The following is a 56,262-nucleotide window of genomic DNA, read 5'->3' on the forward strand; positions in this document are numbered from 1 at the left end:
GTCACCAGACGGGTCCTCAGCGCGCCGGGCCGCCCGACCGCGCTGATCTACGACAACGACTTGATGGCCGTCGCCGGGCTGGCGGTCGCACAGGAGATGGGCATCGCCGTCCCCGGCGAGCTGTCGATCGTCGCCTGGGACGACTCGATGCTCTGCCGGATCGTCCACCCGCCGCTCACCGCGCTCTCCCGGGACGTCCCCGCGTACGGCACCCACGCGGCACACCGATTGCTCGAACTGATCGCCACCGGTACGACGACGAGCCTGGAGGACGTCGCCGCGCATCTCGTGCCACGGGGCAGCACGGCGACGATCAGCTCGGTACGCCCCGATTGACGGCGCTCCCGGGTCAGGTCTGGCGGGCCGCGCACTCTCGCGACCAGAACACTCCGTGGCTCTGGTAGTTCGACAGGGTGCCCAGCGTGTAGGCCTCGCCGCGCTCATTGAGCGGATCCGGGATCGTGGCCGGGTAGCTCTCCGCGCCGGGGATCGAGAGCTGCCGGAAGCCGGTCGGCGCGGGCAGCTCGACCGTGCGCCCCGCCTGCCAGAGCCAGACCTTGCCCTGCCCCATCGGACCGGCGTAGACGAGCACCTGCCCCTGGTTGTTCAGCGCGACCGGGACCACTTCACCGTCGGGCGTGTCGGCGCCGAACGCGCCCAGGTCCCGGTACCGGCCGTTGAGCTCGCGGATCACCACGTGCCTGGTCGCGCCGGACGTGAGGGTGCCGAGAATCCGGCCGCGATCGTCGAGGTCGACCGGGGCGAACTCCCCGTTCGGTGCGGTGAGGACGGTCAGACGTCCGTTCTGCCAGAGCCAGCTGACGCGCTTGTCGCCCTCGACCGTCGTGCTGTACCCGGTCACCTGGCCCCGCACGTTCAGCGCGGTCGCGACCGTCGAGTCGTGCGAGCCGCCGAGTGGCGACGTGATGTCCCAGCGACTGGCTCCGTCCCACACCCAGCTATCAATCCGCCCGAAGCCCTGCTCGGGGTCGGACCGGCCGACCGCCCAGCCGCGTTCGTTCAGCGTCGCCGGCGCGGTGAAACGACGCCCGTCCGGCGCCGGGATCGGGGTGAAGCGCCCGGCCCGCCAGATACCCAGCGGACCTCCCAGCTGCACCAGCGCGTCGCCCCGGTCGTTGAGGTCGTACGCCTGCGAGGTCCCGTTCTCGTCCGGGTTGAGCTTGGTCGGCTTGCCTTGGGCGTCCCACAGGATGACGTTGTCGACCCGCAGCGGCTCCGTCCGCCCGGTGCCGAGCACCTGGCCCCGGTTGTTGATCGCCGCCGCCTCGCCGTAGGTCCACCCGCCCTGGTCGAGAACCGTGAGCGCGCCGTCCCGCCAGACGAACGGCCGCTCCTGGTGGTGGGTGGGCGTCCATAGGTTCACCGTGCCGACCAGCTCGCCGTGGTCGTTCAGGTCCCGGATCCGGCTGGGCTCGGTGGCGCTGCGGCCGACGTCGACGCTCGTCGTCCCGGCGGAGCAGGACGGTCGCACGGCGGCCGGCAGCGACGCGGCCTCCTGCGCTCGGCTCACGCCCGGCGGTCCGGCCGCGGCGCCCGGCGGCGCGGCGACCGTCCCAGTGAGGACCAGAACGGTCGTACTGATCAAGCCGACCACCAGTCGCTGCGCCACACCGCACTCCGTCCGTAGTGGACCCCCGGTTGCCGTCAGGGTAGGGGGCGGGCTCCGCCGGTACCACTCCGTACCGATCCAGCACCGCAACCGTCCGCCCGCGGACGGTAGAAAGCAGTGTGACCTCAACGCTCGCCGGCTCCACCGGTCCGTCGAACCGCTCCGGCATCGCGCCCTTCCACGTCATGGACGTGTGGGCGGCCGCGGCGGAGCGGCAACGGACCCGGGGCGACCTGATCAACCTGTCGGCCGGGCAGCCGTCCACGCCCGCTCCCGCGCCCGTGCGGGCGGCCGCCGCGGCCGCGCTGGAGACCGAGGTCCTCGGCTACACCGTCGCCCTGGGCATCCCGGAGCTGCGCGAGGGCATCGCCGCCCACCACCGCCGCACCTACGGCATCGAGGTCACCCCCGACGACGTCATCGTCACCACCGCCGGATCCGGTGGGTTCCTCCTCGCTTTCCTCGCCGCGTTCGACGCCGGTGACCGCGTGGCCATGGCCAGGCCCGGCTACCCCTGCTACCGCAACATCCTCACCGCGCTCGACTGCGAGGTCGTCGAGCTGCCGTGCGGGCCGGAGAGCCGGTTCCAGCCGACCGTCGCGATGCTGGAGGAGCTCGACGAGCCGGTACAAGGCCTGATCGTGGCCAGCCCGGCCAACCCGACCGGCACGGTCCTCGCGCCCGGCGAGCTGGCCGCGCTCGCCGCCTACTGCGCGGAGCACGGGATCCGCCTGATCAGCGACGAGATCTACCACGGGCTCCGCTACCCGGGCGCGCCCGCGACCGCCTGCGCCTGGGAAACCTCGCGCGACGCGATCGTCGTCAACTCGTTCTCGAAGTACTTCTCGATGACCGGCTGGCGGCTCGGCTGGCTGCTCGTCCCCGAGACGCTGCGCCGCGCGGTGGACCGGCTGGCGGGCAACCTCACGATCTGCCCGCCCGCCCTGCCCCAGCACGCCGCCGTCGCGGCGTTCACGCCCGAGTCCTACGCCGAGGCCAACTCCCACGTCGAGCGGTACGCGATCAACCGCGCCCTGCTGCTCGACGGTCTGCCGAAGCTCGGCATCGACCGGCTCGCCCCCGCCGACGGTGCGTTCTACGTCTACGCCGACGTCGGGCACCTCACCGACGACTCCATGCGCCTGGTGTACGAGCTGCTCGGCGAGACCGGTGTCGCGGTGGCGCCGGGCATCGACTTCGATCCGGTGGAGGGGCAGCGGTACGTCCGGCTCTCGTTCGCGGGCGCGACCCAGCCGATCGAGGAGGCGTTGGAGCGGCTGCGGGGTTTCGTCGCCAAGCGCGCCTAGGGCGGCGACCGACTGCAGGTCCGATATCCGCGATCAGAGCGCCCGATACCGGTCCTGTAGTCCGGTTCTGAGGGAACGAGCCGGGATGCGTGTGCATTTTTGTCTGCTAGAGCCTGCATAACTGCACACGCATCAGCGGTGCTGCCGGGACCTGCGCCGCGCTTCGAGTCGGACCCGGCGCACTTTCGTGAACAACGCACTAGGCGGTGATTCGCCCGTCGGGTGAATCGGGCTCGAGGGCACGAACACGACGTCCGATCGTCGCCAGACGATCGGATCGGGATCCACCAGGCTGCTTTCCGGAGGGCTGAACGCGGCCCGCTCACGTCGAATTCCACCGGAAGGAAACCCATGGATCTCCAACTCGCGAATCGGGTCGCGGTCGTCACGGGCGGATCGAAGGGGATCGGCCTCGCGATCGTCCGGACGCTGCTCGAGGAGGGCGTGCGGGTTGTCGCGGCGTCTCGCAAGAGCAGCGCGGAGCTGGAGGCGCTGGCCGACGACGCCCTGACCCACGTCGAGGCCGATCTGATGGATCCGGAGGCGCCTGCCCGCGTCATGGAGCGTGCCGCGGAGGTCTACGGAGGGCTGGACATCCTGGTCAACAACGCCGGCGGCCCGCCGCCCGGGGTGACCCTCCCGCGGGCATCGTTCCTCGACGCCTCCGACCAGGAATGGCGCGCGGTGTTCGAGTTCAACCTGTTCTCCGCGGTGCGCGCCATCCGTGCGGCGATCCCGCTGCTGCGGAAGCGGGGCGGCGGCACGATCATCAACATCTCCTCGGTCAACGCGCGGCAGCCCTCGCCGCTCAACGTCGACTACGGTGCCGCCAAGGCCGGCCTGAACAACCTGACGAAGGTGCTCTCGTCCGAGTTCGGGCCCGAGGGAATCCGGGTCAACACGATCTCCCCCGGCCCGGTGCGCACCCCGTGGTGGACCGACGACGGCGGCGTGGTGGACATCATCGCGTCGCGGACGGGCACCGACCGGGACGACGTCATCGGCGCGCTGGTCCCGGAGATGATGAAGCTGACCACTGGCCGCGTCGTGGAGCCGACGGAGATCGCCGACATGGTGGCGCTGCTGGCGTCACCGCGCTCAGCCAACACCACCGGCGCCGAGTTCGTCATCGATTCGGGCCTCCTGAAGGAGCTGTAAGCGCTCCCTACGAAGGGTCGTCGAGCAGCTGGACGAGGGCGTGCCGGCCGACGGCCGCCAGTGCGGGTTCGTCCGTGTGCGACGCCAGCGCGGTGCCGAGGTTGAGCGCCCATCCTTCGGCACGTCGCCAGGTGTCGGCGTCGACCCCGGCGCCGAGGCGGCGGACGAAGGTAGCCCGGGCGGGTGGGTCGAACGCCAGCCAGGCGACGGCCACGTCGGTGGCCGGATCGCCGGCGGTGACGTCGCCGAAGTCGATGACCGCGGCGAGCTGGCCGGTCGGATCCGTGATCAGGTTGCCCGGATGGAGGTCGCCGTGCAGCCACAGTGGCGGGCCGTTCCACGGCGGCGTGGCGACCAGGTCGTCCCACCGGGAGCGGAGTGCCTCGGCGTCCGGCATTCCGGCGAGGCGCTCCCGGACCACGGCCGACCGATCGGCCAGCGGAACGCCCCGGACGCGGTTCCGGGGAGCGCCCGGTGACGCCGGAACGTGCAGAGCGACCAGGAAATCGGCGAGCGCGGCGGCGAATCCGCCGCGCTCGGCCGAGGTCAGCGCGGTGGCCGGTGTGCCGGGTATCCAGCGGGTGATGATCCAGTGCCACGGAAAGTCCGCGCTGGGAACCCCGACCCGCAGCGGCTCCGGGATCGGCGTCGGCACCTGACGCGCCAGCACCGGCAGCCACCGCACCTCGTTCTCGATCAGGTCCGCGGCGGCGCGCCGGTGGGGCAGCCGCACGCAGAGTTCGTCACCGAGGCGGTAGAGCACGTTGTCCCATCCGGAGGACACCGGCTCGAGCGGACCGGCCAGGTCCGGGTGCTGCCGCGCGACCAACCGCGCGACGAGATCGACGTCGACCGGAATGTCAGCCGCAGGACGCATCACCTCTCCAGTGTCTACGGTTCCTGGTCGGTAAACGCTCCGCTAACGGGGGCGACTCACGGTGGAGCCATGGAACCCGAGCCCGCACCAACCCACACCGGACCACCGCTCGAGCGGAGTGCGCCACGGACCCTGCTCGAAGCCCTCACCCCACCCGCGGCGCCGAGCCCGCCGGTCGGGACACACCTCGGCACACTCGTCCGCCCGGACGATCAAGTGCGGCTGCGCATCGACCTGGTCAACGGCGCGATCGACGCCGCCGGCGGCACGATCGTCGCCACCGTGGCCGGCCGGCCGATCCGCCTGGTCCTGACGTTCGGCCCGCAGCACACCGTCGAGGCGACCATCGCCGCGACCGACACCCTGCCGGCCGCCGCGCAGGGCCAGCGCCAGGCCGCGCCGTCCCGGATCAGCCTCACCGTTCCCGACGGCACGCCGTTCACCGTGGCGACCCTGCTCGACCTCGCCGCCTTCGCGCTGCATCTGGACGGCCGGGCCGACGGTGGAACGAACAGCGCCGAGCCGACGGCCGACGTCACCGCGATCGAGGTCCCGACCTCTCTGGTGCTCTCTCCGACCGGCCGGGGCCCGGCCAAGGGCCGCTTCACCGCGGCGACCACCCCGGTCACCCACGACGACGTGACCGAGCTCTGGCGCGCCCGCCTCGGCGTGTTCGACGGCACCGCGGTCGTCGAGCCGCCGGCGGCGCTGCCCGCGGTACGCGCCATCTGGAGCCGCCCCGGCGACCCGCCGTTCACCCGGCCGGTCGACGAGGACCAGCGCGCCCTGCTCGTCGAGCAGACGACCGGGCCGGGAAGCGAGCCGATCACCGTCAGCCAGCTCGCGCTCAGCTCGCACGGGGCGTTCGCCGATCTCGACGGCGCTTGGGCGACCGGCGTGCTCGCCGCCTACCAGCAGCGGGTCGTCACCGGCCGGGACGTCCACGTGGAGGTGGTCGAGCGCGGCTACCTGGCCCCGTGGGGCCTGCGCGCGACCCTCACGACCCTGACCGAGCGCGTCTTCGAGCCCGACGCCGCCGGGGACACCACCGCGGCACTCGTGCAGGACGTCTACCTCGCGATCAGCGAGCCGACCACGGACTACCCGCAGGAGTTCATGCCGTTCGAGGGGCGGAAGCTGCCGTTCCTCTCCGTGACCGCGGCCGATCCCGGGTCCGGCCCGGTCGGTAAGGACCGCATCGTCCTGCCCAACGGCTCGTCGATCAACCGCGACAAGGCGTGCGTGCTCACCCGGGACGGCGCCGATCTGGCCCTCACCTGCACCGCCACCGACCGCACCGGCCGCGCGAGCGTCACGTTCTCCCTCCCGGCCGTCTTCGTCGCCGACAGCGAGGCGTACGAGGCGGCCGAGACGGTCGGTGGTGAGCGGACCGTGCTGGCCAAGCTGGCCACGTGGTACGGCGCGGCCGACGAGCCGGCCCGCCAGGAACTCGCGCTGGGTGGTCAGGCCGTCGGCTGGGCCACACCCTCGCCGGACGGCGAGGCCGGATCGGTGCAGACCACCAACCGCATCCGTCTCGCCCTCGACCGGCCCGACCTGACGGACACCACCGCGGCCGCGGTCGAGGCCCGCCTGCGCGAGCTGGGGCGCCCCGCCTTCTACCCGGCCGTCGACGCCGCTTTCATCGTGGACGTGGCTTCGGCCACCACCCTCGGCGGCGACCCGCCGGAGACCGAGGTGACGGTGGCCCAGCGCTGGCTCGACTCCGGACTCGAGCCGGACAACGTCGACCTCGGCTACCTCGACCTGGCCACGCCGACCGTCCTCACACCGACGATCGAAGCCACCGGCATGATGTCGGCCGCACTCAACGTCGACACCTACGGCCAGCGCCGCGGCGCCGGGACCGCACCGGTCGGCGGGGGCCGGTCGTGGGATCCGCTCGACGCGCTCGCCGGCCTCCCCAAGTTGCTCGGCAACCTGGCACTGGCCGAGCTGGTCGGCCGGGTCGACGACGTCGCCGACGAACTGCAGGCCAAGGGCTTGCCGACGCTGCGCGTCGAGGTGCGGCCGGGTGCAGAACTGGACGACCCGCCGGTCGGCGTCTGCTTCCACTTCACCTGGGAACCAACGCTGAAATCGTTCCCGGCGGAAGGCGACGAGCCGCGGACGTTCGTGGTGACCGCCGACTTCGAGGACGAGGACGCGCTGAAGGACCTCCCCAAGCCCTTCGGCGGCGACGAGACCCACGCCCGGCTGGCGCTCACGACCTGCCTTCCGGAGAACTCGACGTCGTTCGAGGCGACCCTCGAACGGTTCGCCATCCAGCTACCGCCCTCGATACCGCCGCTGGTGCCGGTCGTCGCGATCCTGTTCGACCAGGTGAAGTTCACGACGACGAACGGCTCGTCCAACGTCGACACCGACATCGCCGACTGGCTGTTCATCGGCCCGCTGAACTGGCTGGAGCCGATCAAGGACTTCGTGACCGAGGTCCTCGGACTGGGCGCGGCGACGTTCGACGGCGGGATCTTCGTCAAGTACGGCATCCCGATCCCGGGCCTGACCCTCGGCGTCCTGACCGTGGACGGCCTGCGCCTCGACCTCGGCATCGACCTGCCCGACTCCGGCGCCAGTTCGATCGACTTCGCGATGTGCACCCGGGACGACCCGTTCACGATCACGATCATGGGGTTCGGCGGCAACGGCTCGTTCGGGCTGGAGGTCGACGCCAGCAAGATCGTGCTCATCGAGGGATCGATGGCCGTCACCTACGCGCTGGCCGTCGACATGTTCATCGCCAGCGCCGCGCTGTCGGCGTCGCTCGGCGTGTTCGTCCTGTACGAGGACGACGAGGTGACACTCGGCGCCTACGCCGAGCTGCGCGGCAGCGTCTCGGTGCTCGGCCTGTTCGAGGTGTCCGGCAAGGTCACCGTCGGGCTCCTCTACAACGTCACCACCCAGATCCTCCGGGGAGTGGCCGCCGTGACCGGCGAAGTGTCCTCGCCGTTCGGCAAGAAGGAGGTCACCCACGACGTCGAGGTCGAGGTGGCCGTGGGGAACGGCAACGGTGCCGCCAGGCGCCTCGGCGCGGCCGCTCCCGGCGACACCGCCCTGTCGTTCGCCGACCACTACTCCCAGCCCGAGTGGACCGCCTACTGCAGCGCCTTCGCGGCGTGAGGAGCCCTGATCCCGATGCCTGAACGCCACCTCCTGCCGATCCCCCTGCCCCGTGGTCGCACCGGCAACACCGGCCACCTCACCGTCTACTTCTCCCCCCGCCTCCGGGAGAAGGGCCCACTCTCCGGCTACCCCGACTGGCGTCAGTGGGCGACCACCGTCAACGCCCTGACCCTCCGGGTGGTGGTCGACGGAGTGCTGACGACGCCGACCCGCGTCACGCCCGGCGCCGAGCCTGCGCTGTGGAACGCGGTGTTCGCCCCGAACACGCCGGTGAAGGCCCACCGGCCGACCGACTGGACAGCGACACCGCTGGAGACGATGCCGGTGAGCGACTTCTCCGAGGCGGTGCTCGCCCTCTACGCCCGGATCGCCGCTGACCACCCCGACGCCCCACCGACCGGCGACAACCTGCTGGCTCTGCCCGAGGCGCTGTTCCTCGCCGACCCGGACGGCCCGCTGACCGAGGCCGTCGACCACGTCCGTCCGATGACCGGGGACCGGCTGGAGGAGGCACGCGACCCGGAGTGGGACTTCCACGAGCTGATCAGCCTGCTCGGCCATCACCCGGAGCTGCTCCGGTACCTCGGCATCGCGGTCGACCTCCAGGTCGCCCTGCCGGCCAACCCGACCACGGTGGTCGTGCGCACGAACTACGAGAACATGTTCGGCGCCGACGCCCACGAGGTGTCCGTCGCGATGGCGACGACCCCTGCGTTCCTGGCCAAGCCGAATCCGGATCCGGAGTTCACCGAGCAGATCGACGGGTTCCTGCGGCTGCGGACGCAGAAGGCGTTCCTGTCGATCATGGACATCCACTCCACCGCCGCCCGGCTCCAAGGTCTCGACGGCCGGCTGCCCGACCACCCCGGCACCCTGCCTGCGCTGACCACCCGGGCCCTGACGCTGGTCCGGCCCGACCTGCTGGCCGCGTTCAAGAACCGCAACGAGCGCCAGGGCGAGCTGGAGAAGCAGGTCAAGGCCGAGCTGGGCGGCGGTGCGCCGGTCCAGGTCTTCGCCGAGGACGTCTCCGTCGGCCTGCGCATCGACGTGCTCGCCGACGACGTGTGGCGCAGCCTGTTCCAGCGCCGAACCGACACCGACGGTTACCACTTCCCCCGCGACCCCGCCCTGGACCGGGTGCCGAAGCCGGACGAGGCGTGGGTGACCACGCAGCTCGTCACCGAGCTGATCGAGAACATCCCCGACGCCAACGAGGACCGGGACGACCCGATCGAGCGGCCCGCGCTCCGCCGCCTCGACGACCAGCTCTACCGCTGGGACGGTTGGAGCGGCGCGGTCCGGCCGCCCGGGGGCGCGGTCGACGGTGCCACCGGAAAAGTCGCCGAGCTCGATGCGGACGAACCTCGACTGACCGACCCGGTGCAGTTCAGCGCCGGCTACGGGCTGGTGCCGGCCACGCTCCCCCGCCTCCGTTTCGGCGAGAGGTACGCGATGCGGGCCCGCTGCGTCGACCTGGCCGGGAACTCACCGGCGCTGGCCGCACCCACCCCACCGGGCGCCGACACGGTCGGTGAGACGTTCGGCCGGTTGGAGCCGATCGCCGCCCCGTTCGTGGTGCGGCGGGCGGAACGGCCGGTGCCCGGCGTCGGGGACGAGGCCGTCACGCTGGTGCTACGCAGCGACTACGACCTCGACGACAGCACCGTCGCACCCGCCGAACGGCTGCTGTTCCCGGGGCGGGTCGGACAGGACCTCTGCGAACTGCACGGCGAGCCGAAGGGCGGCGCCGATCCGGCGAGCTACCAGGTCATCGCCGACCGCGACGCTCGCGCACCGCACGACGGGTGGACCCGCGATCCGGTGACGGGCGAGCCGATCGCCGCCGGGGACGCTGCTCAGCAGATCGCCTACCTCTCCGATCCGCTGGTCAGCCGCTTGCGCGCGTTCCACCACGGTCAGCGCAAGGAGTTCCACTCGACGGTCGAGGGCACCTGGCCCGCCGTGACCTCGTCCAGGGTGGAGGCGGTGGCCGGCACGACCGGCACCGACGTCAACCCGGACGACGACACCGACCTGCGTTTCTCGGTGGCGAAGGCCGACATCTGGACCGTCGACCTCAGCTACGCCCCGCGCGCCGGCGAGGTCGAGAAGCTGGGTCTGTGGCACCAGCTCACCCCGGCGGACCAGACTGCGCTGCGATCCACCATCGAGGACGGTGGGCACTGGATGTTCTCGGCCCGTCGGCCGGTGCAGCTGGTGCACGCGGTGCGGCGTCCGTTGCTCGCGCCCCGGGTCCTCGACTGGACCGGCGTCCGGACCGACGACTCCACCGCCGTCACGATCACCGCCGACGTCGAGGTGGAACGGCGCTCGACCGAACGATTCACGCTGGCCGCCCGGTGGACGGACCTGGTCGACGACCTGACCCAGCCCGGCCCGGCGCCCCGGCCCGGCGGCGCAGCCCTCGGACGGTTCCTGACCCCGCGCGCGGTCGGTACCGAGTTCGACGTCGTGGCGCACCGGGCCGAGTTGGGCGACACGAAGCGACACCTCGCCCTCATCGAGCTCGAGGCGTTCAGCAGCTTCAGTGCCTACTTCACCGAGGAGCGCTCGGTGACGGTGGCGACCAACTCCGTCCTGGTGGATCGCCGCGGCTTCGCCGGCGGCACGGTCAAGGTACGGGCCGCGGACGGACGTAAGGCCCGGCTCGGCCCCGACTACACCGTCGACGCGGCCAGGGGCACGATCACCCGGACACCCAGGGGCGATCTGACGGTCGGCGAGCTCGTCACCGTCCGGTACGTGCCCCTTCCGGTCAGCCGGAGCAGCGGTGAGCACCCGGCGTTCGAGGTGCTGTTCCTCAACACCGCGACGCCACCGCCGCCGGTCGTGGCCGACGTGGTACCCGCGTTCGCCCGATCCAGGAGGCCGGTCGTGGACGGCGAGGACGTGACCCACGACGGCACCGTGGTGCGGCTCTACCTGGAGCGGCCGTGGAACGTGACCGGTGACGGCGAGAGCCTCGCCGTGCTGGTCGAGCGGACTCCGGGAGCGGCACCGGCCGCGACGTGCGTCGGCCGGGACCCGATCGTCGGCCCCGACGACGCGACCACCGCCCTGTCGGCCGCCTCGTTCCCGAGGGCGACCCGGACCGTCGACGCCGGCGACGGGGTGCACGACCTCGCTCTGCACGCCGTCGCGTACGACGAGGGAAGCCGACGGTGGTACGCCGACATCGCCGTCGCCACCGGGCTGTACCGGCCGTTCCTGCGGTTGGAGGTGGCCCGCTACCAGGCCGACTCGGTGCCCGGTAAGAGCCTCAGCAGCCCGGTCACGGTGGAGCCCGTCCGGCTCGGCGTCGGGCGGTCGGTGTCGGTACGGGCGGTCGGCGACAGCTACGACGTCGTCGTGACCGGGGTCGAGCACGGCGGTGTCCCCTCCGAGGGCAGGAACCCGTCGTTGGTAGCGAACGAACTGGTCGTCGTCCATCAGCAGGCCGACCCGGCCATCGCCGACGAGGACCTCCGCTGGCTCACCGACGTGCAGTCGGTCGTGCTGACCCGGTCGGCGGACCAGACCGGAAGCACGTGGTCCGGACGGGTCGCCGTCGCCCCGTCCGCGACGCCCCAGCGGTTCGTGATCGAGGAGCTGGAGCCAGCGCTGGTCGGCGCTGCTGACGCCGTCGTCACCGGCCGCGTCGTCTACACCGAGGTCGTCGCCCTCCCGGCCGGCTGACGTCCGCGCGCCCGAGCTGTGCCCGGCCCACCGGCCGGGCACAGCTCACTCGGCCTGCGGGCTCGTGCACTCTGTCGTCCGCGGAACGGACGAGCGGACCCGCCGGTGGTTAGCGTGAGACGACGAGAGGGCTGGAGGGCGGCATGGCGCGGCGGATCACCGTTCCGGTGCTCGGTGCTGCCGTGGCGATCCTGGCGTTCCCCGGCGTCGCCTCGGCGCACGGGACCACCGGCACTGGCCCGACGACGGCGAGCTTCTTCCGGTCGGGCGTCGAGCACATGCTGCTCGGCTGGGATCACCTGCTGTTCGTCGCCGGTGTGCTGATCCTCGCGGCCGACGCGCGGCGGGCCGCGAAGCTCATCTCGGTGTTCGCCCTCGGGCACAGCGCGACGCTGATTCTGGCCACGCTCGCCGGCTGGCGGGTCGACGCGGCGCTGGCCGACGCGGTGATCGCGCTGAGCGTCGTGTTCGTCGGAGCCGTCGGGCTACGCGGCCGTCCCCGGCGCTGGCGCTGGTTCGCCGCCGCCGTCCTCGGCTTCGGCCTGATCCACGGGCTCGGCCTCGCCACCCGGCTGCAGGAACTCGGATTGCCCCGCGAGGGCCTGCTCCCCCGGGTGCTGCTGTTCAACCTCGGTGTCGAGGTCGGCCAGTTGGTCGCGATCGCCGTTCTGGTCGGAATCGGCCTGGTGGGGCGCCGGGTCACACGCTGGACGGCGCGGTGGGAGCCGATCAGCCAGATCGTGCTGATCGCCGCCGGGCTGGTGGCGGTCTGGCTGATCGCCGTCTCCTGGGTCGACCAGCGGAACGCCGGAGCCGCGTTCGCCGCCAGCGACTGCCGGCTGGGCGACCGCACCGAGCTACTCTGGGCGGCTCCGGCCGCAGCGGTCCCGAAACCCTTCTACGGTCCGGACGAGACCGCGCCGGACGACGCGTTCGCCTACGTCCTCACCGAGGGCTACGTCGTCGTCGTGTACAGCCCACGGCTCTCCGAGCGCCACGTCGAACGTCTACGGGACTTCATCGGCGCCCGGGACCGGATCGCGGCCGGGGCCGCACCGGGCCAGACCCAACCGCTGAAGGCCGTCACCAGCTACGGAACCCTGACCTGTCCCCGGTTCGACCTGGCGTCGCTGGGCTACTTCGTCGATCGCTGGGCGAGCGACCCACGCTCCCGGCCTTTCCAGTGAACTCCGGCCGGCCACCGCTTGGCGCGGCGGACGATCGTGCTGCACCATGACCCAATCCCGGCCGCACTCAGTGTGAGGACACCCCACCCATGTCCGCCGTCGCGTCGCCCCGTCGCGGTGATCGCGGTCGCACCGGCCGCCTCGTCGCGGTGATCGCCGTCTGGCTGCTCAGCGGGTTGCTGGTCACCGGCTGGCACGGCACCGCGCAGGCGGCTCCGCGTCTGGAGTCCAGCACCCCGGAACGGGACGAGTCCATCCCGGCCGGCGGGCCGGTGGAGGTCGTGCTGCGCTTCGACGAGACCCTGCGCACCGAGGGCGCCAGTCTGGTGCTGCTCGACGAGGACGGACACCGGCGGATGACGGCGACCGTCCACGTCGACGGAGCGACCCTCGACGGGTTGATGCCCGAGGTGCCACCCGGCGACTACCGGGCCAGTTACCGCGCCACCACGACCTCGGGGGACGAAGTGAGCGGCACGCTCCCTTTCTCCATCTCCGCCCCGGCCCTGTCGCTGCTCGGGATGGAGGTTCCTCGGTGGGCACCGACGGCCCTGATCGTGCTGTTCGTGGGCCTCGCGGGCGTGACGGTGATCGCGATCATGGCTACGGCCTCGCGCCGCTGAGACCGATCACTCGTCGGACCGGTCGCTCGCCGGCGCCTGGGCGGCGACGGCGCGGGTCAGCATCTCGTCGGCCGCTGCTTCGGTCAGACCCGCCTCGAGGAGCAAAGCCCGGGTGTGCTGCCCGAGCGCCGGAACGTCACTCATCCGGGCCTCCACGTCCGCGAACGTCGCCGGCGGCAGCAGAGCCGGAACACGTGCGTGCTCCGTGCCGATCGTCCGCCACCGATCACGCTCGCGCAGCTGCGGATGCGTCAGGACCTCGCTCAGCTCACGGACCTCGGCCGCCGGGACGCCGGCCGCCGCGAGGCGCGCGTCCAGCTCCGCGGTCGACCAGCGCGCGGTCTCTGCGGCCACCAGCGCGTCGCACTCCGCTCGGTGCCGCACCCGGTCCACGTTGGTGACGAACCGGGGGTCGTCGGCCAGCTCGGGGACGCCGAGCACGCCGGTCACGAGCGCACGCCAGCCGGCGTCGTTCTGCACCCCGATCAGGATCTGACCGTCCCGCGTCGGGTAGGCGTCGTAGGGTGCGATCGCGCCGTGGCTCAGCCCCATTCGCGTCGGCTGTTCGCCGGTGTGCATCGACGTGTAGAGCGGATAGCCCATCCACTCGACGGTGGCCTCGAGCATCGATACCTCAACGGTCGCGCCCTCCCCGGTCCGGGCGCGGCGCAGCAACGCGGCCAGGACGGACTGTGCGCAGTACATGCCTGCCGCTATGTCCGCGGTCGGTATCCCGGTCTTGACCGGCGTCGCGGGCGTGCCGGTGATCGAGACCAGGCCGGCCTCCGCCTGGACCAGCATGTCGTAGGCCTTGCGCTGCTCGTACGGGCCGCCGGCCCCGTACCCGGAGAGGTTGACCACGACCAACTCCGGACGCTCCGCCCGGAGTTCGACGGAGCCCAGGCCGAGTCGCGCGGCCGCGCCCGGCGCCAGGTTCTGGACGAAGACGTCCGCGCGGTCCACCAGCCGCCGGACGATCCGGCGACCCTCGTCGGTCTTGAGGTCGACGGCCAGCGACTCCTTGCCCCGGTTGAGCCAGACGAAGTGCGCGCCGGTGCCGTGGACGACGTGGTCGTAGTCCCGGGCGAAGTCGCCGCGCCCTACCCGCTCCACCTTGATGACCCGGGCGCCGAGGTCGGCGAGATTCCGGGTGGCCAACGGCGCGGCCACGGCCTGCTCCAGCGCGACGACCGTGACGCCGTCCAACGGTTGGCTCATGCTCCGCCGTTCGGAATCGGCTCGGCCTCGGTGCGCGGCGGGTCGTCGCTCACGACGGAAGCCCCACGATGAGGTCGATCTCCACGGTGGCGCCGACGGCGAGCCCGGTCGAGCCGACACACGTCCGGCTCGGAAGCGGGCCGGTGAACCACGTGACGTACTCGGCGTTGAACCGATCGAAGTCCGAGAAGTCCGTCAGGTACACGCGCACCATCAGCGCGTCGTCGAGGGTCGCATCGAAGTGCGCGAGCACCGCGGCGAGGTTCCGGAACACCTGCTTCGTCTGCGCGACCACGTCACCGGCCACGAGCTCGCCGGTCGCCGGGTCGGTGGGCATCTGGCCGGTCACGTAGAGCGTGTCGCCCCACCGCACCGCATGCGAGAACGGCGCGACGCCGGGCGGCACGCCGGTGGACGGGTCGAACGTGTAGGCGATGCGTTTCGGCATGGTCAGACCTCCGCGACGGGCATGGCGTCGGAGGCCAGGACCTCCAGGATTTGCTCTCCGTACCGGGCCAGTTTCGTCTCGCCGACGCCGCTGACGTTGCCCAGCGCGGCCAACGTCGCCGGCGCTTCGGTGGCGACCTGGCGCAGCGTCGCGTCGTGGAAGATCACGTAGGCGGGCACCCCTTGCTCCTTGGCCGCCGCCGCGCGCCACGTCCGCAGGCGCTCGAACACCGCCTGCGCCTCGGCACTCAAGTCGACCGCCGGCCGCCCCTTCGCCCCACCGGTGCGGGACGCGGAGCGCTTCGGCTTCTCGGGCTCGCGTCGCATCATCACCTTGCGCTGCCCGCCGAGCACCGGACCGCTGCTCTCGGTGAGCGCGAGGACGCCGTACTCGCCCCCGACCGCGAGCAGCCCCTGGGCCAGGAGTTGGCGGACGACGCCGCGCCACTGCGGCTCGCTCAGGTCCTCACCGATCCCGAAGACCGAGAGCTCGTCGTGGCGGAAGCGGGTGACCTTCTCGGTGCGACGCCCGAGCAGGATGTCGATGGCCTGACCGGCGCCGAACTTCTGCCCGCGCTCGCGGTCGAGGCGCACCACGGTCGAGAGCAGCTTCTGGGCCGGGACCGTGCCGTCCCACGACTCCGGAGGCTCCAGGCAGGTGTCGCAGTTGCCGCACGCCCCGCTCTCCTGACCGAAATACGCGAGCACCTGGGAGCGGCGGCACTCGACCGTCTCGCAGAGCGCCAGCATCGCGTCGAGGTGTGCCGCCAGCAGCCGCCGGTGCGCGAGGTCGCCTTCCGAGCCGTCGATCAGCTTCCGCTGCTGGACGACGTCCTGCAGCCCGTACGCGAGCCACGCGGTCGACGGCAGGCCGTCCCGCCCGGCGCGCCCGGTCTCCTGGTAGTAGCCCTCGACCGACTTCGGGAGGTCGAGGTGGGCGACGAATCGGACATCGGGCTTGTCGATGCCCATTCCGAACGCGATCGTCGCGACCATCACCAGCCCGTCTTCCCGGAGGAACCGGGCCTGGTTGGCCGCGCGCGTCCGGGAGTCGAGACCGGCGTGGTACGGCAGCGCGGGGATGCCCTGGGTGACCAGGAAGTCCGCGACCTTCTCGACCGACGACCGGGACAGGCAGTAAACGATGCCGGCGTCACCCGAATGCTCGGTGCGCAGCAGGTCGAGCAACTGCTTGCGCGGCTCGGCCTTGGGCACGATCCGGTAGCGGATGTTCGGCCGGTCGAAGCTCGCGACGAAGTGCCGGGCGTCGTCGAGCTTCAGGCGGGTGGCGATGTCGGCCCGCGTCCGCGAGGTCGCGGTCGCGGTCAGCGCGATCCGGGGCACGTCCGGCCACCGCTCGTGCAGCATCGACAGCGCCAGGTAGTCGGGGCGGAAGTCGTGCCCCCACTGGGAGACGCAGTGCGCCTCGTCGATGGCGAACAGCGAGATCCGGCCGCGCTCCAGCAACCGCATCGTGCGGGACTCGCCGCCGGCCAGCGCCTCCGGCGCCAGGTAGAGCAGGTCGAGTTCACCGGCGACGAACGCCTTCTCGACGGCGCGGCGATCCTCGAACTCCTGGCTCGAGTTGAGGAAGCCGGCCCGCACACCGAGCGCGGTCAACGCGTCGACCTGGTCCTGCATCAGGGCGATCAACGGAGAGATGACCACGCCGACGCCGCCCCGCACCAACGCGGGAATCTGGTAGCAGAGCGACTTGCCGCCACCGGTCGGCATCAGCACCAGGGCGTCGCCGCCGCCGACCAGGTGCTCGATGATCTCCTGCTGCTCGCCGCGGAACGCGTCGTAGCCGAAGACCCGGCGCAGCACGTCCAATGCGTTCGTCGGCTCGTCCACGGGCTCGATCCTAGGAGTCACCACCGACAGGTTCGGCCCGGCGCAGACATCCGCTCCGTTCCCGCAGGCCTCACGACCCCCGCGGGTCGGTCGCCGACGCCTGCCGCGACGTCCGGATCACCAGTGCCACGGGTTCTCCACCCGGTTCGAGGACGCGGCACTCCAGATCGAGCGGTGCGCCGCCGCCGTGCCCAGCCGACGCTGGAGCGCGCCGTCACGCCGACAGCGGCCGACCCCGACCGCAACGACCCGCGGGTTGGTGTTCCACCGGGCGCTCACCGTGAGCGGCTGCCCTCCGCTTCCGTCGCGGTCCGGGAGGAGCACGCTGCCGGCGACGAAACCCCGGACGCGGACCGCGGCACGGTCGTAGATCGGGAACGCGACGGTGCCGTGCAAGTAGTGCGGCTGTTCCGGACCGAACCGATCCCACGCGACCCGGACCGATCCGACCGGCGTGCCGAGGACCAACCCCGCCGGCGTCAGCCCGGCGTACGGCCGCGGACGCCCGAGCCAGGCCGAGACCGCCTGCACCGCACCGAACACGGTGAGTACGGCGGCCGTCCCGGTCGCGGCCACCACGAGCACCATCCGCCACGCGGAGTCCGGCTGTACCGCTCCGACGATCCAGTCCCGCACACCGCCGAGGAAGAACGTCGGAAGAAGCACCCACCCGACCACCACGGCCGGATAGGCGTAGGGAAGCGCGTACAAGCCGTCGCCTCCGACCAGGGTGAGGCGGGGCGGCAGCGCGTCGCGCCGTTCCCGGGCGAGCCATCCGCACACGGTGATCAGCCCAGTCCCGAGGACCGAGAGCGCGCCGCGTAACCGCGGGTCGCCGCCGGCGAGCGCCCAGACCACCACCCCGGCGGACACCACGAGAAGCGTTCGGAGGCCGGAGAGCCGGAGACCGGAGAGCACCCTCGGTGCGGCCTCCGGCCGCACGGCGAAGTAGGCGTCCTCACCGGCGTCCGACTCAGCGGGGTCCGAGGCATCGTCCGCCCGCGGCCGCCGAGACATACCGCGACCGTACCGGTTGTCGCCGCCTTGCAGACTCGCCTTCATGACGACGTACCACGAGGTGGCCACCCGCTTGATCGAGCTGGGCCTGCTGTCGGAGGCGAAAGCCGAGGAGGTGCTGGCTGACCGGGACGGTGCGGTGGACGGCGAAGGCCTGCTCTGGGCCTTCGAGGAGTTCGGGGTTGCCTTTCACCTCACGATGGAACAGAAGGTCGGCAGCGGCCTCGAGGCGCACGAGCGGGGGTACCGGGACTGGCTCGAGTACACGGCCGGGTTCACCAGAGGCGCGGTGGTGATCGAGGACGTCGTGTTGATCCAGCCGGACGCCGACCACGCGTTCCTCCATTTCCGGACGAACGGCCGGACTTGCTGGTGGAGCATCGAGACGGAGTTCCTGGAGTCGAAGTATCTCGACGCGATGCCACTGCTCAACCTCTCCGACTACGAGCCGGGTGGCGACGACCCGCGCGAGTTCTACGAGATCTCGCTCCACGGCACGACCACCGGCTACCACGTGCTGGTCGACGACGCGCAGGGGCACGGCCTCGCGCGCACCTACGATCTCCAGCTACCCGGGCTGACCACCCCGTACGAGACGCCGGCCACGGCGCCCGCGTCGGAACCCAGAAAATCGGTGGAGGACTGGCTCGCCGAGACGGCAGCCACGCTCCCCGCGCTCCGGGCGGAGCTGCCGCGGTGGGCGCCGGACCCCGTCGAGGCGCTCGAGCGGCTCGTGCTCGATCGGTTCGCCGACAAGGACGCGTATCGGGCCGCCGAAGACAGTCCGTTCGTGAACGCGGCCGCCCGCTTCCTGGGCGAGGAATTCCATCGGCTGGCCCCGAGCCACTGGACCACCGACCTGCATCCCCGATGGTTCAGGCTGGCCTTCGACGACGTCCCGTTCGAGTTCCAGTCCGACGGATGCCCGTTCCGCACCCTCTGGTGGTTCGTCGAGGAACGTCGGCCGGGGACGCTTCGCGCCGAGGTCGCCCGGTTCCAGGCGTCTTACGACCGGTACCTGCGAGTCCTCGCCGAAGTGGAGCGCCGGCTGGCGTCCCGCTGAACACGAGACACTAGCGGCGCCGACGGGCCAGGAGGCGTAGCTGCGTGATCCGCGCCGTTGCGACGACCATGGTCAGTATCGCCGCACCGACGGCGGCGATCAGCAGCGCCAGAGCCAACGGCACGTCCCCGTCCCAGCCCAAGAAGCTGATCTGCGTGCTGCGGGTGTTCTGCAGCATGAAGACGATCAGCACCACCAGCAGCAGTGCGGACGCACAGATGCCGAGCCAGACCGTTCCGATGCGGGAGGGAGGCACCCGGCCCGTCGCCGACGCGGCGGGAGCGACATCCGGATCCTGCGGCGCGGGCGGGCGCGGTGGGGAAACGGCGTGCAGCGGGTCGGTGGACATGTCACATCACCCTGTGCGGCGAGCCGGCGTGGCAGGCACCTCGGAGTGGGATGTCGTCGATCCCGGACCACTCCACCATACGCCTGTTCGGCTGCGGTCGGACGTCGCCGCCGCGCCGGGCCGAGAAACCGCATCCGACCGAGGTGAGTCGCGCGGCAGTGGGTAAGTCCCCCCATGACGGCTCCACCACCGTGCCGTCCCACCCGTCCGCCGCACGGACGGCCCGTCCTCAAGGCAGGAGCAGCGTCGGTGGAGGTATCTCCTCTGGTTTGGGGCCTGACGATCGCTGGAATCGTCGGACTCCTGGTCTTCGACTTCGTCTTCCACGTCCGCAAGGCCCACGTACCCACGCTCCGTGAGGCGACTCTCTGGTCGGCGCTCTACGTCGGCCTGGCGGTGCTCTTCGGCCTGGGCGTCCTCGTGCTCGCCGGCACGCCAGCGGGGTCGGAGTATTTCGCCGGTTACGTCACCGAGAAAGCCCTCTCGATCGACAACCTCTTCGTGTTCCTCATCCTCATGACCAGCTTCCGCGTTCCCCGCGAGGATCAACAGAAGGTGTTGTTGTTCGGCATCGTGTTCTCGCTCGTCGCGCGCACCGGGTTCATCTTTCTCGGCTCCGCGCTGATCAATTCCTTCGCCTGGGTCTTCTATCTGTTCGGGCTGATCCTGCTGCTCACCGCCGGAAACATGCTCAAACCCACGGACGGCGAGTCACGCACGGCGGACAACATCGTGGTCCGGCTCGGCCGCAAGATCTTCCACACCACCGACTACTTCGACGGGGACAAGCTGTTCACCGTCCACGAGGGCAAGCGGGCGATGACCCCGATGCTGTTCGTGATGCTGGCCATCGGCGGCACCGACATCCTCTTCGCTCTCGACTCGATCCCGGCGATCTTCGGGCTCACGCAGAGCACGTTCATCGTCTTCACCGCCACCGCCTTCTCCCTGCTGGGCCTGCGGCAACTGTTCTTCCTCATCGACGGCTTGCTGGAACGCCTCATCTACCTCTCGTACGGCCTCGCCGCCATCCTGGGGTTCATCGGCATCAAGCTGATCCTGCACGCACTGCACGAGAACAACGTGCCGTTCATCAACGACGGCAAGCCGGTCCCGGTGGTGGAGATCAGCACCGGGCTGTCCCTGAGCGTCATCATCGGAGTTCTGACGCTGACGATCGTGGCGTCCCTGCTCAGCCGGGCGGGCAAGGCCCGCACGGCGATCGCCGGCGCCCGCCGGCACGCCACGTCGTATCTGGACGCCGAGTACACCGTGGACCCGGCCGAGCGCGAGCGGATCTTCCGGCTGCTGCTGAGCGAGCGCGACCAGATCGTCGCCCTCGGTCCCAAGTACCGGCAGGAGGTTCGCGACGAGCCTGCCCTGATGGCCCTCCTCGAACGGGCGCGCGAAAGCCACGACGCCGCGGTCGCCCGAGGAGAGGCACCACCGGCAGGCCCGTCCAAGATCCTGCCGCGCCGATGACGGTGCGCCCGCCCTACTCGCGCATGCCGGCCAGGTCCACGGCGCGGGTACGCAGCGCGGTCCGGACCGGCAGCACCACACCGAGCAGGGCCAGCACCGCACTGATCACCACGACCACCGTTACCGGTGCCCACGGCACCACGACCGGCGTGCTGCCCACGAGCTGCGTCAGGGCGACGTTCTGCGCGGCGGTCAACGAGGGCAGGAGGTTGAACGACTGGAACACGAACCCGACCCGTTCGCGCCGGAGCAGCGTCAGGGCGGTCTCGTCCAGTCCGGTCAGGTCGTGACCGGCCACGAACACCCGGCCACTCGTCGGCCGGTCGAGCCCGGCCGCGCACTGCAACGTCGACTTCCCCGAACCGGACGGTCCCATGACGGCGGTGAAGGACCCGGCGGTGAACGTCAGGGACACCTCGCGCAGGGCGTCGACGGAGCTGTCACCGGAGCCGTAGGTCTTGCTGACCGTCTCCAGACGCACGGCCTCAGCCATGAGTCCCGTTCCGGTGCGCAGTGTGTCCGGGAGCCGGGAGCAGTCTCGTCCCGGGGGGATCGAGCAATGTGCCGAGTGCCCGCGGGTACTGGGCCGCCAGGTCCGGGTCGCAACAGGCCCGTTCACACCAAGCTACTTGGTGGACACGTCCACGGGCGAGGGCGCTGGTGCCGTGGCGTCGAGGGTGGACAATGCGCTCGTGGCGTTGCTCGCGGAGATCGGCGCGTGGGTAGCTGCGCTCGCGTTGATCGGCGTCGCGGTCGTGGAGGGCGGGCGGGACGCGCGGCGAGCCCGAGCGCGACGCCGCTCCGTCGTCGACGGCAGAGAGGTGCGGTACGGCTCGGCCACCAGCTACCGCCCGCGGTCCGGGCTGTGGAGCGGTCTGCTGTTCGTCTGGGTCGGCTCCAACATCGCGGCAGTCCTGTTGTTCGTCGGCCTGTTCCCGCCGGAGTGGCGGGCCACCGCGACCACGGCGATCGTCGTCCTGGTCGTTCTCGCTTACCTCGTGGCTCTGCGCTTCCTGCTCGACTACGCCCGCACCGAGGTGGTCGAAGGGCGCGTCCTGGAACGGAGAATCCTCTACAGCGGCGAGGACGACGCGACCAAGCACCACTGGATCGCCGTCGACGACGGCCGCCCGGGCCGGATCGCCGGTACGCCGGTCAGCCCGGCGGATTACGCGCGCGTGGTGGCCGGAGCGCGGATCCGGCTGCACCGGACCCCCCGTGGACGCCGGGTGAAGAGGCTGGAGGTCCTCGAGCTCCCCCGCTCGGCGAACGCGTCCGCCGGCGAGGCGGCCTGCCTGATCACGCCGGCCCAGGCGGCCCGGGCGCTGGGATCGCCGGTCGAGTTCGTCCCGGTCGCGTCGGACGTACCGAACACCCGCCGGTGCGTCTACGTCCCGCCGGGTACCCGAGTGACCAACGGGACCGTTCCGTCACCGGCGCTGCACGTGACCGAGGCGTTCGACCCGGACGCGGCCAACGAGATCGCCCGCCGCGCCACCGCGGGCGGCAAGCGCGCCTGGCACCACGGCAACCGTGGCGTCTTCCAGACCGGCATGACCTACATCCTGACCTGGGGCAACGGCGCGTTGCTGCTCCGTGGCCAGGTGGACGTCGCCGACGTGGGCGAGGTCAGCCGTCTGGCACACAGCCTCAACCCGCCGGGCCCCGATCCCCCGTGACCGCCCGATCGTCGGGGTCCGCGGTGGCCCGCGAGCGCGGCAGCTCCATGCGTACCCGTGCGCCGCCGGTGGTTGAGGTTCCGGCACTCACCCGTCCACCGTGCGCCTCGACGACGGCGGCGACGATCGAGAGCCCGAGCCCCGAGCCCCCGTCGGTGGCCGAACGGGCGGCCTCGGCGCCCCGGAAGAACCGTTCGAACACCCGCTCGCGCAGTTCGGAAGAGATACCCGGACCCGCGTCGGACACCTCCACCACGGCCGTGGCGTGCTCGGTCGTCACCCGGACCGTCGCCGGTGTGCCCGGCGGCGTGTGCAGGCGGACGTTCGCGAGCAGGTTGTCGAGCACCTGACGCAGCCGTGCCGAGTCGCCCTCGACCAGCACCGCGCCGTCCGCCTCGACGATGATCGCCCGGTCGGCGTCGACCGCGCCGGCGTCGGCGACCGAACGATCGACCAGCGCGACCAGGTCCACCGGCTCGCGGCCGAGCGGGCGGCCCTGGTCGAGCCGGGCCAGGAGCAACAGCTCGTCGACCAGATGCCCCATCCGAGTCGCCTCCGACTCGATCCGGAGCAGGACGTCCGCCAGGTCGGCCGGGCGGCTGGACGCACCGCGGCGGAACAGCTCGGCGTAGCCCCGCACGGTCGCGATCGGTGTCCGTAGCTCGTGCGACGCGTCCGCGACGAACCGCCGGAGCCGCTCCTCCGAGCGTCTGCGTGCTTCGAACGCCGCCTCGACCTGGCCGAGCATCGCGTTCAGCGCCTGCCCCAGCCGCCCCACCTCCGTGCGGGCGTCGGCGGTGGGCACCCGGGACGTCAGGTCGCCTGCGCCGATGGCGGCGGCGGTCGCCTCGATCTCGTCCAGCGGACGCAGTGCCGAGCGCACCGTCCGCAGCGACAGCAACGCCAGCCCGATCAGCACCGCAGCACCGGTGATCAGCGCGGTGTTACGGACCCGTGCGGCGAACTCGTCGGCGACGTCGGTGCGCATCCCCAGCACCAGCACGGTGTCGCGTCCGTTCACGCGCGTGGCCAGCAGCCGCCAGTGCGGAGTCGAGCCTCGTTCGGCCAGCCGCGCACCACCGGGATCGTCCACGGTCGGCGCCGCCGGGCGCAGCTCGCTCGGCAGCTCGTCGTCGAGGTCCGGCTCGGCTCCGAACGCGACCGTGTCCACGACCCGCCCCTCGGCGTCCCGCAGCTGGTAGAACGACGGGACGTCGCCCGCCTCCGCCAACCGGGGCCACACCGGGCCGACGCGGTCCGCCGGCACGAGGTGGTCCAGCAGCTGCGCGTCCGACTGCCCGGTCGCGCGGTCCGCCTCGCGAGCGACCGCGGCCATCACGTCGTCGGTCTGATCGCTCCGGAGGTCCTGCAGCGCTCCGAAGATCGCGCCGACCATCACGAAGAGGCCCAACGTCACCATCGTCATCACGGTGAGGACCAGGCGAGCCCGCAGGGACATCAGGCGTCCGGCGTACGCACGTGGCCGGCGACCGCGTCCGGCATCCGGACCACGTAGCCGACTCGCGGGACCGTGTGGATCAGCGGCGGATCGAAGGCGTCGACCTTGCGCCGGAGGTAGGAGATGTACGTCTGCACGTTGCCGTCGTTGCCGCCGAAGTCGTACTCCCAGACGTGCGATCGGATCTGGCCCTTCGACAGCACGCGGCCGGCGTTCGCGACCAGCAGGTGCAGGAGCCGGAACTCGGTCGGGGTCAGGTCGATCACCTGGCCCTGGCGACGCACGACGTAAGCGCTGTCGTCGATCTCCAGATCGGCGAAGGTGAGCACGGCGCCGCTGCGGACCTGCTGGGCGCGGCGGAGCACCGCCCGGATCCGCGCCACCAGCTCCTCGATGCTGAACGGCTTCGTGACGTAATCGTCTCCACCGATGGACAGCCCGTTGACCTTGTCTTCCGTCGCGTCCCGCGCGGTCAGGAAGACCACCGGGGCCGTGCACCCACGCTGCCTCAGTTGACGGCACACGTCGATGCCGGAGAAGTCCGGCAGGACGACGTCGAGCACGATGAGGTGGGGATCGAAGTCTCCGACGGCCGCGACCGCGTCGCGCCCGTTGTACGCGACCTCGGTGCGGAAGTTCTCGTAGCGCAACGCGGTCGCCACGAGGTCGGCGAGATAGCGCTCGTCGTCCACCACCAGGATGCGAGGATCCGTCTTCACGACCCCAGTCTGGCCGAAACCGACCAGTTCGACCGTCGGGTCCACAGGTCCACAGAGTTTCCCCAGTCCGGCCCCAGAGCGGCTGAAGACCCGGCTGGTGCGCTGGTGCAATGGAGAGCTTCTCGAGAATGGTGCTGGGACACCGGCGCTTGATGACCGCGATGATCGCGCTCCTCCTCGCCATCGGCGGGGCGTCGATCGCACTGGTGCTTCCGTCGGTGTCGGAGCGCAACGAGTACCCCGGCCTGGACAGCTATCGGGCCAACCAGAAGATCGAGCAGGTGAGCGCCGCCGGCGGGTACGAGCGGCCGCTGGTTCCGGTGGTCACCCTGGCCGACGGCACGACGGTCGACTCACCGGGCGTCCGAGCCGCGCTCGACGCGGCGTTCGACCGTGCGGCCACGGTCGCCGGTGGTCGCACGGTCTCCTACGCCGACGCGGCCGACCCGGGCTTCGTCGGCGACGACGGCCGGGTGACGTTCGGCTTGGTGTACCCACCGACCGCCGAGGTGGGCGGCCTACCGGGGAGCGCGCTCGGCGAAGGCACCCAGATCCACGAGGCGCTCACCGACGCGATGACCGCGGAGCTGCCGCTGGGCAGCCGAGTGCAGGTGACCGGGCTCGACTCGCTCGCGACCGGCACCGACGCCGGCGGTCTGAACGTCCCGATCAAACTGGCGATCACGATCGTCGCGGCGCTGGCCGTGCTGATCTGGATCTTCCGGTCCTCGCTCGCGTTCGTGCCGCTGCTGGTGGCCTTCGTGGCCATTCCGATCTCGTTCCTCGGCCTGCTCGTGGTGAGCCCGTTCGTCACCATCCACGAGACCACGGTGATCATGCTGCCGTTGTTCGGCATCGGGATCGCGATCGACTACGCGCTGATCCTCGTGACCCGATGGCGGGAGGAGCACGCCCGTGACCAGGACGACGCCGAAGCGGTGCACCGTGCTATGGCCACCGCCGGCCACGCCGTCGTCTTCAGCAGTCTCGCGGTGGCCTTCGGCCTGGTGATGATGCTGGTCCTCCCGATTCCGCTGCTGCGCAGCCTCGGCGTCGGCGGCATGTTGGTGACGGCGTCCAGTGCGCTGGTGACGCTGGTGCTGCTGCCCGTGCTGCTCGAGCGCTACGGACGTCGGCTGCGCCGCAAGCGCGGCCTGGACGAGCGGGAGGAAGCGGCCAGCCGGACGTGGACCGGGTGGGCGCGGCTGGCCGTCCGGTTCCGCTGGCCGGCCGCGCTGGTGACCACGGCGATCCTGGGCGGCCTCTGCCTGATCGCCACCAACCTCAACCTCAACGTCCCGGTCACCGAGAACCTGAGCACGTCGGGGCCGGGCTATGACGCGCTGCTCACCCTGGACCGGGCCGACGTACCGCGCGGTGTGCTCACGTCGTTCGAGGTCTACGTCCCGCCGGGACAGGACGTCGCCGCGGTGTCCGACTCCCTCGCGGACGTCGACGGCGTGCACGCCGTCGCCACCTCACCGGCCAACCGGGACGGCTCGTCGATCCTCGCCGTCCTACCGGTCCACGAAGGCGGCGACCCGGCAGGCCGGGAGACGATCTCGCAGGTCGTGGCGACCGTTCCGGACGGGGTGATGGTCGGCGGCAACATCACCCAGCAGATCGAGTACCTGGACGCCACCTACTCGATGATCCCGTGGATGCTCGCCCTGGTGGCGCTGGTGACGTTCGTCGTGCTGGCGCGGGCGTTCCGCTCGCTGCTCATCCCGCTCAAGGCGATCGTGCTCAACCTGCTGTCGCTGGGCGCGGTGCTCGGCGCGATGGTGATCCTGTGGCAGTGGGGCTGGGGCACCGAGGCCGTGCTCGGAATCCAGCCGGACGGTTCGATCGGATCGTTCGTCCCGGTGACGATCTTCGCGTTCCTGTACGGACTGTCGATGGACTACGAGGTGTTCATCCTGTCCCGGATGCGGGAGGAGTACGACCGGACCGGCTCCACCCGGCGCGCCGTCGTCAACGGCGTGGGGCGCACCGGGCGCTTGGTGACCGCCGCGGCGCTGATCCTGTTCTTCTCGTTCGCCTCGATGGCCATGGGCGGCGAGCTGGACGTCTCGGTGTTCGCCACCGGCCTGGCGCTGGGCATTCTGATCGACGCCACGCTGATCCGGTCGGTACTGGTGCCGGCGACCGTGGCGATGATGGGCCGGTGGAACTGGTGGCTGCCGGTCTGGGCCGCCCGGATCCTCCGGGTGCCGCCGTCGCCGCTCGTCCCCGACCGGCCGGACGACGCGCCGACCGAATCGGAAGAACCCACCACCGACGCGCCGGTGCCGGCCGCGCTGCGCCATGGCTGATGCAGCAAAGGCCGTGGGGTGCCGCCCGGTTGTCGGGCGGCACCCCACGGCGGCTGCCTCGCCGGTGCGGTCAGGCGACCGGAGCGGACTCCGCCGCCCAGACGGTCGGCTCCCGGCCGGCCATGTACTCGTCCACGAACCGCGTCGAGTGCGTCGCTGCGACGAACGACGGATGGGTGACCAGCCGACGCAGCAGCGGGATCGTGGTGCGCACGCCGGGCCCCTCGACCACGAACTCGGCCAGCGCTCGTTCGGTCCGGGCGATCGCTTGCTCCCGGTCGGGCGCCCAGACGATCAGCTTCGCGATCAGCGAGTCGTAGGTCGGAGGCACCCGATCGCCCTCCCTGAACCCGGAGTCCACCCGGATGCCCGGCCCGCTCGGCGGCCGGAACCGTTCGAGCAGCCCGGGGGTCGGGCGGAAGCCGGCCTCGGTGTCCTCCGCGTTGACCCGGCACTCGATCGCGGCGCCCCGCGGCTCGATGTCGTCCTGGGTGAACGGCAGAGTGAGTCCCGCGGCGATGCGCAGCTGCTCGCGGACGAGGTCCACCCCGGTGCACACCTCGGTCACCGGGTGTTCCACCTGGATCCGGGCGTTGATCTCCATGAACGTGACGTCGCCCGCGGGCCCGACGAGCAGTTCCATCGTGCCGGCGCCGACGTAGCCGAGGTGCCGGGCGGCTCGCACCGCGTACTCGCCGACGGCGGCCCGGACCTCCTCGGGCAGCGCCGGAGCGGGCGACTCCTCCACCAGCTTCTGGTTGCGCCGCTGCAGCGAGCAGTCCCGTTCGCCCAGGTGCACCGCGGTGCCGTGCTCGTCGCAGAGCAGCTGGACCTCGACGTGCCGGGCGCTCGACACGAACCGTTCGAGGTAGACCGCGCCGTTGCCGAACACCTGCCGGGCGAACGCGCTGGTGCGCCGGAAGGTCTCGATCAGGTCGGCGGCGTGGTGCACGACCGCGATGCCCCGTCCGCCGCCCCCGGCGACCGCCTTGATCACCAGGGGGTACCCGATCCGGTCGGCGACCCGCTGGGCGTCGGATGCGGTGCGGACCGCCCCGTCGCTGCCGGGCAGCACCGGCAGACCGGCCGCGACCATCAATGCCCTGGCCTCGGCCTTGTCCCCGAGCGCGTGCATGACCGACGGCGACGGTCCGACGAATCCGATCCCCAGCTCGGCGCAGGCCTGCGCGAAGTCCGGGTCCTCGGAGAGGAACCCGTACCCGGGGTGGATCGCGTCCACCCCGTGCGCGACGGCGGCCTCCAGAATGCTCGGCGCGTAGAGGTAGCTCTGCCTGGCAGGGCCGGGGCCGATCGCCACCGCCGCGTCGGCGTACTCGACCACCGCGCTGTCCCGATCGACGGTCGAGTACACCGCGACGGTACGGATCCCCAGCTCACGACAGGTCCGGGCGATCCGCAGCGCGATCTCACCCCGGTTGGCGATCAGCACCGTCCCGATCGGACGCGGCCCGCTCAGCGTCACGGCGCGTCCACCCGGAGCGTGACGAGCGGCTGGCCGTACTCCACCGACGCGCCATCGGCGACGAGGACCTCGACGACCGTGCCGGCCTCGGTCGGGTGGATCGGGTTCATCAGCTTCATCGCCTCGACGATCCCGATCGTGTCACCCGGCGCCACTCGGTCACCCTCCCGGACGAACGGCGCGGCACCGGGCTCGGGCGCCTGGTAGAACGTGCCGACCAACGGCGCCACCACCTGGCTCAGCGAGGGATCGGCGACGGCAGGCGACGGATCGTCGGGCAGATCCGACGCTGCGCCGGACGACGGGGCGGGCACCGCCAGCGGCGCCGCCGCCGCACCCGAGGCCGCACCCGAGGCCCAGGTGACCTCGACCGAGCAGTCACCGCGACGCAGCGCGATGCTGGCCACCGGGCCCGGGATGGTCTTGACCAGGCTGCTGACCTCCTCGCGCAGTACCCGCAGCCCGTCGGCGTCGCTCGCCGGGCCCAGGAGCTCCTCCCGCTCAGTCATCGACGACCCCCAGTGCACGGAACCGGTTGTGGCGCTGGTCCCGGAGTTGGGCGGCCGACAGCGGCGCCATTCTGGCCAGGCCGCCGAGGATCGCGTCCTTGAGGCGGGCCGCGGCGGTGGCCGGATCGCTCTGCGTGCCGCCGTCGGGCTCGGGCACGACTCCGTCCACGATGCCGAGCCGCAGCTGTTCCGGGGCGGTCAGGCGCAGCGCCTCGGCCATTCGAGGGCCGTGGGAAGGGTCGCCGTAGAGAATCGTCGAGCAGCTCTCCGGGCTGATGACCGAGTAGCAGGCGTTGGAGAGCGCGAAGACCTGGTTCGCCGTGGCCAGCGCGAGGGCTCCTCCGCTACCGCCCTCCCCGATGACGACGCTCAGCACCGGCGTCTCCAGCCGTGCCATGCCGGCGATGCACTCGGCGATCGCCCAGGACTGTCCGTACCGCTCCGCGTCGATGCCCGGCGCCGCGCCCTGGGTGTCGACCAGCGTGACGACGGGGAGCCCGAGCCGCTCCGCGAGCCGCATCAGGCGCAGCGCCTTGCGGTAGCCGGCCGGACCGGCCATGCCGAAGTTCCTCGCCACCCGTTCGGCCGTGTCGTGCCCCTTCTGATGTCCCAGCAGGACGATCCGGTGCCCCGCGATCGAGGCCAGACCGCCGACGATCGCGGGGTCGTCGTCGCCCAGCCGGTCACCGTGCAGCTCCAGCCAGTCGTCACAGATGCGGCCGACGTAGTCGAGCGTGGTGGGCCGGCGGACGTCGCGAGCCAGCTGCAGCGTCTCGGCCGCCGATTCCCCCGTGTCGACCGCGGCCGGGTCGCCGACCACCACGTCGGGGTGGCCCAGGCAGGCGGTCGGGCGCCCGCCGGCCAGGTCGAGAACGCGACCGAGCAGTGAGCGCAACTCGCGCCGCGACTCGACCCGATCCAGCAGACCGGCACCCAGCAGGTACTCGGCCGTCTGGAAGCCCTCCGGCAGGCGCTCCCTGGTCGCGTTGGCGATCACCCGCGGCCCGGCGAAGCCGATGTGCGCGCCCTGCTCTCCGATCAGAACGTCGGCGAGCGTCGCGAACGAAGCCGTGACGCCGCCGAACGTCGGATCGGTCAGGATCGCGACACTCAGCACGCCGTCCTCGTGCAACCGCCGCATGGCCTGAGCGGTCTTGGCCATCTGCATGAGGGAGAGCGCGCCTTCCTGCATCCGCGCACCACCCGAGGCGACGACGAGGACGAGCGGCGTGCGGGAGCTCCGGGCGTCCTCGGCGGCACGGACGATCGCCTCCCCCACCGCGCTGCCCATGCTGCCGCCGAGGAACGAGAAGTCCATCACCGCGAGCACGACGTCGTGCCCGTCCACCTGGCCGAACCCGTAGCAGACGGCGTCCGGCCGCCCGCTCCGACGACGGGCGTCGTCCAACCGCTGCGGATAGGGGCGCGAGTCGACGAACCCGAGCGGGTCGCCGCCGACCGGCTGCCGCTCGGCCGGACGCCAGGAGCCCGGGTCGAGCAGCTGCTCGACCCGGTCGTCCACCCCGATCCGCAGGTGGTGCCCGCAGTCGGGGCAGACGTAGCGTTCCCTGACCAGCCGCCGGCCGTACAGCGTGGTGCGGCAGCTCGGGCACTGCTGCCACTCCGGCGCGGTGCGGGCGGACGGCGGGGCAGGTACCGGTATCGAGAGCGTCACGGCAGCTCGACCCCCGTCGCCTGCGTCCAGCTGTAGAACCGCGTCGCCATGGCGTCTTTCGGGCTCCGCCAGGTGGCCGGGTCGAACGGCGACACGAACGGGTCGAGTTCCCGGCTCAACCGCCGGAAGTCGTCCCGATCGCGGGCGGCCTCCATCGCCTCGTCGCTCGGCCCGGCGAACTCCACGGCATGGAAATAGAGGTCGTGATACGTGTACAGATCGCGCCGCACCACGCCCAGCGCGTGCGGCAGTTCGGTCTCGTCCGAGGCTGCGAAACGATCGGCGACGTCGTCGCGCCGGCCGGGCGTCAGGCGCGCCACGATCAGGATGCGGTCGGCCATGCACAGCTCCTAGCTATCGCGGATCGGCGGTCACCCCCGACGCTAGGGATCCGTGCGGTGGCCGTCTCCCGCCCGTGGCCCGACCGGACCCGCCTCCCGGAGGATCGCCGGTTCCTCCTGCGGGAGGACGTCCCCGGTCCACCAGGCCGTGCTCGTAGGCGTAGATCACCACGTGCGCCCGATCGCGCGCGCCGAGCTTGCGGTAGAGACTCTGCAGGTGGGACTTGATCGTGCTCTCGGCCAGGAAGAGCAGCTCCGCGATCTCCTCGTTGCTGTGTCCCTGAACGACGAGGTCCAGGACGTCGTGCTCCCGCTGCGTCAGCGCGACGCGGGGACGGGCCTGCGCCGTGCCCACCAGTGGACGTCTGGCGAACGCGCGCACCAATCGCCGCGTCGCCCGGGGAGAGAGCAGCGCCTCCCCGGCCGCGACCACCTGGATCGCCTCCACCACCTTCTCGGTCGGTGCGTCCTTGAGGACGAACCCGGCCGCGCCGGCTCGCAGGGCGTCGAAGAGCGTCTCGTCGTCGTCGTAGACGGTGAGGATGATGACCCCGGGTGCGTCCGGGCCCGCGGCGCAGATTCGCCGGGTCGCCTCCAGCCCGTCCATCCGCGGCATGTTGACGTCCATCAGCACCACGTCCGGACGTTGCCGACCGACTTGGTACACCGCGTCGGCACCGTCGACCGCCTCACCGATCACGTCGATCCCGCTCTCGCCGACGAACAGGGACCGCAATCCGCGCCGTACCAGCGGCTGGTCGTCGACGATCAGCAGCCGGACGTCGTCCGATCGGTCGCCGCTCACCAGTGCGGCCGCCGCACCGGCACCACGCACCCAGCCCGGTCGTGCGACGCAGCCCCCGCGGATGCGCCGTCCGACCCCCGTGTCCCGCGAAGCGGCAGCACGGCACGAATCCGGAATCGTTCGGCGTCCGCATCGGACACCGTGAGCCGACCGCCGAGCTCGGCCAGCCGTTCCCGCAGGTTGATCAGGCCGGCGCCGCTCCCGGCCACCTCCGGTACCCGTCGCGGCACGTCGTTGGTGAGGGTCAGAACCAGCTGGCTGCCGAACGCCACGTTCACCTGGACGGTTCCGGTGCCGTACTTGAGCGCATTGGTGGTTCCCTCCTGGAACACCCGGACCGCCGCGCGCCGCAGCGCGGGCGGTAGACGCGGTTCGCGGTTGATGCCGGTGAAGCAGACCCGGACGGCACCCGGTGGCAGCAGGTCGAGGATGCCGGCGATCTCCGTCGACAGGCGCTCCCCCACCGGCCGCTCGGCGACCGTCAGGCAGGACTCCGCGGCGGGCTCCGGGACCGGAACGATGCGCCGGAGGTCGCGCACCGCCACTCGGGCCAGTTCGTCGATGCTGCGCGCCGCCCCGGCGGCCACGTCGTCCGCAGCGAGCCGGCGTGCCTCTTCGCCGATCGCGACAAGTCGGGAATCGATGACGCTCTGCACCTCTTGCGCCATCCGCCGACGCGCCATTTCCACGGCGGCCTCCGCCTTTCGGCGACTCCTTTCACGTATCAACCAGACCAAACCGGAAGAAATACTTCGAATAGGAACTAGCGAGACGATCAGCACGTGCTTCTCTCCTCTCGATCCGGGCAAACCAGCGACGGCCCAAGTAGGGCCTCCCCAGATTGCGGAGGTCGTCGTGACGTAGCTGTGAATCCCCACTTTCACCCAGAGTTTTCACAGAGCGCGTCAGGTCAATTCAGCGAAACGCCGAGGAGGCCCGGGCGCTGAGCGCCCGGGCCGAGCAAGACGAATGCATCAATTGATGGTGCGGAATTGGTACACGGAGAGCTGTCGCCGATCCGACCTTCGGAGCGATCCGGCTCAGGCCGGGCCAGGTTCGTCACCTTCCCGGTCGGCCGGCGGACGCACCATGCGACGAAGATCCTCGGCCGCCAAGCGCGCCAGCTCGTCGATGTTCCGCGCGGCGCTACCGGAACGTTCGTCAGCCGCGAACCGGCGAGCCTGCAATCCGATGACCGCGAGGTGGTGGCCGATCACGTCGTGCAGCTCACGTGCTACGCGCCGGCGTTCGGCGTCGACCGCGACCGCCGCCGAGTGCTGTCTACTTCTACTTCCACTAGGCCTGAGGCCATCCAGACCCGAACTCGCGGCCACGGCAGAGAAAAACGTCAGGACCCCCATGATCACCTCCGCTGCCGCGACTCTAACAGCGGATTCACTGACAATTCCCACGACAATGTGGAAGATCACTCGACTCACGGTCCGTAATTGCCGAGCAAGCCATTACCACATGACGACGCCGACGGCACCGAAATATCGGTGCCGTCGGCATCTGAACGCGAAAGCTAAATAGAGCCCACTACAGCGGCCGCATTGAATCCACCGGTTCCGCGTGCGACGACCAGAATGCGACGCAGCGACACCTCACGGGGCGTGTCGACCAAATCGATGCCCAGCGTGCGAGTGTCCGGATCGACGTTGACCGTCGGCGGAATGACACCGTGGCGAATCGCGAGCGCAGCCCACGCCACGTCCAGCGCCGCGCCGCCCGAGCACAACCGACCGGTCAGGGTCTTCGGCACCGTCACCGGTACCCGCAACCCCTCCAGGCCTTCCCGGAGCGCGAGCAGCTCCGCCCGGTCGGCCTCGGGGTCACCCCAGCCGTCGGCGAAGACGACATCGATGTCCGCCGGACCGCACCCGGCGCGGCGCATCGCTTCCCGGACGGCTCTCGCCAGCTGCCGGTGATCCCCCGGTCCGTCCGTCGGATGGCGTGCGTCGTGGGTGGCGGCCGTACCCAGGAGTCGGGCGTAGGCGTCCGGTGCCGAACGCTGCGCGGCGAACTCCGGGTCCTCGACCACCAGCATCGCCCCACCCTCACCGGGCACGTAGCCGCAGGCGTCCGGCGAGAACGGACGGTACGCGGTGGCCGGATCGGTGCGGCTGCTCAGCGTGCCCTCGCTCAGCTGGCACACCAGCGCGTAGGGCGAGAGCGGCGCCTCGGTTCCACCCACCACCACGGCCCCCACCCCGCGACGAATCGAGCGCGCGGCGGCGGCCAGGGAGTCGATGCCGCCGGCGCCGTCCGCGACGAGCACGCCGCAGGCACCCTTCAACTGGTGGCGGATCGAGATCTGACCGCTGCTCGCGGCGTAGAACCATCCGATCGACTGGTAGGCGCTGACGGCCCGGGGACTGTCCCGCCAGAGCGCATGGATCTCCCGCTGCCCGAACAGGTTCCCCCCGGATGCGCTCGCGGTGACGACGGAGACGTCGTACGGGTCGCAGTCGGCCGGATCGAGGACCGCATCGGTGAGCGCGAGCTGAGTCGCCGCCAGCCCCATCCACGACCATCGGTCGGTCTGCACCAGGACCCGGGAGTCGACCCACTCGCGTTCGTCGAAGGACGGCACCGTTCCGGCGAGGCGACCTCGTTGCGCCGGGGAGCCCTCGGCGTCGATCGGCGTCAGCCGGGGCGCGCCCGCCAGCGTGGCGGACCAGTGGTCGGCGACGCCGATCCCGGTCGGCGCGACCACGCCGATCCCGGTGATCAGTGGAGCGGCGCCGCTCATGCCGCCTCCTCCAGGCGGGAGAAGAGCATCGCCGACTGGAAGCCGCCGAATCCGCTGCCGGCCGACAACGCGTGCCGGGCCTCGACCTCGCGCGCCACCAGCGGGATGTAGTCCAGATCGCACTCCGGATCCGCCGTGGTGAGGTTGGCGGTGGGAGGCGCGACGCCGCGCTGCAGAACCAGCGCACAGGCGGCCATCTCGATCGAGCCGATCGCCCCGAGCGAGTGCCCGACCACGGACTTGATCGAGCTGATCGGCGTGGTGTACGCCGCCGTTCCGAGCGCGCGCTTGTAGGCCGCGGTCTCGTGCCGGTCGTTCTGTTTGGTGCCCGATCCGTGCGCGCTGATGTAGCCGATCTGGTCCGGGGCGACGCCGGCCTGGCCGAGGACGTCGCTGATGGCGGCGCCGAGCTCCACGCCGTCGGGGCGCAGCCCGGTCATGTGGTAGCCGTTGGTCCGGGCGGCGTACCCGGTGATCTCGCAGTAGATCGTCGCGCCACGAGCGAGCGCGGACCCCAGCTCCTCGACGACCAGCACGGCGGAGCCCTCACCGAGCACGAATCCCTGCCGCTCGGCGTCGAACGGTCGGGACGCCTGGGCCGGATCGTCGCGATAGGGCGTGGTGGCCCGGATCGCGTCGAAGCAGGCGACCGAGATCGGGGTGATCGGCGCGTCGGACGCACCGGCGATCATCACGTCGGCCTCGTCGTCCTGGATGAGCCGATAGGCGTGCCCGATCGAGTCGAGTCCCGAGGTGCAGCCGGTCGAGATCACCGCGGCCTGCGCCTGGGCACCGAACCGTGCGGCCAGTTCGGTGGCCGCACTCGAGGGAACCAGGGCCTGGTAGAGGAACGGCTGGGCGTAGCGGTGGTCGACGTACCAGTTCTGCCCCCGGTCACTCACGACGACGTACTCGTCCTCCAGCGTGATCGACGCCCCGACGGCCGACCCCAGGCAGACCCCCATCCGCTCGCGGTCCACCGCGCGCAGGTCGAGACCGGAGTCGGCCATCGCCTCGTCCGCCGCCGCGACGGCGAGCTGGCCGAACCGGTCGGTGCGGCGCACCAGCTGCGGGCTCAGCCCGTAGGCGGCGGGATCGAAGTCGCAGGCCGCGACGACCTGCGAACGGAACGGTGTCGGGTCGAACGCGTCGATCAGCCGCATCGCCGGTTTACCGTCGACGATCCGGTTCCAGAACTCCTCCCGTCGCGGTCCACCGGGCGCGACGACACCGATCCCGGTGACGACCACGCGCCTCATCGGGTTACCGCCACGAGGTCGGGCGCCTCCGCCGGGCCCGGCTCGGTGTCGACGTGCCCCAGGGCGGGGGTCGGCGCGAGCGGGCTGAGCTGGAAGACGACGAGCGCTTCGACGTCCGAGACGTTCGTCAGGCGGTGTCGCACGTTCCGCGGGATCAGCAGGGCGTGCTCGGCCGGCACCGAGGCCGGCTCGCTGTCGAGGTCGACCCGCAGGGCACCCGACGCGACGAAGAGGTACTCCTCCGAGTACGGGTGGTAGTGCTCGGAGACGCTCTCGCCGGGCTGCAGGCGAACCGCACCGCAGAACCCGGACGACGAGCCGACGTTGGCCGGGGCGACCAGCGTACGGAGGTCACCGCCGCGCCTGCGGTTGGACGGCACCGCGCCGAAGCCGACCACCGCACGGCGGCGAGCCTCGACCTTCTCCTTGATCAACCGCAGCTGCACCGGCGAGTTCTGGTTGATGCGCTCGGTCATCCCCGCGGTGTCGACCGGTGCGCTTGGTTTCATCTGGAAGTCCTGCACCCACACCATCCGGGTGACGTCCGCTTCCAGCCGCTCGTAGGTCCAGGTGATGTTCATGAACTCGAACGGGCCGGTCTCCACCCGCCGCGCCCGCACGAGGTAGCGCTCCCGGTCGAGAGTGCGCTCGGACACCCACGACCACACGCGTCCCTCCTCGTCGGGGTGCATGGTCAGCCGGAAGGTGACCGAGTCGCCGTCGGTCTCGAGGATCTCGGCGGCGGCGTACTCCGAGAACAGCCGCGGCCAGTCGCGTACGTCGTTGGTCTGCGCCCAGACGAAGTCGATGGGCGCGTTGATCTCGATCGAGTTCTCAGTGTGGCCCAGCACGAAAGGCTCCTGTTCGGGTCAGGCGGGACGCTGGGAGTTGACGAGTTGACGCAGCGCGGTCGGGGAGAGGCCGGGGGTCGACGACTCGTCGAGCCGCACGCCGTAGCGGTCCTCGATCCGGGTGGCGACTTCCAGCAGGGCCAGGGAGTCCAGGCCCAGCTCCTCCAGGGTGGCGTCGGCCGCGACGTCCACGTCCGGGTCTAGGCCGACGTCGAGCAGGATCGTGCGGAGGTCGACGTCGGTCATCGCGGTGGCGGCAGTGGTCGGTTCGGTCATGTGGGGCTCCCTAATGGCGGAAGTGCGGTGGTCTCGGCGCGGACGGTGGTCTCGGCGCGGACCAGGAATCGGAGCGACCGCGCCTCGGTGAAGCACGCCCGCATCGGCGCGACGAGATCGCGGTGTGCGGCGGTGGCCTCCCAGGCGACGAAGTCGTCGAGGCTCTGCCACTCGCTGGTGATCAGCCAGGACTCCGGATCGGTCGACGACTGGCAGACCTGGTCGCGCAGGTGACCCGGTACGCCGTCGGCGACCGCGTACCGGATCCGCTCGTAGGCGGCGAGGAAGTCGGCCTGCCGGTCGACGGCGACCCGGATCAGGAAGACGATGCGAGCCGGCGAACTCATCGGGGTCCTCGCCCGGCCGGTGGGCCGCCCGCCAGCGAGCTGGCGAAGCCGAATTTCCCGACGACCGGTACGACGCTTCCGTACAGCCCGTCGGCCGCCTCCGACGTCAGGAAGCCGATCACACGCGCGACCAACTCGTCGCTGACCGTGTCGTCCAGGACGACGCCGGGACGCTCACGCCGCATCTCCGGCGTGTCCACCAACGTCAGCGACACCAGGTTCGCGTGCACGCCGCGCTTCTTGACCTCGTGCGAGATCGACCGGACCCAGGCCTCGAGCGCGGCCTTCGCCGCCGCGTAGGCCGACAGGCCACCCATCGGTTCGGCCGCGAGCGGGCTGCCGAAGAACACCAACCGCCCGCCGTCGGTCAGATGCGGCAGGACGGCTTGGGAGGTCACCACCGCGGAGTAGAAGTTGGACGCCATCACGGCCTGGTACGCCGCCACGTCGGTGAGCATCAGTGGACCGACGTCGAAGGTGCCCACCAGGTGCACCAGGCCGCTCAGCCCGTCGAACCGTTCCGCCGCCAGGGCGGCGGCCCGGCGCGCTCCGTCCGGATCGGAGACGTCGACGTGGAGCACCTCGACGACCCCGGGCTCGCCGAACGTCTTCTCCAGCTCGGCGAGCCGCTCGGCGTTCCGGCCGGTCAGCAGGAGTCGGTCGCCGCGCTCGGCCAGTAGCCGGACGGCTGCCTCGCCGAGCCGGCCGGTCGCGCCGGTGACGAGCAGGGAGCTGGTCACCGGTCGACCGCGGCGAAGGTCGCGACCCGGGTCGTGACGTGCTCCATCATCGCCGCCCCGAAGAAGGCCCGCGCGCCCTCGGGCGTACTGAGGTCGCGCGGCTCGGCCAGGTGCGGGTCGAGCGCCCGCTCCAACGCCTGGATCGACGGCTGCTGCGCCAGATGGGCCATGACGCTGGGCAGGCTGCCCTCGATGTCCATCACGCGGACGACCGTGTCGCCTTTCAGGAAGATCGAGGTACCGAGCAGGCGGGTGCCGTCCGGCGCCGTCCACTCCGGGGGTTCGTAGTTCGCCAGCAGCTCGCGGACGGCGTCCACGCTCTCGGCCTTCACGCGGAACGTGATGGCATGACGCTGCATCTCAATCCTCCGTCGGCGGGTCGTTCGAAAAGTCGGCCCGGCCAGACTTTCCGAAGCGCCGCTCGACGGTCTTCCGCCGCCGGGACCGATCGACGGTCCGCCGGGAGGGGACAGCACTCCCTCCCCCGGGACGGTGTGCGCTCATCCCCGCGTCGGAAGACCGCATCCGGTGTCCCGCCTAGGTTTTCTAAGGCGTGTTTCAGAAGCCTCGCTCTCGCTGCGGCCCCACCCAGACGTCGATCCGGCAAGGCGGAAGGATGTCCGGAGACCGCTGTTGTATCCGGACATCCTTCCAACGCCGCCGGTCGGCGTCTGGGCGGGCCGCAGCGAAAGCACGGGCTTCTGAAGCACGCCTTGGCGCCGGGTACGGCGCGGCCACCTCGGACGAGGGAAGGAAACCCATGACGGTCGCGGTGATCGGCGGGGGGATCAGCGGACTGGTCACGGTACTGGCGCTTCGCCGGGCCGGGATCCGGGCCACCGCCTACGAACGGGCGCCGGTACTGCGCGGGGCCCAGGCCGGGAACGGGTTGGTGATCTGGCACAACGCGGTCCGGGCGCTGGAGTCGATCGGCCTCGGAGACGCGCTGGCCGACGTGGGAGCCGAGCTCGCGTCCTACCAGTGGCGCTCGGCCACCGGTTCACGATTGGCCACCTGGTCGATCACCGACGGTCGCCGCCGTACCGGCGTGCCGTGTTACACGGTCAGCCGCCCGGCGCTGCACCGGATGCTCAGCGACGAGGTCGGCGACGACCTGGTGCTCGGTGCCCGGTTCGCCGAGTGGGAGCCGAAGGGCACCGGCGTGGCGGTGCGGTTCGAGGACGGCCGGGAGACGAGCGCCGACGTGCTCGTCGGCGCGGACGGCATCCGGTCGACGGTCCGGCGAGCGCTGCACCCGCACGAGCCACCGCCGCAGTACGCCGGTGTCACCGCGTGGCAGGGAGTCGTGCCCGCCGCCGGCCTCGACATCGCGCCCGGCACGTTCGTCAACACCTTCGGACGCGGTCTCTGGTTCGTGTACTACCGCTTGCCGGGCGGCCAGGTCTACTGGGACGGCGTCGTCAGCGAGGCGGTCTCGCGCTCCTGCGTCGCGACCGGACGGTTGGGTGACCTCGCGCTCCCCCGCTTGTTCGCGGGCTGGCCGGACCCGATCCCGGCGCTGATCGCCGCCACCTCCCCCGGTGACGTCCAACCGGTCGACATCTACGACCGGACGCCGGTTACTCGCTGGTCGACCGATCGCGTGACGCTGGTCGGTGACGCCGCGCACCCGATGACGTTCAACCTGGGGCAGGGCGCCAACCAAGCGATCGAAGGCGCGGTGGTCCTGGCCGACTGCCTGGCCGGCGAACCCGACGCCGGCCGGGCGCTGGCGCAGTACGACGAGCGACGCATCGAGCGCACCCGCCGCGTGATCCGGCGTTCCCGCGCCAACGGAGTCTTCAGCCGCCTGCGCAACCCGCTGGTCTGCGCCGGGCGCGACCTCTTCATGTGGCTGGCCTTCGACCGCGTCGTCTACCGCAAGACCTACGAGCTCACGATGGACATGAGTCCCTGCCGGAACTGGAGCGACCGATGACCTCTGCCCACACCACCGGCGTCAGCCGCACGGCCGTCATTCCCGCGCAGGCGAGGGCAGCGGAGACCCGGCGAAGCGACCGGCTGTTCACCGACCCCTACGCCCAGGCGTTCGTGGAGGCGGTCGGGTGGATCCAGGTCGCCGAGGCCGGGCGGCTCAACCAGGAGCATTTTGTTCTCCGGACCCGCTTCTTCGACGACTACTTGACGTCCGCGTCGTCCTCCGGCTGCCAGCAGGCGGTCGTGCTCGCCGCCGGCCTCGACACGCGCGCCTTTCGGTTGCCGTGGCCGACGGGCTTCCGGTTCTTCGAGGTCGATCTGCCCGCGCTGAGCGGGTTCAAGGCCGCGGTGCTGGGCGCGCACCGGGCCACGCCGACCTGCGACCGCCGGGTGGTGATCAGCGACCTCCGCGAGGAGTGGGCGGCCGATCTGATCGCCGCCGGTTTCGACCCGGCAGCGCCCACGGCCTGGCTGATCGAGGGCCTGATGATGTACCTGGAGCCCGGCGACAACGACCGGCTGGTGAAGGAGGTCGATCGCCTGTCGGCACCGGGCAGCCGGATCGCGCTCGAGCACGTCAACCGAGCCTATGTGGATCTTCCGGAGATGCGGGCGGTCCACGAGCGGCTGACGCGGGTCGGTGCCGCCTGGCGGTCGACGCTCGAGGATCCGACCGGCTGGCTGGCCGACTTCGGCTGGCGGTCCCAGGTCACCCCGCAGACCGCCTTGGCCGCGGCCCACGGCCGGCCGGTGCCCCCGCTCACCGATCCGGACCGGGTCGGCGCGGCGCGCATGTGGCTGGTCAGTGGCGTCCGCGGCGACCGGCCCGAGGACCGCTCAGACCATCGGTGGTAGCAGCGCGTAGGTGAGCTGGTCGGCGAGGAACGCGGCGTAACGCTCGCCCGTCCAGCCGCGTTCGCGCACCAGCGTCAGGTAGAGCTCCGGTTCGTTGAGGCCGTAGATGACGTCCGCGGCGTCCTCCGGGGTGAGCCCGGCCCGCAGTCCGTCGAGCTCCGCCAGCCGTCGGGCCGTCATCAGCGCGCCGAAGTACCGCTGCTTGGGCGCGACGTCCTGCAGTTCGGCCAGCGCCGGATCGGCGGCCGCCTTCAACGCCCGGTCGATCGGCGCGAGCCGGGTGTTGACCCGCAGGTAGTTCCCCGCCTGCAGGCGGATCAGCTCGCGCGGGTCGGTCTGGGCCATCGCGTGGCGCATCCAGGGGCGCTCCGGAATCGGCACCGGCTCGTCGTCGCCGGCGATCGCGACGTCCCGGGCCTCCTTGAGCAGCTGCGGCTTGCCGCCCGGCACCGCGGTGAACACCGTGGGCCGAGCCACGCCCGCCCGGGCGGCGATCGCCTCGATCGTCGTGCCCGCGTAGCCGTGGGCGCTGAACAGCTCGATCGCCGCGGTGATCACGGCCAGCCGGGTCTGCCGGGCCTTCTGCGAGCGCAGTGGGTACTTCTCGGCCTTCTCGCTATCAGGGTTGACGCTTGACACAACCCGGAGTCTACTCATAGACCCACAGTCTAATAATAGACTCCAGGTATTGCTAAGTGAGGCGACGATGTCCCGCGACACCGAACAACTCGTGCTCGATCAATTCACCGGCACGGCCGCCGGTGACCTGGCCACCCTCCAGGCCTGCACTCACCCCGAATTCGTCAACCGAGAAGCCGCCGACGAGCCGCCCGCCTGCGCGCAGCTCGGCGTGCCCGGCATCTGGGCGACCAGCGCCTGGCTCCGCTCGGCGTTCGACCTGCGCATCGATCCGATCGAGATCCAAACCAGGGGCGACCGGGTGATGGCGCACGTCTGGATGCGCGGAACGCAGCACGGGCCGTTCGTCGTCTTCCCGCAGCGCGCCCGTCCGACGGCCTTCCCCCCGACCGGGCGCGCGTTCGAAGTCCGTCAACTGCACACGTTCGGCGTCCGCGACGGCCTCCTCGTCGAGCACCAGGCGGTCCGTGACGACCTGGGGATGATGACGCAGCTCGGCCACCTCCCCCCGTCGCCGGCGGCTCTGCTGCGCATGGCTCGCTACACCCTCAGTGGACAGGCGGGACGGGCGGTCAAACGGGCGATCGAGATCGCCGAGCACGCCGCCCGCGAGGCCCAGCCGCAGCCGTCCAGGGCGTGACCGAGCCGGCCCAGGACCTGACCCGCACCCACCGCCGGCAGGCGGAGCCGGTACCCCCGGTTCCGGCCGTTGCGATGCAGCTGGAACCGGCGGCCGCGCTACCCTGACGAGCGTCGGCTCAGCCCATGTCGCGCGCTCGGGAGGTGCCTCATGACCGGGATGGTGGCACCCGCCTGGATGCACGAACAGCTCACCGCCGAGCAGTATTTACACCGGCGTCATTCAGGTCTCCGCACCGTTCGCGCTGGAGATCGACCTCAGCCACAGCTAGGCAGAGCACGTCTCGACGCAGGTCAACGCAGCAGGCCCGGAGCGGATGCTCCGGGCCTGCTGACGTCTGACGGTCGCATCGCCGCACGAGCACCGCTCAGGGGCGCAGCCGCTGCGCGATCGCGGGGATGACGATCGCGGCCGCGACCAGGTGGGTGACCATCAGCAGAACCTTGGTGCTGGACGCGGCGTCGGCGATCAGGTCCGGGACCAGGGACAGCACGGTGAGCGCCACGGTGGTGCGGAAGAAGGTACGGCGGGGGTGCCGCGCGAACCGGCGGAGCGCGACGGCGAGGACCAGGCCGACGAGCGAAAACAGGGCGGTCAGCGTGGCGAACCCGGGCACCGGGATGGGCTCACCGGCGATGTCCAGGCTGATCCCGGCCGCGTGGCCGGCCGCCGCGACGACGGGGGTGGCGACGCTCGCCGTGGCCGTGGCGACGATGCCGGCCAGAACCAGCGAACGGAGCGAGGGCGCGGCCGAAGCGGTCACGGCGGTGGCGGTCGGGGCGGCGGTGTGCGCGGTGGTGGTCATGACGGGCCTCCGATGCGGCGTCGGACCGGTCCTGCGCCGGTCTCTCGTCAGCACTACGAAGCCACCGAGCCGACTACGACACCCCGACGAAAACTTTTTCGCGGACGGCGCCCCGTCGAAGAATTCAGTCGCCATCGGCGCCGGATCCTCGCGGCGTCGCCACGCGTTCCCCGCCCCCGGGCGCGACGGCCCCGGCGTTTCGACGAATCTCGTGTCCGGTCCAGCGAGCTAGCGCCGCACGTGCGGCTCGAGCAATCCGATGAGCTGCTGGGCCTTGGCGATGTCCGCGGCGGCACCGGCCCCGTACGGCTCGTGGTCGCGGAGCGCTGCTCGGGCGTAGGCGAGGGCTTCCGCCTGGTAGCCGGGGACCTGGGCGAGCAGGAGCGCGATGTTGCACCGGGCGACTCCGGCGCCGTGTCGGTCGTCGCTCTGCTCGCGGTAGGTGATCGTGGTCTGCCAATGGTGGAGCGCGGCGTCGGCGTTGCCGGCGCTGGCCTCGATGACGCCGAGCTGGTTGTGGCCGGTGGCCAAGTCGTCGGTGGCGTCGGCCGGACAGAGATCCAGTGCCTGCTGACAGAGGGCGCGGGCGGTGGCCAGGTGTTCTTGGGCTCGCCGTTGCCCGGCGGCGCTCTGGACGTCGGCGAAGAACCGTTCGAGGGCGATCCGGCCCAGCTGCCCCAGCACGCCGGCGAGGGTCTTGCGGTCGTGGGCCGGGATGAGTCGCTGAGCCTCCCGGTAGGCCCGTTCCGCCTGGTCGAGGTTCCGCACGGCAGGGACGTTGAGATAGGCCGTGCCGATGTTGAACCACGTGCGGGCTTCCGCGGCCGCGTCGCCGATCTGCTGGTCGAATCCGGCGGCCTGACGGTAGTGGGTAAGGCAGTCGGCGCTGCCCTGCTCCCGGAGGATCTGACCGAGCTCGTGGTGGCTGGCGGCCAGGCTGCCTATCCGGTCGACGTCCCGGTCGGTGCGGCGTTCCGGAGAGGTGGCGAGGGCACCGGCGGCCCGGTCGTGGTTCCAGGCCAGGCGCAGGCGTGCGAGCTGCGCCGCGAGCCCGTACTTGCGGTCGTTGCGGGCGAGCTGGATCCGATACCCGGTGACGACGCTCCACTGCTCCTCCGCACCCGGACGCGGCCCGTCGGTCCGCGGATCGACGAGGTCGTCGACGAGCGAGCCCACGACGCGGGCCCAGCGGTCGCGGTGGCCCCGATGGTCGTAGAGCGTGCGCAGGCCCTGGGCGCAGCCGACCGCGGCCCGCCACCAGCGATGGGCCCTGGCGGTGGCGAGCGCCTGGAGAAGGTTGGCTTCCTCGGCCGCGAGGGTCTCGATGACGTCACCGTGTCCGGCCAGGTAGCGCTCCATGGCCGAGTCGCCGAGGTCGCCGTAGCGCTCGGCCTCCCTGCGGAGTTCCTCGAGCTCGGACCGTCCCATGCCGACCTCCGAAGTGCCGCCGCGGTCGCTGGGCCTCGACGGTAGCCAGTCCTCGCACATCTGCGCTCGAAGATATTGACGTTCATCGATACGTGGACCACAGTAGGACGCATCGAAACTCATCGATATCAATGAGCGGAGGACCTCATGGTCGAGAACACAGTGCGCGAGCAGGTACGGCAGCGGTACGCCGCGGCTGCCCTGGCGGTGACCGCGAGCGGGGACGAGCGGGCCTCCTGTTGCGGGCCGGCCGCGGCGACGGAGATCGACGAACGGTTCGGCGCCGGCCTCTACGGCGACGACGTCGCGGGCCTGCCCGCGGAGGCGGTCGCGGCGTCCCTCGGGTGCGGCAATCCGCTGGCGGTCGCCGAGCTCGCGCCCGGCGAGCGGGTCCTCGACCTGGGCTCCGGCGGGGGCATCGACGTGCTGCTCTCCGCGCGGCGGGTCGGCCCGACCGGCAAGGCGTACGGCCTGGACATGACCGAGGAGATGCTCGCGTTGGCGCGCGCCAACGCGGCGAAGGCCGGCGCGACGAACGTCGAGTTCCTCAAGGGACAGATCGAGGCGATTCCGCTGCCGGCCGGCTCGGTGGACGTGGTGATCTCGAACTGCGTGATCAACCTGTCCACCGACAAGCCCGCGGTGCTCGCGGAGATGTTCCGGGTGCTCGCGCCGGGCGGACGGATCGGGATCAGCGACGTCGTCGCCGAGGACCACCTGAGCCCGGCCGATCGGGCCGAGCGCGGCAGTTACGTCGAGTGCATCGCCGGGGCGCTCTCCCGCGCCGAGTACCTCGACGGGCTGGCGGCGGCGGGGTTCGCCGACGCGTCCGTGACGTTCACGCACGAAGCCGCGCCCGGCCTGCACGGCGCGATCGTCCGCGCCACCAAGCCGGCGGGCAGCGAGCCGCACGCCGGCGCACCCGCGGCGGCGGCAGAGGCGGGCGAGGACGCGAGCGGCTGCTGCGGACCGGCGGTCCAGCAGAATTGCTGCGCTCCCTCGGCGAAGAGCGAGTGCTGCGGCGACCAGCACAGCCCCGGTCAGTGCGGCTGCCAGTGAATCGGCTATCTCCCGGCCCGACCGCATTCGAAAATGGGAGCGGCCGGGCCGGGCCGCACCGGGCTGCGGTCAGGCTTGCATTCGGTACCTAGGTACAGGCTTACGGTCGAGTGGACGGCGCCGCACTGGTGCCCGAACCCACTGCCCGAAGGAGCCCGCGATGTCGTTCGATATCCCCGAGGCGTGCACACTGCCCACCGCCGAGCGGCCGCTGCGGCTGGCCGAGTTCGATGACCTGTTCGCCACGGCCGTGCGCCGGGTGGAGTCGGTCAGCGCCACCCACGCCCGGATGTACCTCACCGGCCCGGCCGGGCTCACGGCCACCGTGCGGGACCTGACTGCGCGGGAAACCGAGTGCTGCTCGTTCTTCGCTTTCACCACCCACCCGGAGCAGGCGACCGACGGCGAGGCCGTGCTCCTCGACGTCGAGGTCCCGGCGGCCCACGCTGACGTGCTGGCGTCCCTCACCCAGCGCGCCAGCGCCGTCTGGTCCGCGCCGACCTGACGGCCGTGGATTCCGCCTGTTGCCTGCCCACCGACACCAGAACGGAACCGCCCGTATGACCACGACATCGACCCGCCCGAGCCTGCCCGTCCTGAACCACGACGCCCCGGCCGCACCGTCCAAGCGTGGCCGGGTGCTCACCTGGCTCACCGCCTCGGCCGCCACGATCACCGGGGGCCTGGGAGTACTGATCGCGTGCGCCGCGTGCTGCCTGCCGCTGCTGGTCGGCGCCGGGTTCCTCACCGGCGCCGCGGCTGCGGGCCTGCACAACGTGTTCCTCGGGTCCGGTGCCGCACTGATGCTTGCGGCCGGCGGACTACTACTGCTGCGTCGCCGCCGCACCCGACGCGCAGGCCAGTCCGGCTGCGGAGACAACTGCGGGTGCTGAACCGGCCCGGCGAGCCGCGGAGAACACCCGTGATGAATCGCGGCCGGCGGTGATCATGCCGAGGCGGCCTGCTGCGAGTGTGGTGATCCCGGCAAACCTCGCCGATAGCGTCCGCTCGGACAACACTGCGCAACGCACCGGCCCTACGTCGGTGACCCGACCTACGACGCGGTGCAACACCTGCGCAACTGCGACCGCCTGCTCACCGACCCTGGCGGCCTCGTTCAGCGGATGGCCGACCTGCTCGACCTGGACTCCGACCGGCTCAGGCAGTGGGTGTTCGCCCGCTGCGTCCGGGAAGCCATCGACCATCCCGAGCTACGCGACGTCGCGTTGCGCTTGACCCCACGCTGACGAGCATCATTTGTCAGCTTCGGTTGACAAGTCTCGGTTGTCAGCTCAGGCTGACAACATGGCCGATGCGACTCGGTTGGCTGCGGCGGCAGCGCACGACGACCCAGAGGTCGGCCTGGCTGCGATCGTCGCGCTGCGCGAGTTGCTGGACCAGCTCGAAGCCCTGCAGGTGTCCTCAGCACGGGAACAGGGCTGGACCTGGGAGCGGATCGCTGCCGCGTTGGGCATCACCCGGCAGTCGGTGCACAAGAAATACGGGACACGGCGATTCCCGGGGCGGAGGCGGACATGATCCGCAAACGGCGAGAACGGCCGGGTAAGTCGATGACCAGCGCTAGCCGTCCGGTGACCCCGATTCTGGCCGCGACACGCGAAGAGGCCGCAAGGGCCGGCCACGGCTACGTAGGCGTCGAGCACCTGCTGATCGCCCTCACTCCGACGCCGGCCGCGTCGTCCGGATCGGCGGCCCGCATCCTGGCGGACCACGGCGTGACACCGGCGTCAGCGCGGGGCGCTGTCCGGCGGGTCATTGCCGCCGATGACGGCGACGGTCCCCGGTGGGATCCCGGAGCTTTACTGGGCACCCTTGGTATCGATCTATTCGAGATCCGCCGACAGGTCGAGGAGCGATTCGGGCCGGATGCCATCCACCAGCTCTACACCGGTCCCGTCGGCTGGAACCTCCGGCCACGCGGACCGCTCTGTGATCCCCCGATGACTCCGCAGCTCAAGCGGGCGCTCAACGGCGCGCTGGGCCGATGCTGGGACGTCACCCCGGCCCGCCTCGGCGAGCGGCTGCTACTCGCCGCGCTCGACGCCGACAGTGCCGGACTGACCCGCGTCCTGCACCTGCTCGAGGTGGAACCGGGATCGCTCCGTACGGCTGTCGCCGCCGAGCTGCACGCCTTCGGCTAGTCGCGCGTTTCCTCCTTTGGGCGCTCCTTGCGACCGGCCTCCAGCAGCCGGATCATCTCCGCGATGCGCTCCGGGCGCTGGTCCGGGCGGCGTTTGGTCGCATCGATCCAGCGCAGGTAAGCGCGCCGGTGGAACTGGGCGAGCGAATCGAAGAAGATCGCCGCTGCTGGGCTAGCGTCCAGCGCCGCGGCGACGTCCTCGGCGTGATCGCCGCGCTGCGGTCCCTCGAGTTCAATCGCGACAGTCACGGCATCACCCGCAGTCAGACCGCAGCTCCGTACCCAGGCCGGTCCGAGCGTGAAGCCGTACCCGTCACCGAAGCGCTCGACCGCTGACTGTTCATGGCTGTCAGTGTCGACCCACCAATCTGATCGCTACCGACTAGTGCGGCACCGGAGCGGCTTCGGAGGCTGCCAGATACCGGTTCGCCCTGCGCCACAGGCTGGCCTGCCAGGCCATCAATCCACCGAGCACCACGATGCTGTAGCCCGAGCTCACGCGGCTGATGATCATGTCGCCCAGAAGCCCTGGGACGATCCCCGCCAGCAGGATCGGCACGACGGTCAGGAAGGCGGGTGCGCTCCGCGCCAGTAGGCGGCTGTTGCGATCAGCGAGCGCTCGGATGGAGGGATCGGTGGCGGGCACGCCTCGGCGTTGCGACTCGTGTGCCGCCAGCGTCGCGGCACGGCTCGCGTCGGGCTTGGGCCCGGCCAGCTTCCGGGCATGGACGATCGCCGCGAGGAACCAGATCATGGCCGCCAGCACGGCGATGCCGAGCGCTGCAGAGAGGCCGACCGCCAGCGGCGGCGTCCCTGCGGACCCGTCGGAGGTGACCTGTGCTCCGAGACCGATTCCGAGTGTCAGGACGGCCACCACCACGCCCAGTTGGATCGAGCGCGAGCCTGCCCTCAGCCAGTCAGCCACCTCCACAATGTACGAGGCCACCGCACGGCCGGGTGCTCGACCAGACAATGCCGGAGGCCACGCCGGTCAGGAACGCGGAGTACGGCCCGGGCCAGGCAGCGTGGCGAGGCCGACCGCGACTGCCCCGAGCACGGCCAGCGCGAGAAACGCCTCCGGATAGCCGCCGAGCGGTCCGGCCAGCCAGGCGCCGATGAACGGGGACACCGCGGTCGCGAGCATCATCGGAGCGTTGAACACACCGTTGAGGCGGGCGAAGCGGGCGGTGCCCCAGCGATCGGAAACAGCGGTGGCGGACAGCAGCGTGGCCATGCCGCGGACGTTGCCGGCCACGAGCGCCACCACGATCAGGGCGGCGTACGGTCCGGGCAACACGGCGAACAGGCCGGTGGTGAGCGCCGAGCCGGCGAAGATCACCAGCGTGCGCGTGGGAAGCCCGGCGCAGCCGACGAGCGGCGCGTAGGCGAGGCGTCCGAGGACCTGGCCGATGCCGCCGATTCCCAGCACCCAGGCGGCGGCGGTCGTGGAGTAACCACGCTCGTGCAGCAGGGGGACGAGGTTGATGACGGTCGCGTAGAGGCAGACCGCGTTCACGGTGAACGCCGCGGCGAGGACCCAGAACTCGACCGGCCGCACCGGACGATCGTCCGGAGAGGGCTCGCCCTCCTGGGCCGTCGCCGTCGGCCCGGCGGCTTCGGCCTTCGGCCAGGCGGGGCGGAGCCCGAACCAGTGAGCGGGCACCGTGAGCACCGCGAGTAGCACGGCGAGGATCAGGTAGGTACCGCGCCAGGAGAAGTGCTCGTCGAGCACCGCGGTCAGCGGCGCGAAGACCGTGCTGGCGAAGCCGGCGACGAGCGTGACCGCGGTCAGCGCCGGGACTCGCCGCGGTCCGAACCAGACGGTGACGGCGGCGAACGCCGGCGCGTAGAGAACGCAGGACATCGCGACGCCGGCCAGCAGCCATCCGGCGACGAACAGCGGCAGGGAGGGGGCCGTCGCGAGGACCAGGACGGATACGACGGCCAGCGCCGAGCCGCCGGTCATCAACCAGCGCGGCCCGTGGTGGTGCATCAGGTGCCCGACCGGGATCCCGGCCAGCGCCGAGACCACCAGGCCGGCGGAGAACGCCGCGGTGATCGTGGCGGGCGACCAGCCGGTATCCGCGGTGATGTCGGCGGCCAGCACCGGGAATGCGTAGTAGAGGACGCCCCAGGAGACGATCTCGGTGAGGCAGAGCACGCCCAGCGCCCAGCCCAGCTCTCGCCGGGAAGCCGTGGTGCGGGTGGTTCCCGGCGAGGAGGGCTGGGCCATGAGTCAGCGGGCGCCGACGGTCAGCTCGACGAGTTCCGGGCTCGCCGGAGCTCCGCAGCAGCCACCGGACGACGCGGCCGGGTCGTCGAAGGCACCGCTGCCTCCGCAGACGCCGGTGTCGGGCAGGACCAGCTCGACCCGCGCGGCGGCCTCGTGATCGCCGGCCAGCGCGGCGGCGACCGACCGGACTTGTTCGTACCCGGTCATCGCGAGGAACGTCGGGGCGCGGCCGTAAGACTTCATACCGACCAGATACAGGTCCTTCTCCGGGTGCGCCAGGTCGGCGGCGCCGGTGGCTCGGACGTCGCCGCAGCTGTGCAGGTTCGGGTCGACCTCGGCCGCGATGCGGACCGGTGCCTGCAGGGTCGCGTCCAGCTCCAGGCGCATCTCGCCGAGGAACGCCAGGTCGGGCCGGAACCCGGTGAGGACGACGACGTGATCGGCCGGTGCCAGGTCGACGCCGTTCTCGCCGGTGAGAACCGCCCGGCCGGCCGAGACGGTGATTCGATCGGTGCGGAACCCGGTGACCAGCTCGACGTGGCCCTGGTCGACGGCCGCCCTGGCGCCCAGCCCGAGCGCGCCGCGCTGTGGGAGCTCGTCGGCGGCGCCGCCACCGAATGCGATCCCGGTGCTCCCGCGCCGGACGATCCAGGACACACGCGTTCCCGGGTGGGCTTCGGCGAGAGCGCCGAGCTGGATGACCGCGGTCATCGCCGAGTGCCCCGCGCCCACGATGGCGACGTGCTTCCCGGCGAACTCCTCGACCTGCTCGGGCGTCGGTGGCAGGTAGGTGACCAGTCCCGCGGCGACCGCGGCGCGCTCGCCCAGCGCGGGCAGGCCGTCCGCCCCGACCGGATTCGGCGAGGTCCAGGTGCCGGAGGCGTCGATCACCGCGCGGGCGTCGATCTTCTCCTCGGTGCCGTCGGCGTACGTCACGTGCACGGTGAACGGCTGCTCGTCCCGGCCCGCGTCGACCAGCCGATCGCGGCCCTTGCGCGACACACCGGTCACCCGCGCACCGGTCCGAACCTGGTCGCCGAGGGCCGCGGCCAGCGGACCGAGGTAGGACGCGATCCACTCGCCGCCGGTCGGGTAACCCTCGGTGGGTGCGATCCAGCCGGTCGGTTCCAGGAGCCGGGCGGCGGCCGGATCGACCAACTCGTTCCAGCCGGAGAACAGCCGGACGTGCGCCCACTGGCTCACGGCATGGGCGGGCACCGGGCCGGACTCCAGGACCAGCGGCGACAGGCCGCGCTCACGCAGATGCGCCGCCGCGGCCAGCCCCTGTGGACCAGCGCCGACGACAACCACCGGAAATTCGGACACCACACACCTCCAACGCATCGATGAACTTGAATACGTCCTAGCCTGCCTCTCGCATCGACAGATGTCAATTCGAGGTGGCACACTGGGCTCATGGCCTCGACCCCCACTCCGCTGCCCCTCGCGCTCAGCGCCTGCTGCTCGCCGGTCACCGGCGGTGAACTGAGCGAGGAGGCCGCCGCCACGCTCGCGCGGGTCTTCAAGGCGCTCGGCGACCCCACGCGCGTCCGCCTGGTCTCACTGATCGCCGCCTCCCCCGACGCCGAGGCCTGCATCTGCGACCTCACCGCGCCGGTCGGCCTGGCCCAGCCGACCGTCTCCCACCACATGAAGCTGCTGGCCGACGCCGGCCTGGTCACCCGCACCCAGCGCGGCCGGTGGGCGTATTACCGCATCGTCCCCGAAGCGCTGGCCGCCGCCGCTCGTGCCCTGGCGCCGGTCGAGATCGCCACGTCCGCCTGAGCCGCCGACGCCGCGCCCTCCGGAGGCGTCCTGCGATGTTGGCCGGCGGGTACTCTCGGGTGATGGAGCGCATCCCCGCCGCCGCCGTCGACGTGCTGACGCGCGCACTGTGGTACCTGCCGATGCTCAGCATCCTCGTGTTCATCGTCGCCATGGACCTGCGCAGCGCCGGCTGACGCGAGCCCGAACGCCGAGTTGCGTCAGTCCGGACGCCGACTGCTGCGCCGTTGCTCGAGCCGATCGATCAATCGGCTGACTGCAGCACGGGCCTGTTCGTGCTCGGTCCTGTACCCCGCGACCTCGTCGGCGACGATGCCGAGCCCGATGCCGTGCACGGTGGCGGCGATGAGTGCCGGCGGGAACTCGTCCGCGTCGAGGCCGTACTCCGGCAGGAGCTTCTCCAGCGCAGCCATCTGCATCTGTCGCACCTGTCGGGCGACCTCACCCATCTCCTGCTTCAACGCCGGCCGGTGATTGGCCGCGGCGAGGAACTCGACGAGCAGGCCCGCTCCCCGGGGGTCGGACGCGAGGTCCCACCAGGCGCGTAGTGGCTGCGCGGATGCCATCACGGCGGTCAGCCGAGCCACGTTGAGTTCGGACACCCGTCGCAGGAGCGCGACGAAGAGGTCGTCGATCGTCGGGAAGTAGTAGTGCACGAGGGGCGGCTGGATGCCGAGGCGAGCCGCGACGCTCCGCGAGGTCACAGCCGCGTAGCCCTCGCGCAGCATGATCTCCTCAGCCGTCTCGAGGACGCGCGTCACCTTCTCTTCGGTCGCCGCGCGACGGCGACGGGGTTGCGCCAATGCACCTCTTCCCTCGGGTCGGCTCCATTCTGCCAAGTCTCCCGGACTCCCTGGACGACGCATCTGTGCAAAGTTTTACTAAGTGTTCAAACTTTGCTGCAGGTAACACTGCTTGGAGGCGTCCGAGTGAGCAACGCGAGCCCGGTCTACTGGGACCCGTTCGATCGCGACATCGCGCGTGATCCGTACCCGATCTACCGGCGGATGCGGGCCGAGGAGCCGCTGTACTACAACGAGAAGCACGACTTCTATGCGCTGGCTCGGTCGCAGGACATCGAAAGCGGGCTGCTCGACTGGGAGACCTTCTCCTCCTCGCGCGGCCCGATCCTGGAGATCATCCAGTCCGATATCGAGATCCCACGGGGCACGTTGCTCATGGAGGATCCGCCGATCCACGGCATCCACCGCAAGCTGCTCTCCCGCCGCAGCGCAACGTACGGCCCTCACCCCGGGACGGCGTGCGGATGGCGACGGTCGTACGATGCCGCGGTAACGGCCGTCCAGGAGCGTTCCCGGAGGCGCGAGACGATGCGCGGTGTTTCGCCGATCCCTTGGCACACCGGCCGCGCAGCGCTGGCCGGACTGGGTGCGGGCGCGCTGACGGTCGTGTGTGGCGCACCGTACTGGCGCGAGCATCTGGTGTCCGCGGCGATCTCGGTCGCCGCGGTCGCGGTCTTTGCGGCCGCGGGCGGCCTTCTCCTCGGATCGGGTGACGGTCGGCGCCGGAGTGGTCTGCTGCTCCTGCTCGGGGCCGTCTTCGGCTCGCTGGCCTGGACGGCGTCCTGGGACAGCGGCCCATGGCCGCTGCTCGCGTTCTACTGCGAAGGCGGATGTCTGATCCTCTCCGGAGCCGCGGTACTGACCTACCCGGCGGGGCGACTGGACGACCGCATCGATCGCTCCTGGGTGTATGCCGCGATCGGCGTGCTGATCGTCGGTGAGCTCCTGATGGAGCTGGTGTCGCGCCCGGAGTGGAACGGCCTGTCCCGCGACGTGCTCTGGCCGACGCTGCTCCCGGACCACCAGCTGTTCGACCGGACCGTCGCCGCGGTCATCATTTCTCAGCTCGTGCTGGCGGCGTGGTACCTCGCGCTGCTGGTGCGCCGCGGCCGTCGGCTGTCCCGGACCGAACGCCCGGGCGCGATCCCGGTGCTGATCGCGACCGGCCTCACGGCGGCCGCCATCACGCTCACCGTGCGATCCCAGACCTACACCGACCTCGAGGCGCTGCTCTCACTCTTCGTCGTGCAAAACACCGCCTCGATCCTGCTGCCGCTGGCGGTGCTCTCCGGAGCACTGCGGGAACGCTGGCGTGAGGTCGACGCGCCGAACCGGGTCGTCCGGATGACCTCGGCGACCACATCGGTGGCGACGGCGCGGAACGCGCTCGCCACCGCGCTGCGGGATCCGGGCCTCCGGCTGCTGTTCTGGGTGCCCACCGAGCAGGCGTACGTCGACGGGAACGGCCACGTCGCGCGTCGGCCGGCCAGCCGCCCGGGAGCCACCGGACGGTGGTGGCTCGACGTCCGTACCGACGCCGGGCAGCCGCTGGCCCTGGTCGAGGTCGACGACGGGCTACGGCTGCGTCCGGTGCTGGTGGACGCGGTGCTCCGCGCAGGTAGCCAGGCGCTGCTCACGGCCCAGCTTCAAGCCGTGGCCACCGCCCACCTCGAACAGGTGCTGGCCGCCCAGGCCCGGGTCGAGGAGCGGGAGACTGCCGAGCGGCAGCGGCTGCAGAGGGACTTGCACGACGGCGCCCAGCGTCAGCTCACTGCGCTCTCGGAACAACTCGGCCGGCTGGCCGACGACGGACTACCCGAGTCGGCCCGCGAGGTGGTCGCGTCGTGCCGCGCCGAGGTGCTGGCCACGATCTCCGAGATCGAAGGGCTGGCTCGCGGGCTGCACCCCCCGCTGTTGCACACCGACGGCCTGGCGGCCGCGTTGCAGGACGTCGCGGAGCGGCTGGGGCTCGCGGTCCAACTCGTCGTGGAAGCCGGACGGCAACCGCCCAGGGTGGAGGCGACCGCGTACTTCGCGCTGTGCGAGGGCCTGACGAACGTCGCCAAGTACGCGCCGGACGCCCGAGTGCGCATCGAGGTCACCGAAGCCGACGGATGGCTGCACGGCACGGTAGTCGACGACGGGCCCGGCGGCGCCACGCTGATCCCCGGCGGCGGGCTGGCCGGCGTCGACGACCGGATCCGCGCCCTGCACGGCCGGGCCGAGGTCAAGAGCCACGCCGGAGCGGGAACGCGTCTCCACGTCAGCCTGCCCTGCGGTTGAGTGCGCAGGCAGACCGGGTGGTGCCGCGTTACCGGTGCCGGAAGCGCGGCGTCCAATCTAGATCCGCGTTTTATAGTGGGCATCGATCGGCACTGCCTCGAGCGGAACGGAATCGGTGTTGAATAGGTTCGTTATTCCTGTACTCATTGTTGTCGTGATGAGCCTGGGGTTTTATGCATTCCCGGCGAGGGCTGCCGACCCACCCAGGAACTACGTTGCGCTGACGTTGGACGACGGGCCGGACGAGAACGCTGGCAGAGTAATGAACATCCTGCGCAACAACAACGCGCGGGGTGTCTTCTTCGTGATCGGAGCCAACGTGACGGCCCGACCGGGTCAGGTCCGGCGGATGCGCGACGAGGGGCATGTCATCGGCAACCACACGTACGATCACGTGGATCTCACCACGCTAGGGGCCCCCGAGATCGGCGAGCAGTTCGCGCTCACCAATGCGGCCCTCGCGCGGCTGAATGTCGTACCCGACCTCTTCCGACCCCCATTCAACCGGGCGAACGAGTCGGTCTGGGACGCCGGGTGGGACCAAGGAATGGCGATGGTTCGAGCTGATTGCGATCCGGCGGACTGGAGCTACACTTCCGCCCGGCCGATCCGTCAGAACGTCCAGAACTGCGATCTCCAGAATGGCTCGATAATTCAGCTGCATAGTTGGAATGCTGCGACGTCGCAGGCTCTCCCCGGCATGATAAGGGATATCCGCGCGCGCGGGTTCTGTCTAGGCATCGTCAAGCCCTCCACGGTCTGGAATCCGCTGCACGCGGGATGGATCGAGGTCGCCCCGAGTCCGGAGACGGACGGCTGCTGAGCAGCGTTCCGGCGCCGACCATGGCACGGACAGCGCGACAACCATCTCGGCGGGCACCCGGAAACGGCGACAACCAGGCCCTCGTACCGCAGACCACCCGCCGCGGACCGGTCGCTGCCCCCGGCGGGTGCTTCCACGCTGATCGCCGCCTCGTTCCCTCTCAGGCGGCGACGCGAGCGCGGACATTCCAGGGAGTGAGGGCCCGCCAGGGAGTGAGGGCCCGCCAGCGCGCGGGCGTCCGGCGCATGAGCAGCGCGCTGTCGAATTGGACGGAGCCTGGCGGGAATCGCTCCGGGTCGGTGAAGTAGGTCGATCGCATCGCCTCGACCCCGAGCGGCGCGAGCGTGAACCGCTCGGCGAGGAGTTCGACGCCCTCCAACGTGTCGGGCCGGCGCCCGGGTGACCAGCCGGTCGAGTCTCGCGCGAAGAAGGCGGTCGCGGCGTCGACGTCCGCGAACACCGAGCCCGGCGGCATGCGGTCGACGACTGGGCCCGCGAGCATCACGGCGTTGTCACCCGTGACGCTGCAGAGGTGGGCGTCGACGCGG

The 56,262-nt window shown here is 71.2% G+C and carries 55 protein-coding genes and 1 pseudogene (2 of these 56 running past the window's edge); 23 read left to right on the plus strand and 33 right to left on the minus strand.

The features are described from left to right. A protein-coding gene (locus tag ABEB28_RS03655; RefSeq protein WP_345726504.1) for a LacI family DNA-binding transcriptional regulator crosses the window boundary here: on the plus strand, positions 1-336 show its final stretch. 696 nt of this gene lie to the left of the window's left edge; only the last 336 of its 1,032 coding nucleotides appear in the window; its start codon lies off the left edge, out of view; the stop codon is at positions 334-336. A 13-nt stretch (positions 337-349) separates the two neighbouring features. Here ABEB28_RS03655 and ABEB28_RS03660 read toward each other — a convergent pair whose 3' ends face one another. Continuing rightward, entirely contained in the window at positions 350-1,630 is a 1,281-nt protein-coding gene (locus ABEB28_RS03660; RefSeq protein ID WP_345726505.1) for a hypothetical protein, read from the minus strand. Between the two features lie 185 nt (positions 1,631-1,815). Between ABEB28_RS03660 and ABEB28_RS03665 the strand changes: the two genes are divergently transcribed. Then, positions 1,816-2,937 carry a pyridoxal phosphate-dependent aminotransferase gene (locus tag ABEB28_RS03665; protein WP_345726591.1) on the plus strand — a complete coding sequence of 374 codons (1,122 nt, stop codon included), beginning with the start codon at positions 1,816-1,818 and terminating at the stop codon, positions 2,935-2,937. Positions 2,938-3,288: 351 nt separating this feature from the next. Further along, a complete protein-coding gene (locus tag ABEB28_RS03670; protein WP_345726506.1) occupies positions 3,289-4,095 on the plus strand; it encodes an SDR family NAD(P)-dependent oxidoreductase in 807 nt (268 codons plus the stop codon). A 7-nt stretch (positions 4,096-4,102) separates the two neighbouring features. Here ABEB28_RS03670 and ABEB28_RS03675 read toward each other — a convergent pair whose 3' ends face one another. Continuing rightward, the gene (locus ABEB28_RS03675) at positions 4,103-4,972 is read right to left on the minus strand and encodes an aminoglycoside phosphotransferase family protein (protein ID WP_345726507.1); all 870 of its coding nucleotides are present in this window, start codon (positions 4,970-4,972) and stop codon (positions 4,103-4,105) included. A gap of 69 nt (positions 4,973-5,041) precedes the next feature. Between ABEB28_RS03675 and ABEB28_RS03680 the strand changes: the two genes are divergently transcribed. The 4 genes from ABEB28_RS03680 (at position 5,042) to ABEB28_RS03695 (ending at position 13,622) form a co-directional block, all read left to right on the plus strand. Next, positions 5,042-8,113, plus strand: a complete 3,072-nt coding sequence (locus tag ABEB28_RS03680) for a hypothetical protein (protein ID WP_345726508.1) — start codon at positions 5,042-5,044, stop codon at positions 8,111-8,113. 15 nt (positions 8,114-8,128) lie between these two features. Next, positions 8,129-11,812 carry a hypothetical protein gene (locus tag ABEB28_RS03685; RefSeq protein ID WP_345726509.1) on the plus strand — a complete coding sequence of 1,228 codons (3,684 nt, stop codon included), beginning with the start codon at positions 8,129-8,131 and terminating at the stop codon, positions 11,810-11,812. Positions 11,813-11,955: 143 nt separating this feature from the next. Further along, positions 11,956-12,999, plus strand: a complete 1,044-nt coding sequence (locus ABEB28_RS03690) for a HupE/UreJ family protein (protein WP_345726510.1) — start codon at positions 11,956-11,958, stop codon at positions 12,997-12,999. Between the two features lie 89 nt (positions 13,000-13,088). After that, the gene (locus ABEB28_RS03695; protein WP_345726511.1) at positions 13,089-13,622 is read left to right on the plus strand and encodes a copper resistance CopC family protein; all 534 of its coding nucleotides are present in this window, start codon (positions 13,089-13,091) and stop codon (positions 13,620-13,622) included. Positions 13,623-13,628: 6 nt separating this feature from the next. Here ABEB28_RS03695 and ABEB28_RS03700 read toward each other — a convergent pair whose 3' ends face one another. The 4 genes from ABEB28_RS03700 to ABEB28_RS03715 form a co-directional block, all read right to left on the minus strand. After that, a complete protein-coding gene (locus tag ABEB28_RS03700) occupies positions 13,629-14,840 on the minus strand; it encodes a CaiB/BaiF CoA transferase family protein (protein WP_345726512.1) in 1,212 nt (403 codons plus the stop codon). Positions 14,841-14,889: 49 nt separating this feature from the next. Further along, positions 14,890-15,288, minus strand: a complete 399-nt coding sequence (locus tag ABEB28_RS03705) for a RidA family protein (protein ID WP_345726513.1) — start codon at positions 15,286-15,288, stop codon at positions 14,890-14,892. Between the two features lie 2 nt (positions 15,289-15,290). After that, on the minus strand, positions 15,291-17,141 hold the full coding sequence (recQ, locus tag ABEB28_RS03710) for a DNA helicase RecQ (protein ID WP_376980823.1): 1,851 nt from the start codon (positions 17,139-17,141) through the stop codon (positions 15,291-15,293). 117 nt (positions 17,142-17,258) lie between these two features. Next, entirely contained in the window at positions 17,259-18,158 is a 900-nt protein-coding gene (locus ABEB28_RS03715; RefSeq protein ID WP_345726514.1) for a hypothetical protein, read from the minus strand. Positions 18,159-18,201: 43 nt separating this feature from the next. Between ABEB28_RS03715 and ABEB28_RS03720 the strand changes: the two genes are divergently transcribed. Then, on the plus strand, positions 18,202-19,221 hold the full coding sequence (locus tag ABEB28_RS03720; RefSeq protein WP_345726515.1) for a hypothetical protein: 1,020 nt from the start codon (positions 18,202-18,204) through the stop codon (positions 19,219-19,221). 10 nt (positions 19,222-19,231) lie between these two features. Here ABEB28_RS03720 and ABEB28_RS03725 read toward each other — a convergent pair whose 3' ends face one another. Next, on the minus strand, positions 19,232-19,570 hold the full coding sequence (locus ABEB28_RS03725) for a lipopolysaccharide assembly protein LapA domain-containing protein (protein WP_345726516.1): 339 nt from the start codon (positions 19,568-19,570) through the stop codon (positions 19,232-19,234). 249 nt (positions 19,571-19,819) lie between these two features. Here ABEB28_RS03725 and ABEB28_RS03730 point away from each other — a divergent pair, with 249 nt between their 5' ends. Then, a complete protein-coding gene (locus ABEB28_RS03730) occupies positions 19,820-21,052 on the plus strand; it encodes a TerC family protein (RefSeq protein WP_345726517.1) in 1,233 nt (410 codons plus the stop codon). 145 nt (positions 21,053-21,197) lie between these two features. On the opposite strand, the pseudogene ABEB28_RS03735 reads toward ABEB28_RS03730, so the two are convergent. Further along, positions 21,198-21,545 (minus strand): annotated as a pseudogene (locus ABEB28_RS03735) (ABC transporter ATP-binding protein); the annotation flags it as partial. 199 nt (positions 21,546-21,744) lie between these two features. On the opposite strand from ABEB28_RS03735, the gene ABEB28_RS03740 reads away from it, so the two are divergent. Beyond that, positions 21,745-22,731: a hypothetical protein gene (locus ABEB28_RS03740; RefSeq protein WP_345726518.1), complete on the plus strand. Its 987-nt coding sequence runs from the start codon at positions 21,745-21,747 to the stop codon at positions 22,729-22,731. Here the strand turns inward: ABEB28_RS03740 and ABEB28_RS03745 are convergent. Both ABEB28_RS03745 and ABEB28_RS03750 read right to left on the minus strand, forming a co-directional pair. Continuing rightward, on the minus strand, positions 22,703-24,190 hold the full coding sequence (locus tag ABEB28_RS03745; RefSeq protein WP_345726519.1) for a sensor histidine kinase: 1,488 nt from the start codon (positions 24,188-24,190) through the stop codon (positions 22,703-22,705). The two genes, ABEB28_RS03740 and ABEB28_RS03745, sit on opposite strands and share 29 nt — an antisense overlap. Further along, positions 24,190-24,909, minus strand: a complete 720-nt coding sequence (locus ABEB28_RS03750; protein WP_345726520.1) for a response regulator transcription factor — start codon at positions 24,907-24,909, stop codon at positions 24,190-24,192. Before ABEB28_RS03750 ends, ABEB28_RS03745 begins: the two co-directional genes overlap by 1 nt. 110 nt (positions 24,910-25,019) lie before the next feature. Here ABEB28_RS03750 and ABEB28_RS03755 point away from each other — a divergent pair, with 110 nt between their 5' ends. Further along, positions 25,020-27,224 carry an MMPL family transporter gene (locus ABEB28_RS03755; RefSeq protein ID WP_345726521.1) on the plus strand — a complete coding sequence of 735 codons (2,205 nt, stop codon included), beginning with the start codon at positions 25,020-25,022 and terminating at the stop codon, positions 27,222-27,224. 70 nt (positions 27,225-27,294) lie between these two features. Here ABEB28_RS03755 and ABEB28_RS03760 read toward each other — a convergent pair whose 3' ends face one another. The 14 genes from ABEB28_RS03760 to ABEB28_RS03825 all read right to left on the minus strand — a co-directional run bounded on the left by ABEB28_RS03760 (position 27,295) and on the right by ABEB28_RS03825 (position 38,621). Continuing rightward, entirely contained in the window at positions 27,295-28,707 is a 1,413-nt protein-coding gene (locus ABEB28_RS03760; RefSeq protein WP_345726522.1) for an acetyl-CoA carboxylase biotin carboxylase subunit, read from the minus strand. After that, the gene (locus ABEB28_RS03765) at positions 28,704-29,216 is read right to left on the minus strand and encodes an acetyl-CoA carboxylase biotin carboxyl carrier protein (RefSeq protein ID WP_345726523.1); all 513 of its coding nucleotides are present in this window, start codon (positions 29,214-29,216) and stop codon (positions 28,704-28,706) included. The genes ABEB28_RS03760 and ABEB28_RS03765 overlap by 4 nt, the downstream gene beginning before the upstream one ends. Next, positions 29,209-30,891, minus strand: a complete 1,683-nt coding sequence (accA, locus tag ABEB28_RS03770) for an acetyl-CoA carboxylase carboxyl transferase subunit alpha (RefSeq protein WP_345726524.1) — start codon at positions 30,889-30,891, stop codon at positions 29,209-29,211. The genes ABEB28_RS03765 and accA overlap by 8 nt, the downstream gene beginning before the upstream one ends. Then, positions 30,888-31,232, minus strand: a complete 345-nt coding sequence (locus ABEB28_RS03775) for a TcmI family type II polyketide cyclase (protein ID WP_345726525.1) — start codon at positions 31,230-31,232, stop codon at positions 30,888-30,890. Before ABEB28_RS03775 ends, accA begins: the two co-directional genes overlap by 4 nt. Before the next feature lie 13 nt (positions 31,233-31,245). Next, positions 31,246-32,037 (minus strand): response regulator, encoded by a 792-nt coding sequence (locus ABEB28_RS03780; RefSeq protein WP_345726526.1) that lies wholly within the window; start codon positions 32,035-32,037, stop codon positions 31,246-31,248. Continuing rightward, positions 32,034-32,705: a sensor histidine kinase gene (locus ABEB28_RS03785; protein WP_345726527.1), complete on the minus strand. Its 672-nt coding sequence runs from the start codon at positions 32,703-32,705 to the stop codon at positions 32,034-32,036. Before ABEB28_RS03785 ends, ABEB28_RS03780 begins: the two co-directional genes overlap by 4 nt. A 372-nt stretch (positions 32,706-33,077) precedes the next feature. Further along, entirely contained in the window at positions 33,078-33,467 is a 390-nt protein-coding gene (locus tag ABEB28_RS03790; RefSeq protein WP_345726528.1) for a histidine kinase, read from the minus strand. A 95-nt stretch (positions 33,468-33,562) separates the two neighbouring features. Beyond that, positions 33,563-34,789 carry a beta-ketoacyl synthase N-terminal-like domain-containing protein gene (locus ABEB28_RS03795; RefSeq protein ID WP_345726529.1) on the minus strand — a complete coding sequence of 409 codons (1,227 nt, stop codon included), beginning with the start codon at positions 34,787-34,789 and terminating at the stop codon, positions 33,563-33,565. Next, complete coding sequence (locus tag ABEB28_RS03800; protein ID WP_345726530.1) at positions 34,786-36,048, minus strand: beta-ketoacyl-[acyl-carrier-protein] synthase family protein; 1,263 nt, start codon at positions 36,046-36,048, stop codon at positions 34,786-34,788. Before ABEB28_RS03800 ends, ABEB28_RS03795 begins: the two co-directional genes overlap by 4 nt. After that, a complete protein-coding gene (locus ABEB28_RS03805; protein WP_345726531.1) occupies positions 36,045-36,899 on the minus strand; it encodes a cupin domain-containing protein in 855 nt (284 codons plus the stop codon). Before ABEB28_RS03805 ends, ABEB28_RS03800 begins: the two co-directional genes overlap by 4 nt. A gap of 18 nt (positions 36,900-36,917) precedes the next feature. Further along, positions 36,918-37,175, minus strand: a complete 258-nt coding sequence (locus ABEB28_RS03810; protein WP_345726532.1) for an acyl carrier protein — start codon at positions 37,173-37,175, stop codon at positions 36,918-36,920. Beyond that, the gene (locus ABEB28_RS03815; protein WP_345726533.1) at positions 37,172-37,522 is read right to left on the minus strand and encodes an antibiotic biosynthesis monooxygenase family protein; all 351 of its coding nucleotides are present in this window, start codon (positions 37,520-37,522) and stop codon (positions 37,172-37,174) included. Before ABEB28_RS03815 ends, ABEB28_RS03810 begins: the two co-directional genes overlap by 4 nt. Further along, a complete protein-coding gene (locus ABEB28_RS03820; protein ID WP_345726534.1) occupies positions 37,519-38,262 on the minus strand; it encodes an SDR family oxidoreductase in 744 nt (247 codons plus the stop codon). Before ABEB28_RS03820 ends, ABEB28_RS03815 begins: the two co-directional genes overlap by 4 nt. Further along, a complete protein-coding gene (locus ABEB28_RS03825) occupies positions 38,259-38,621 on the minus strand; it encodes a SchA/CurD-like domain-containing protein (protein ID WP_345726535.1) in 363 nt (120 codons plus the stop codon). The genes ABEB28_RS03820 and ABEB28_RS03825 overlap by 4 nt, the downstream gene beginning before the upstream one ends. Before the next feature lie 401 nt (positions 38,622-39,022). Here ABEB28_RS03825 and ABEB28_RS03830 point away from each other — a divergent pair, with 401 nt between their 5' ends. Both ABEB28_RS03830 and ABEB28_RS03835 read left to right on the plus strand, forming a co-directional pair. After that, entirely contained in the window at positions 39,023-40,201 is a 1,179-nt protein-coding gene (locus tag ABEB28_RS03830) for an FAD-dependent monooxygenase (protein ID WP_345726536.1), read from the plus strand. Next, positions 40,198-41,055: an SAM-dependent methyltransferase gene (locus tag ABEB28_RS03835; protein WP_345726537.1), complete on the plus strand. Its 858-nt coding sequence runs from the start codon at positions 40,198-40,200 to the stop codon at positions 41,053-41,055. The genes ABEB28_RS03830 and ABEB28_RS03835 overlap by 4 nt, the downstream gene beginning before the upstream one ends. Here the strand turns inward: ABEB28_RS03835 and ABEB28_RS03840 are convergent. Continuing rightward, positions 41,038-41,694 carry a TetR/AcrR family transcriptional regulator gene (locus ABEB28_RS03840; protein WP_345726538.1) on the minus strand — a complete coding sequence of 219 codons (657 nt, stop codon included), beginning with the start codon at positions 41,692-41,694 and terminating at the stop codon, positions 41,038-41,040. The genes ABEB28_RS03835 and ABEB28_RS03840 overlap by 18 nt on opposite strands. Before the next feature lie 67 nt (positions 41,695-41,761). Between ABEB28_RS03840 and ABEB28_RS03845 the strand changes: the two genes are divergently transcribed. Then, positions 41,762-42,334: an ester cyclase gene (locus ABEB28_RS03845; RefSeq protein ID WP_345726539.1), complete on the plus strand. Its 573-nt coding sequence runs from the start codon at positions 41,762-41,764 to the stop codon at positions 42,332-42,334. A 367-nt stretch (positions 42,335-42,701) separates the two neighbouring features. Here the strand turns inward: ABEB28_RS03845 and ABEB28_RS03850 are convergent, their stop codons facing one another. Next, positions 42,702-43,139, minus strand: coding sequence for a DUF6069 family protein (locus tag ABEB28_RS03850; RefSeq protein ID WP_345726540.1), 438 nt, complete (start codon positions 43,137-43,139; stop codon positions 42,702-42,704). 228 nt (positions 43,140-43,367) lie between these two features. Beyond that, positions 43,368-44,567, minus strand: a complete 1,200-nt coding sequence (locus ABEB28_RS03855) for a tetratricopeptide repeat protein (protein WP_345726541.1) — start codon at positions 44,565-44,567, stop codon at positions 43,368-43,370. 147 nt (positions 44,568-44,714) lie between these two features. Here ABEB28_RS03855 and arsM point away from each other — a divergent pair, with 147 nt between their 5' ends. The 6 genes from arsM (at position 44,715) to ABEB28_RS03885 (ending at position 47,788) form a co-directional block, all read left to right on the plus strand. Continuing rightward, positions 44,715-45,626, plus strand: coding sequence for an arsenite methyltransferase (gene arsM / locus ABEB28_RS03860; protein WP_345726542.1), 912 nt, complete (start codon positions 44,715-44,717; stop codon positions 45,624-45,626). A 160-nt stretch (positions 45,627-45,786) separates the two neighbouring features. Then, positions 45,787-46,131: a hypothetical protein gene (locus ABEB28_RS03865; RefSeq protein WP_345726543.1), complete on the plus strand. Its 345-nt coding sequence runs from the start codon at positions 45,787-45,789 to the stop codon at positions 46,129-46,131. 55 nt (positions 46,132-46,186) lie between these two features. Next, the gene (locus ABEB28_RS03870; RefSeq protein ID WP_345726544.1) at positions 46,187-46,519 is read left to right on the plus strand and encodes a hypothetical protein; all 333 of its coding nucleotides are present in this window, start codon (positions 46,187-46,189) and stop codon (positions 46,517-46,519) included. A 171-nt stretch (positions 46,520-46,690) separates the two neighbouring features. Then, on the plus strand, positions 46,691-46,873 hold the full coding sequence (locus tag ABEB28_RS03875) for a hypothetical protein (protein WP_345726545.1): 183 nt from the start codon (positions 46,691-46,693) through the stop codon (positions 46,871-46,873). 58 nt (positions 46,874-46,931) lie between these two features. Next, positions 46,932-47,165, plus strand: coding sequence for a hypothetical protein (locus ABEB28_RS03880; RefSeq protein ID WP_345726546.1), 234 nt, complete (start codon positions 46,932-46,934; stop codon positions 47,163-47,165). Beyond that, complete coding sequence (locus ABEB28_RS03885; protein ID WP_345726547.1) at positions 47,162-47,788, plus strand: Clp protease N-terminal domain-containing protein; 627 nt, start codon at positions 47,162-47,164, stop codon at positions 47,786-47,788. The genes ABEB28_RS03880 and ABEB28_RS03885 overlap by 4 nt, the downstream gene beginning before the upstream one ends. Here ABEB28_RS03885 and ABEB28_RS03890 read toward each other — a convergent pair. From ABEB28_RS03890 to ABEB28_RS03905, 4 genes are all read right to left on the minus strand, one after another. Further along, complete coding sequence (locus tag ABEB28_RS03890; RefSeq protein WP_345726548.1) at positions 47,785-48,036, minus strand: YdeI/OmpD-associated family protein; 252 nt, start codon at positions 48,034-48,036, stop codon at positions 47,785-47,787. The two genes, ABEB28_RS03885 and ABEB28_RS03890, sit on opposite strands and share 4 nt — an antisense overlap. Positions 48,037-48,169: 133 nt before the next feature. Next, a complete protein-coding gene (locus ABEB28_RS03895) occupies positions 48,170-48,712 on the minus strand; it encodes a hypothetical protein (RefSeq protein ID WP_345726549.1) in 543 nt (180 codons plus the stop codon). A gap of 66 nt (positions 48,713-48,778) precedes the next feature. Further along, a complete protein-coding gene (locus ABEB28_RS03900; protein WP_345726550.1) occupies positions 48,779-50,020 on the minus strand; it encodes an MFS transporter in 1,242 nt (413 codons plus the stop codon). Positions 50,021-50,023: 3 nt separating this feature from the next. Then, a complete protein-coding gene (locus ABEB28_RS03905; protein WP_345726551.1) occupies positions 50,024-51,349 on the minus strand; it encodes an NAD(P)-binding domain-containing protein in 1,326 nt (441 codons plus the stop codon). 87 nt (positions 51,350-51,436) lie between these two features. On the opposite strand from ABEB28_RS03905, the gene ABEB28_RS03910 reads away from it, so the two are divergent. Continuing rightward, positions 51,437-51,805, plus strand: a complete 369-nt coding sequence (locus tag ABEB28_RS03910) for an ArsR/SmtB family transcription factor (RefSeq protein WP_345726552.1) — start codon at positions 51,437-51,439, stop codon at positions 51,803-51,805. Positions 51,806-52,005: 200 nt separating this feature from the next. On the opposite strand, the gene ABEB28_RS03915 is transcribed toward ABEB28_RS03910, so the two are convergent. Further along, positions 52,006-52,566: a TetR/AcrR family transcriptional regulator gene (locus ABEB28_RS03915; RefSeq protein WP_345726553.1), complete on the minus strand. Its 561-nt coding sequence runs from the start codon at positions 52,564-52,566 to the stop codon at positions 52,006-52,008. 168 nt (positions 52,567-52,734) lie between these two features. On the opposite strand from ABEB28_RS03915, the gene ABEB28_RS03920 reads away from it, so the two are divergent. Together ABEB28_RS03920 and ABEB28_RS03925 are read left to right on the plus strand one after the other, a co-directional pair. Then, on the plus strand, positions 52,735-54,891 hold the full coding sequence (locus ABEB28_RS03920) for a histidine kinase (protein WP_345726554.1): 2,157 nt from the start codon (positions 52,735-52,737) through the stop codon (positions 54,889-54,891). Positions 54,892-55,048: 157 nt separating this feature from the next. Then, positions 55,049-55,714, plus strand: coding sequence for a polysaccharide deacetylase family protein (locus ABEB28_RS03925; RefSeq protein WP_345726555.1), 666 nt, complete (start codon positions 55,049-55,051; stop codon positions 55,712-55,714). Positions 55,715-55,874: 160 nt separating this feature from the next. Here ABEB28_RS03925 and ABEB28_RS03930 read toward each other — a convergent pair whose 3' ends face one another. Continuing rightward, positions 55,875-56,262, minus strand: the 3' portion of a protein-coding gene (locus ABEB28_RS03930) for a YqjF family protein (protein WP_345726556.1). 377 nt of this gene lie beyond the right edge of the window; 388 of the gene's 765 nt are visible here — the last part of the coding sequence; its start codon lies beyond the right edge, outside the window; its stop codon occupies positions 55,875-55,877.

The organism is Cryptosporangium minutisporangium (assembly GCF_039536245.1).
Lineage (GTDB): Bacteria > Actinomycetota > Actinomycetes > Mycobacteriales > Cryptosporangiaceae > Cryptosporangium > Cryptosporangium minutisporangium.

Coding starts and splice junctions, on each gene's coding strand:
- ABEB28_RS03855 (WP_345726541.1), bottom strand. CDS start 44,567: ATGGGACGGTCCGAGCTCGAGGAACTCCGCAGGGAGGCCGAGCGCTAC.
- ABEB28_RS03800 (WP_345726530.1), bottom strand. CDS start 36,048: ATGAGGCGCGTGGTCGTCACCGGGATCGGTGTCGTCGCGCCCGGTGGA.
- ABEB28_RS03675 (WP_345726507.1), bottom strand. CDS start 4,972: ATGCGTCCTGCGGCTGACATTCCGGTCGACGTCGATCTCGTCGCGCGG.
- ABEB28_RS03845 (WP_345726539.1), top strand. CDS start 41,762: ATGTCCCGCGACACCGAACAACTCGTGCTCGATCAATTCACCGGCACG.
- ABEB28_RS03775 (WP_345726525.1), bottom strand. CDS start 31,232: ATGGCCGACCGCATCCTGATCGTGGCGCGCCTGACGCCCGGCCGGCGC.
- ABEB28_RS03680 (WP_345726508.1), top strand. CDS start 5,042: ATGGAACCCGAGCCCGCACCAACCCACACCGGACCACCGCTCGAGCGG.
- ABEB28_RS03725 (WP_345726516.1), bottom strand. CDS start 19,570: ATGTCCACCGACCCGCTGCACGCCGTTTCCCCACCGCGCCCGCCCGCG.
- ABEB28_RS03765 (WP_345726523.1), bottom strand. CDS start 29,216: ATGACTGAGCGGGAGGAGCTCCTGGGCCCGGCGAGCGACGCCGACGGG.
- arsM (WP_345726542.1), top strand. CDS start 44,715: ATGGTCGAGAACACAGTGCGCGAGCAGGTACGGCAGCGGTACGCCGCG.
- ABEB28_RS03745 (WP_345726519.1), bottom strand. CDS start 24,190: ATGTCCCTGCGGGCTCGCCTGGTCCTCACCGTGATGACGATGGTGACG.
- ABEB28_RS03850 (WP_345726540.1), bottom strand. CDS start 43,139: ATGACCACCACCGCGCACACCGCCGCCCCGACCGCCACCGCCGTGACC.
- ABEB28_RS03695 (WP_345726511.1), top strand. CDS start 13,089: ATGTCCGCCGTCGCGTCGCCCCGTCGCGGTGATCGCGGTCGCACCGGC.
- ABEB28_RS03880 (WP_345726546.1), top strand. CDS start 46,932: ATGGCCGATGCGACTCGGTTGGCTGCGGCGGCAGCGCACGACGACCCA.
- ABEB28_RS03755 (WP_345726521.1), top strand. CDS start 25,020: ATGGAGAGCTTCTCGAGAATGGTGCTGGGACACCGGCGCTTGATGACC.
- ABEB28_RS03795 (WP_345726529.1), bottom strand. CDS start 34,789: ATGAGCGGCGCCGCTCCACTGATCACCGGGATCGGCGTGGTCGCGCCG.
- ABEB28_RS03705 (WP_345726513.1), bottom strand. CDS start 15,288: ATGCCGAAACGCATCGCCTACACGTTCGACCCGTCCACCGGCGTGCCG.
- ABEB28_RS03715 (WP_345726514.1), bottom strand. CDS start 18,158: ATGTCTCGGCGGCCGCGGGCGGACGATGCCTCGGACCCCGCTGAGTCG.
- ABEB28_RS03825 (WP_345726535.1), bottom strand. CDS start 38,621: ATGCAGCGTCATGCCATCACGTTCCGCGTGAAGGCCGAGAGCGTGGAC.
- ABEB28_RS03830 (WP_345726536.1), top strand. CDS start 39,023: ATGACGGTCGCGGTGATCGGCGGGGGGATCAGCGGACTGGTCACGGTA.
- ABEB28_RS03700 (WP_345726512.1), bottom strand. CDS start 14,840: ATGAGCCAACCGTTGGACGGCGTCACGGTCGTCGCGCTGGAGCAGGCC.
- ABEB28_RS03900 (WP_345726550.1), bottom strand. CDS start 50,020: ATGGCCCAGCCCTCCTCGCCGGGAACCACCCGCACCACGGCTTCCCGG.
- ABEB28_RS03785 (WP_345726527.1), bottom strand. CDS start 32,705: ATGGCGCAAGAGGTGCAGAGCGTCATCGATTCCCGACTTGTCGCGATC.
- ABEB28_RS03670 (WP_345726506.1), top strand. CDS start 3,289: ATGGATCTCCAACTCGCGAATCGGGTCGCGGTCGTCACGGGCGGATCG.
- ABEB28_RS03925 (WP_345726555.1), top strand. CDS start 55,049: ATGAGCCTGGGGTTTTATGCATTCCCGGCGAGGGCTGCCGACCCACCC.
- ABEB28_RS03665 (WP_345726591.1), top strand. CDS start 1,816: ATGGACGTGTGGGCGGCCGCGGCGGAGCGGCAACGGACCCGGGGCGAC.
- ABEB28_RS03835 (WP_345726537.1), top strand. CDS start 40,198: ATGACCTCTGCCCACACCACCGGCGTCAGCCGCACGGCCGTCATTCCC.
- ABEB28_RS03885 (WP_345726547.1), top strand. CDS start 47,162: ATGATCCGCAAACGGCGAGAACGGCCGGGTAAGTCGATGACCAGCGCT.
- ABEB28_RS03720 (WP_345726515.1), top strand. CDS start 18,202: ATGACGACGTACCACGAGGTGGCCACCCGCTTGATCGAGCTGGGCCTG.
- ABEB28_RS03870 (WP_345726544.1), top strand. CDS start 46,187: ATGACCACGACATCGACCCGCCCGAGCCTGCCCGTCCTGAACCACGAC.
- ABEB28_RS03690 (WP_345726510.1), top strand. CDS start 11,956: ATGGCGCGGCGGATCACCGTTCCGGTGCTCGGTGCTGCCGTGGCGATC.
- ABEB28_RS03685 (WP_345726509.1), top strand. CDS start 8,129: ATGCCTGAACGCCACCTCCTGCCGATCCCCCTGCCCCGTGGTCGCACC.
- ABEB28_RS03865 (WP_345726543.1), top strand. CDS start 45,787: ATGTCGTTCGATATCCCCGAGGCGTGCACACTGCCCACCGCCGAGCGG.
- ABEB28_RS03815 (WP_345726533.1), bottom strand. CDS start 37,522: ATGAGTTCGCCGGCTCGCATCGTCTTCCTGATCCGGGTCGCCGTCGAC.
- ABEB28_RS03910 (WP_345726552.1), top strand. CDS start 51,437: ATGGCCTCGACCCCCACTCCGCTGCCCCTCGCGCTCAGCGCCTGCTGC.
- ABEB28_RS03810 (WP_345726532.1), bottom strand. CDS start 37,175: ATGACCGAACCGACCACTGCCGCCACCGCGATGACCGACGTCGACCTC.